The 55,452-nt window shown below is 65.6% G+C and carries 56 protein-coding genes (2 of these 56 running past the window's edge); 18 read left to right on the top strand and 38 right to left on the bottom strand.

Annotated elements, in window-relative coordinates:
• Positions 1-403, bottom strand: the 5' end (the start) of a protein-coding gene (locus tag AC0QDI_RS05975) for a class I adenylate-forming enzyme family protein (RefSeq protein WP_474666216.1). The gene continues 1,175 nt to the left of window position 1, outside the view; 403 of the gene's 1,578 nt are visible here — the first part of the coding sequence; its start codon is at positions 401-403; its stop codon lies off the left edge, out of view.
• Positions 404-564: 161 nt separating this feature from the next.
• Between AC0QDI_RS05975 and AC0QDI_RS05980 the strand changes: the two genes are divergently transcribed.
• Complete coding sequence (locus tag AC0QDI_RS05980) at positions 565-1,221, top strand: hypothetical protein (protein ID WP_474666218.1); 657 nt, start codon at positions 565-567, stop codon at positions 1,219-1,221.
• Between the two features lie 23 nt (positions 1,222-1,244).
• Here the strand turns inward: AC0QDI_RS05980 and AC0QDI_RS05985 are convergent, their stop codons facing one another.
• On the bottom strand, positions 1,245-1,829 hold the full coding sequence (locus tag AC0QDI_RS05985; RefSeq protein WP_474666220.1) for a tRNA (cytidine(56)-2'-O)-methyltransferase: 585 nt from the start codon (positions 1,827-1,829) through the stop codon (positions 1,245-1,247).
• A 506-nt stretch (positions 1,830-2,335) separates the two neighbouring features.
• Here AC0QDI_RS05985 and AC0QDI_RS05990 point away from each other — a divergent pair.
• The 3 genes from AC0QDI_RS05990 (at position 2,336) to AC0QDI_RS06000 (ending at position 3,678) form a co-directional block, all read left to right on the top strand.
• Positions 2,336-2,812: a cupin domain-containing protein gene (locus AC0QDI_RS05990; RefSeq protein ID WP_474666222.1), complete on the top strand. Its 477-nt coding sequence runs from the start codon at positions 2,336-2,338 to the stop codon at positions 2,810-2,812.
• A 135-nt stretch (positions 2,813-2,947) separates the two neighbouring features.
• Complete coding sequence (locus tag AC0QDI_RS05995) at positions 2,948-3,313, top strand: cupin domain-containing protein (RefSeq protein ID WP_474666224.1); 366 nt, start codon at positions 2,948-2,950, stop codon at positions 3,311-3,313.
• 137 nt (positions 3,314-3,450) lie between these two features.
• Positions 3,451-3,678: a hypothetical protein gene (locus AC0QDI_RS06000; RefSeq protein WP_474666226.1), complete on the top strand. Its 228-nt coding sequence runs from the start codon at positions 3,451-3,453 to the stop codon at positions 3,676-3,678.
• 83 nt (positions 3,679-3,761) lie between these two features.
• Here the strand turns inward: AC0QDI_RS06000 and AC0QDI_RS06005 are convergent, their stop codons facing one another.
• The 9 genes from AC0QDI_RS06005 to AC0QDI_RS06045 all read right to left on the bottom strand — a co-directional run bounded on the left by AC0QDI_RS06005 (position 3,762) and on the right by AC0QDI_RS06045 (position 14,546).
• On the bottom strand, positions 3,762-3,980 hold the full coding sequence (locus AC0QDI_RS06005) for a DUF8119 family protein (RefSeq protein ID WP_474666228.1): 219 nt from the start codon (positions 3,978-3,980) through the stop codon (positions 3,762-3,764).
• Between the two features lie 86 nt (positions 3,981-4,066).
• Positions 4,067-4,525, bottom strand: a complete 459-nt coding sequence (locus AC0QDI_RS06010) for a universal stress protein (RefSeq protein ID WP_474666230.1) — start codon at positions 4,523-4,525, stop codon at positions 4,067-4,069.
• Positions 4,526-4,527: 2 nt separating this feature from the next.
• The gene (locus AC0QDI_RS06015; RefSeq protein ID WP_474666232.1) at positions 4,528-6,267 is read right to left on the bottom strand and encodes a sodium:solute symporter family transporter; all 1,740 of its coding nucleotides are present in this window, start codon (positions 6,265-6,267) and stop codon (positions 4,528-4,530) included.
• On the bottom strand, positions 6,264-6,722 hold the full coding sequence (locus tag AC0QDI_RS06020; protein ID WP_474666234.1) for a DUF4212 domain-containing protein: 459 nt from the start codon (positions 6,720-6,722) through the stop codon (positions 6,264-6,266). The genes AC0QDI_RS06015 and AC0QDI_RS06020 overlap by 4 nt, the downstream gene beginning before the upstream one ends.
• 71 nt (positions 6,723-6,793) lie before the next feature.
• A complete protein-coding gene (acs, locus tag AC0QDI_RS06025; RefSeq protein WP_474666236.1) occupies positions 6,794-8,773 on the bottom strand; it encodes an acetate--CoA ligase in 1,980 nt (659 codons plus the stop codon).
• Between the two features lie 271 nt (positions 8,774-9,044).
• A complete protein-coding gene (locus AC0QDI_RS06030) occupies positions 9,045-11,279 on the bottom strand; it encodes a bacterio-opsin activator domain-containing protein (RefSeq protein ID WP_474666238.1) in 2,235 nt (744 codons plus the stop codon).
• 128 nt (positions 11,280-11,407) lie between these two features.
• Complete coding sequence (gene acs / locus AC0QDI_RS06035; protein ID WP_474666239.1) at positions 11,408-13,396, bottom strand: acetate--CoA ligase; 1,989 nt, start codon at positions 13,394-13,396, stop codon at positions 11,408-11,410.
• 105 nt (positions 13,397-13,501) lie between these two features.
• The gene (locus AC0QDI_RS06040; protein ID WP_474666241.1) at positions 13,502-14,002 is read right to left on the bottom strand and encodes a universal stress protein; all 501 of its coding nucleotides are present in this window, start codon (positions 14,000-14,002) and stop codon (positions 13,502-13,504) included.
• Between the two features lie 88 nt (positions 14,003-14,090).
• Positions 14,091-14,546: a universal stress protein gene (locus AC0QDI_RS06045; RefSeq protein ID WP_474666243.1), complete on the bottom strand. Its 456-nt coding sequence runs from the start codon at positions 14,544-14,546 to the stop codon at positions 14,091-14,093.
• 135 nt (positions 14,547-14,681) lie between these two features.
• Between AC0QDI_RS06045 and AC0QDI_RS06050 the strand changes: the two genes are divergently transcribed.
• Entirely contained in the window at positions 14,682-15,347 is a 666-nt protein-coding gene (locus tag AC0QDI_RS06050; protein ID WP_474666245.1) for an HD domain-containing protein, read from the top strand.
• A 51-nt stretch (positions 15,348-15,398) separates the two neighbouring features.
• Here the strand turns inward: AC0QDI_RS06050 and AC0QDI_RS06055 are convergent, their stop codons facing one another.
• The 23 genes from AC0QDI_RS06055 to AC0QDI_RS06165 all read right to left on the bottom strand — a co-directional run bounded on the left by AC0QDI_RS06055 (position 15,399) and on the right by AC0QDI_RS06165 (position 35,975).
• On the bottom strand, positions 15,399-16,133 hold the full coding sequence (locus tag AC0QDI_RS06055) for a TOBE domain-containing protein (protein WP_474667298.1): 735 nt from the start codon (positions 16,131-16,133) through the stop codon (positions 15,399-15,401).
• Positions 16,134-16,207: 74 nt separating this feature from the next.
• Complete coding sequence (locus AC0QDI_RS06060; protein ID WP_474666247.1) at positions 16,208-17,011, bottom strand: ABC transporter ATP-binding protein; 804 nt, start codon at positions 17,009-17,011, stop codon at positions 16,208-16,210.
• 61 nt (positions 17,012-17,072) lie between these two features.
• Positions 17,073-17,744 (bottom strand): ABC transporter permease, encoded by a 672-nt coding sequence (locus AC0QDI_RS06065; protein WP_474666249.1) that lies wholly within the window; start codon positions 17,742-17,744, stop codon positions 17,073-17,075.
• Between the two features lie 39 nt (positions 17,745-17,783).
• Positions 17,784-18,704, bottom strand: a complete 921-nt coding sequence (locus AC0QDI_RS06070; RefSeq protein WP_474666251.1) for an ABC transporter substrate-binding protein — start codon at positions 18,702-18,704, stop codon at positions 17,784-17,786.
• 151 nt (positions 18,705-18,855) lie between these two features.
• Positions 18,856-19,320 carry a hypothetical protein gene (locus AC0QDI_RS06075; protein WP_474666253.1) on the bottom strand — a complete coding sequence of 155 codons (465 nt, stop codon included), beginning with the start codon at positions 19,318-19,320 and terminating at the stop codon, positions 18,856-18,858.
• Positions 19,321-19,428: 108 nt separating this feature from the next.
• The gene (locus tag AC0QDI_RS06080) at positions 19,429-20,379 is read right to left on the bottom strand and encodes a hypothetical protein (RefSeq protein WP_474666255.1); all 951 of its coding nucleotides are present in this window, start codon (positions 20,377-20,379) and stop codon (positions 19,429-19,431) included.
• Between the two features lie 90 nt (positions 20,380-20,469).
• On the bottom strand, positions 20,470-21,375 hold the full coding sequence (locus tag AC0QDI_RS06085; RefSeq protein WP_474666257.1) for a hypothetical protein: 906 nt from the start codon (positions 21,373-21,375) through the stop codon (positions 20,470-20,472).
• Between the two features lie 45 nt (positions 21,376-21,420).
• Entirely contained in the window at positions 21,421-21,924 is a 504-nt protein-coding gene (locus tag AC0QDI_RS06090) for a hypothetical protein (protein ID WP_474666259.1), read from the bottom strand.
• The gene (locus AC0QDI_RS06095; RefSeq protein WP_474666261.1) at positions 21,924-22,976 is read right to left on the bottom strand and encodes a hypothetical protein; all 1,053 of its coding nucleotides are present in this window, start codon (positions 22,974-22,976) and stop codon (positions 21,924-21,926) included. Before AC0QDI_RS06095 ends, AC0QDI_RS06090 begins: the two co-directional genes overlap by 1 nt.
• Positions 22,977-23,087: 111 nt before the next feature.
• On the bottom strand, positions 23,088-24,377 hold the full coding sequence (locus AC0QDI_RS06100) for an outer membrane protein assembly factor BamB family protein (protein ID WP_474666263.1): 1,290 nt from the start codon (positions 24,375-24,377) through the stop codon (positions 23,088-23,090).
• Between the two features lie 2 nt (positions 24,378-24,379).
• On the bottom strand, positions 24,380-24,751 hold the full coding sequence (locus tag AC0QDI_RS06105) for a DUF3209 family protein (protein ID WP_474666265.1): 372 nt from the start codon (positions 24,749-24,751) through the stop codon (positions 24,380-24,382).
• Positions 24,752-24,800: 49 nt separating this feature from the next.
• Complete coding sequence (locus tag AC0QDI_RS06110) at positions 24,801-26,033, bottom strand: CbiX/SirB N-terminal domain-containing protein (RefSeq protein ID WP_474666267.1); 1,233 nt, start codon at positions 26,031-26,033, stop codon at positions 24,801-24,803.
• A 13-nt stretch (positions 26,034-26,046) separates the two neighbouring features.
• Positions 26,047-26,745, bottom strand: a complete 699-nt coding sequence (locus AC0QDI_RS06115) for a cobalamin biosynthesis protein (protein WP_474666269.1) — start codon at positions 26,743-26,745, stop codon at positions 26,047-26,049.
• Entirely contained in the window at positions 26,742-27,008 is a 267-nt protein-coding gene (locus AC0QDI_RS06120; protein WP_474666271.1) for a ferredoxin, read from the bottom strand. The genes AC0QDI_RS06115 and AC0QDI_RS06120 overlap by 4 nt, the downstream gene beginning before the upstream one ends.
• Before the next feature lie 23 nt (positions 27,009-27,031).
• Positions 27,032-28,078: a precorrin-3B C(17)-methyltransferase gene (cobJ, locus tag AC0QDI_RS06125; RefSeq protein WP_474666273.1), complete on the bottom strand. Its 1,047-nt coding sequence runs from the start codon at positions 28,076-28,078 to the stop codon at positions 27,032-27,034.
• Between the two features lie 18 nt (positions 28,079-28,096).
• Positions 28,097-28,969, bottom strand: a complete 873-nt coding sequence (locus AC0QDI_RS06130; RefSeq protein ID WP_474666275.1) for a precorrin-3B C(17)-methyltransferase — start codon at positions 28,967-28,969, stop codon at positions 28,097-28,099.
• Positions 28,966-29,964 (bottom strand): cobalt-precorrin 5A hydrolase, encoded by a 999-nt coding sequence (gene cbiG / locus AC0QDI_RS06135; protein ID WP_474666277.1) that lies wholly within the window; start codon positions 29,962-29,964, stop codon positions 28,966-28,968. The genes AC0QDI_RS06130 and cbiG overlap by 4 nt, the downstream gene beginning before the upstream one ends.
• 219 nt (positions 29,965-30,183) lie before the next feature.
• On the bottom strand, positions 30,184-31,083 hold the full coding sequence (locus AC0QDI_RS06140) for a cobalt-precorrin-4/precorrin-4 C(11)-methyltransferase (protein WP_474666279.1): 900 nt from the start codon (positions 31,081-31,083) through the stop codon (positions 30,184-30,186).
• Positions 31,080-31,898 carry a cobalt-factor II C(20)-methyltransferase gene (locus AC0QDI_RS06145; RefSeq protein WP_474666281.1) on the bottom strand — a complete coding sequence of 273 codons (819 nt, stop codon included), beginning with the start codon at positions 31,896-31,898 and terminating at the stop codon, positions 31,080-31,082. The genes AC0QDI_RS06140 and AC0QDI_RS06145 overlap by 4 nt, the downstream gene beginning before the upstream one ends.
• Positions 31,895-32,515 (bottom strand): precorrin-6Y C5,15-methyltransferase (decarboxylating) subunit CbiT, encoded by a 621-nt coding sequence (gene cbiT / locus AC0QDI_RS06150; RefSeq protein WP_474666283.1) that lies wholly within the window; start codon positions 32,513-32,515, stop codon positions 31,895-31,897. The genes AC0QDI_RS06145 and cbiT overlap by 4 nt, the downstream gene beginning before the upstream one ends.
• A gap of 198 nt (positions 32,516-32,713) precedes the next feature.
• The gene (locus tag AC0QDI_RS06155) at positions 32,714-33,640 is read right to left on the bottom strand and encodes a ferritin family protein (protein ID WP_474666285.1); all 927 of its coding nucleotides are present in this window, start codon (positions 33,638-33,640) and stop codon (positions 32,714-32,716) included.
• A gap of 149 nt (positions 33,641-33,789) precedes the next feature.
• Positions 33,790-34,572, bottom strand: coding sequence for a 3-oxoacyl-ACP reductase family protein (locus AC0QDI_RS06160; RefSeq protein WP_474666287.1), 783 nt, complete (start codon positions 34,570-34,572; stop codon positions 33,790-33,792).
• Positions 34,573-34,646: 74 nt separating this feature from the next.
• Positions 34,647-35,975: a cobyrinic acid a,c-diamide synthase gene (locus AC0QDI_RS06165; protein WP_474666289.1), complete on the bottom strand. Its 1,329-nt coding sequence runs from the start codon at positions 35,973-35,975 to the stop codon at positions 34,647-34,649.
• A 237-nt stretch (positions 35,976-36,212) separates the two neighbouring features.
• Between AC0QDI_RS06165 and AC0QDI_RS06170 the strand changes: the two genes are divergently transcribed.
• The 3 genes from AC0QDI_RS06170 (at position 36,213) to AC0QDI_RS06180 (ending at position 37,821) form a co-directional block, all read left to right on the top strand.
• Complete coding sequence (locus AC0QDI_RS06170) at positions 36,213-36,770, top strand: DUF1802 family protein (RefSeq protein ID WP_474666291.1); 558 nt, start codon at positions 36,213-36,215, stop codon at positions 36,768-36,770.
• Positions 36,771-36,830: 60 nt separating this feature from the next.
• Positions 36,831-36,998, top strand: coding sequence for a hypothetical protein (locus AC0QDI_RS06175; protein WP_474666293.1), 168 nt, complete (start codon positions 36,831-36,833; stop codon positions 36,996-36,998).
• Between the two features lie 220 nt (positions 36,999-37,218).
• The gene (locus AC0QDI_RS06180) at positions 37,219-37,821 is read left to right on the top strand and encodes a hypothetical protein (protein ID WP_474666295.1); all 603 of its coding nucleotides are present in this window, start codon (positions 37,219-37,221) and stop codon (positions 37,819-37,821) included.
• A gap of 77 nt (positions 37,822-37,898) precedes the next feature.
• Here the strand turns inward: AC0QDI_RS06180 and AC0QDI_RS06185 are convergent, their stop codons facing one another.
• Genes AC0QDI_RS06185 through cobN form a run of 3 tightly spaced genes read right to left on the bottom strand, consistent with a single transcriptional unit; the run spans position 37,899 to position 43,352 of the window.
• The gene (locus tag AC0QDI_RS06185) at positions 37,899-38,708 is read right to left on the bottom strand and encodes a cobalt-precorrin-7 (C(5))-methyltransferase (protein WP_474666297.1); all 810 of its coding nucleotides are present in this window, start codon (positions 38,706-38,708) and stop codon (positions 37,899-37,901) included.
• Positions 38,705-39,463, bottom strand: a complete 759-nt coding sequence (locus tag AC0QDI_RS06190; RefSeq protein WP_474666299.1) for a precorrin-8X methylmutase — start codon at positions 39,461-39,463, stop codon at positions 38,705-38,707. Before AC0QDI_RS06190 ends, AC0QDI_RS06185 begins: the two co-directional genes overlap by 4 nt.
• A complete protein-coding gene (cobN, locus tag AC0QDI_RS06195) occupies positions 39,456-43,352 on the bottom strand; it encodes a cobaltochelatase subunit CobN (RefSeq protein WP_474666301.1) in 3,897 nt (1,298 codons plus the stop codon). The genes AC0QDI_RS06190 and cobN overlap by 8 nt, the downstream gene beginning before the upstream one ends.
• A 34-nt stretch (positions 43,353-43,386) precedes the next feature.
• On the opposite strand from cobN, the gene AC0QDI_RS06200 reads away from it, so the two are divergent.
• The 10 genes from AC0QDI_RS06200 (at position 43,387) to AC0QDI_RS06245 (ending at position 54,596) form a co-directional block, all read left to right on the top strand.
• The gene (locus AC0QDI_RS06200) at positions 43,387-45,636 is read left to right on the top strand and encodes a VWA domain-containing protein (RefSeq protein WP_474666303.1); all 2,250 of its coding nucleotides are present in this window, start codon (positions 43,387-43,389) and stop codon (positions 45,634-45,636) included.
• A gap of 150 nt (positions 45,637-45,786) precedes the next feature.
• Complete coding sequence (locus AC0QDI_RS06205; protein ID WP_474666305.1) at positions 45,787-46,614, top strand: alpha/beta fold hydrolase; 828 nt, start codon at positions 45,787-45,789, stop codon at positions 46,612-46,614.
• 253 nt (positions 46,615-46,867) lie between these two features.
• Complete coding sequence (locus tag AC0QDI_RS06210; protein WP_474666307.1) at positions 46,868-47,521, top strand: MaoC family dehydratase; 654 nt, start codon at positions 46,868-46,870, stop codon at positions 47,519-47,521.
• A 180-nt stretch (positions 47,522-47,701) separates the two neighbouring features.
• Positions 47,702-49,042: an outer membrane protein assembly factor BamB family protein gene (locus AC0QDI_RS06215; RefSeq protein WP_474666309.1), complete on the top strand. Its 1,341-nt coding sequence runs from the start codon at positions 47,702-47,704 to the stop codon at positions 49,040-49,042.
• A gap of 121 nt (positions 49,043-49,163) precedes the next feature.
• The gene (locus tag AC0QDI_RS06220) at positions 49,164-49,481 is read left to right on the top strand and encodes a hypothetical protein (protein WP_474666311.1); all 318 of its coding nucleotides are present in this window, start codon (positions 49,164-49,166) and stop codon (positions 49,479-49,481) included.
• A gap of 162 nt (positions 49,482-49,643) precedes the next feature.
• Positions 49,644-51,794 (top strand): ATP-binding protein, encoded by a 2,151-nt coding sequence (locus tag AC0QDI_RS06225; RefSeq protein WP_474667300.1) that lies wholly within the window; start codon positions 49,644-49,646, stop codon positions 51,792-51,794.
• A gap of 347 nt (positions 51,795-52,141) precedes the next feature.
• A complete protein-coding gene (locus AC0QDI_RS06230; protein ID WP_474666313.1) occupies positions 52,142-52,357 on the top strand; it encodes a site-specific integrase in 216 nt (71 codons plus the stop codon).
• 46 nt (positions 52,358-52,403) lie between these two features.
• Entirely contained in the window at positions 52,404-52,604 is a 201-nt protein-coding gene (locus AC0QDI_RS06235) for a cupin domain-containing protein (protein ID WP_474666314.1), read from the top strand.
• A gap of 225 nt (positions 52,605-52,829) precedes the next feature.
• The gene (locus AC0QDI_RS06240) at positions 52,830-53,825 is read left to right on the top strand and encodes a DUF7351 domain-containing protein (RefSeq protein WP_474667302.1); all 996 of its coding nucleotides are present in this window, start codon (positions 52,830-52,832) and stop codon (positions 53,823-53,825) included.
• A 153-nt stretch (positions 53,826-53,978) separates the two neighbouring features.
• Positions 53,979-54,596, top strand: coding sequence for a cupin domain-containing protein (locus tag AC0QDI_RS06245; RefSeq protein WP_474666316.1), 618 nt, complete (start codon positions 53,979-53,981; stop codon positions 54,594-54,596).
• 312 nt (positions 54,597-54,908) lie between these two features.
• Here the strand turns inward: AC0QDI_RS06245 and AC0QDI_RS06250 are convergent, their stop codons facing one another.
• Positions 54,909-55,452, bottom strand: partial view of a cupredoxin domain-containing protein gene (locus AC0QDI_RS06250; RefSeq protein WP_474667304.1) — the 3' portion only. 2 nt of this gene lie beyond the right edge of the window; 544 of the gene's 546 nt are visible here — the last part of the coding sequence; only part of the start codon is in view: it crosses the right edge, with 1 base visible at position 55,452; the stop codon is at positions 54,909-54,911.

Genomic DNA, 55,452 nt, shown 5'->3' on the forward strand with positions numbered 1-55,452 from the left:
GCTCCATCCCGGCATCCTCGATCGCTTGATCGACGACCTCCCGCAGCGCCGGATGGGTCACGATCGCGCTCGCGTCCGTGTCTTCCATCTGGTAGGCCACTTCGCGGCGCTTGTACTGCGGGTTGACCGGCGAGATTTCGACGCCGGCCTTGAACGCGCCGATCGAGGCGACGAGGTACTGCGGACAGTTCGGCAAGAAGAGCAGCAGTCGGTCGCCGGGCTCGAGACCGATATCGTGGAACCCGCCGGCGAGTTCGGCGGTCCAGTCGCGGACCTCCTCGTGGGTCCAGCGGCGACCGTGGTGTTCCATCGCCTGTGCGTCCCCGTGTTGTGCGGCGGTCTGGTCGAACAGCTTCGCGACGTTGCCCTCCCGCACGGACTGATCGACCGCTTCCAGATCCATGACTTGTGATACCGAAGCCCGTTCTTAAAATCGTATCCATCTCACACCACGAGTGCGGAACTAACCGGCGACACGTCCGGGTTCGCGAATCGATCGATCACGCGCACGGCCCCGCCGATCGAGCGATACACTTAGTAGCGATCCTGTTTTATCCCCAATAAATGGCCTCCGAATTCGCCACCTGGATCCGCGACCAAATCGGGCCCTCCGATATCGTCTCTGCTGTCGGCCTCGCCGCCGTTCTCTCGTTTCTCGAGGTCGACCCGAACGTCATCGGGGCGCTCCTCGGGATCGCGATCGGTGCGCCGCTTCTCGAGGGCGCGTTCGACAGCTACGACGTCGATCCGGCGCTCGCCTGGCTCGGTTTCGGGCTGTTCGCCGTCGCTGCTGGATCCGTCCAACTGCGGGAAGGCGGCCACTGGTTCGGCGGGTCGCTGCTCGCCATCGGCTGCTGGATCTGTCTCGACGGCCTGTACGCGCGGCGGACCGACCGCTCGAGGGACACCGACGAGGACGTGACGGACGACGAGGTCCACCTCGCCGCCCTCCACAGCCGCTGGCTCCTCGAGGAGCTCCGCGAGGCCGACCGCCCGCTGACGAAGGCGGAGCTCTGTGACCGAACCGGGCTCATGGAGGCGGACTTCGAGCGCCTCCTCGAGATCCACGGCGAATCGGGAGCGATCGAACGGACCGGTAACGGCTACGCGATCGACGAGGACGAGATGGGAGCCACCGCAGCCGTCCGGAGTCTCGCGGGAACGGTTAGGAGCCGACTTTTCCGCCCGTTTCGGCTCTTCAGACCGGCCGGCTACCGCTGAGAAAGAGCCTCGAAATCACTCGACTACTCGCCGTTCGAACGGGGGTCCCTGTCCGAATCGGACTCCGAATCCGCGGATTCGACGCGCTTGCCCGTCTCCATCGGAACGACGCGGCGATCGGCGTCGGCCCACTCCTGCTCGAGTTCCCGGCCCTCGAAGAGCCGATCGAGAAAGACCGCCAGCCCGGCCACTTCGGAGTGGGGCTGGTTGGTGACGCCGACGTTCCAGTCGGCTTCCTCGTAGACGTCGAAGGAGACCTTCTCGGAGCCGACGACGAGCAAGAGCGGTTCACCCTCGGACAGGTGGGCCGTCCGAATATCGGCTTCCACGTCCTGAACGCGCTCGCCGTACATCGTGAGGTGAACGACCCGTCCCTCCCAGTTCCGGATGATCCGAAGGGGCGAATCGGTCAGTTCGGCCGCGAAGGGGCCGCCGAACCGGTCGGTGATGTCCGCGACCGTCTCGAGCGACTGGCCGGCGTTATCGGGGAAGATGACGCGGTCGGCCCCCAAGGCCCGTGCAGTCAGGCCGACGTGGGTCGTCATCCGCTCGTCCCGACCGGGACGGTGGCCGAGCCGAAGGACGGCGACCTCACTATCGTCGTGCATACTCGAACCCTCTCTCGGCGGCGGTTAGGGGGTTTCGTTTTCGGCGTGCCGGGCCCGTTTGCGGCCAGTGCGGCGATTCACTCGGGATATATGAACTATGTTTCACTCCAGACCGGCCAGCCGGTGTGCGGTGGCGCGCGCTGGCGGCCGTCCGAGTGCAAGCGAGGGCGGCGGCCGATACTGCGCGAGGTCTTCGTGAGTCTTGCGAACGAAGGCTTGGAAGGCGCGAAGCGTCTTCCAGTGGATGAGCGAGTGAGCAGAGCGAACGAGCGTTAGCGCGGAACCTCCGGTTCCGCGAACCATGCGAACGGGCGCTGCACGCCCGTGAGCAGAAATCGGCTGGGGAGGGCGTGGCGATTCCCTGTTGCCACGATAGCAGGACGCTTCTTTCACCGTATTTTCATCAGAACCCACTGTTCCATACTCACGACTACTAAACGGCGAATCACCCACGACGCTCGAGGACACCACGAAATTATACATAATTGATGTGAGTAACAAATGGTATGGAAAAGATCAACGAGTCGACCGTTGACTGGAAGGAATATGATCAAGAGCAAACGGCGTTCCGCCGGAAGGAACTCTCCAACGCCGTCGACGCCTCGAACCTCGGCTGTAGCCTCTACGAACTCCCGTCCGGGATGCGGTCGTGGCCCTACCACTACCACACGGCCAACGAGGAGGCGATCTACGTGCTGGCGGGCGACGGCAAACTCAAAACGGAAGACGGCCTCGAGCCTCTGACAGCCGGCGACTACGCCACCTTTCCCGCCGACGAACGCGGCGGCCACAGGGTCGTCAACGACGGCGAGGACGCGCTCCGATATCTGGCGATGTCGACGATGAACGAGCCGGATATCACGGTCTACCCGGAAATGAACCAGTTCGGCGTCTACGTCGGCTCGCCGCCGGGCGGCCGCGACGACCGGTCGCTCGAGGGCTACTACCGCATCGACGACGAGACGGGGTACTGGAACGAGTAGCGTCGCGATTGATCAGTCAGAAACGCATACAGTGACAACTGAAGCGATTTACACACCGATCACACAACTGTCGTGCGATCGGGTACGCAGTGACGTTCAGTGGCTACTATAGTCCCACCCGCCCGTTCTACTACCATGCAATCGATGCGTAAATCGGACGCGCCGGCGCTGAGTCGAGACGACGGACTCGTTTCTCACATACTGCACTCGCAGCGAAGCGCCTCGGAGACGGACCTGACGATCACCTGGGTCGACGTCGAGCCGGGAGCACAGCAGGTCCGACACGCACACGATCCGGAACAGGTCTACGTCATCGTTTCCGGCGAGGGTATCATGTCCGTCGGCGACGACGAGCGCGCGGTCGAGGCCGGCGAGCTGGTCCACATTCCGGCGAACACCGAACACGGCCTCGAGAACACCGGCGACCGAACGCTCGAGTACGTCTCCGCCGCGACGCCGGCGTTCCCGGACGCCGAAGTCGGCGAGTTCTACGAGCAGTAAGTTCTCCGCCGGCGACCGCTCGTCGACCGTGCGGCCCCGGTGAACGAGGGGAAACGAGAGTCGACGGACCGGGGCGCTCGAGGGGTCGGGAGCGCGAGAATGCATGGATATTAGTTAGCACGCAACTTACGACCGGTATGAGCAACGAGCCGAACGACGAGCGGTGGTCGACGTTCACGGAGGGATTCGTCGTTCCGATCGCCGGACTGTTGGCGCTGCTGTTCGCCGTCATGGCCGGAATGACCGTACGGCCCGCCCTGTCAGGATCCGCGTCGGATCTGTTGACACCGATCATTTTCGCCGGTGTCGCCATCCTCTGTTTCCGCCTGCGACAGCGGGCGGTCGCGGCTCGAGAGGACGACTGAGACGGCTTGCCGTACCGATCTACCGGCGCGGTGAGACGCGATCTACCGGCGATCGCGCGTCGAATCGGGACTGCCGCCCGTCCTTACCGTTGTTTCGCCTGTCCGAGCGAGAAGAAGAAGCCGAAGTAGGCGACGATGCCGGCGAGCATGAACATGTAAAAGACCCATCTGGGCGCGTCGACGAAGACGAAATCGAAGAGGAAGCTCACTATCGCGACCCAGACGACGGCGAACAGCAGATCGTAGACCATACCGGTCCCGTTTTCCTCGACGTGTTCGCGCAGGCGATCGACGACGCTCATCGCGATACTCCTCCTGTCCGTGGGGTTTGGTGTCGTGTCATGTCGAAAGAATGGAGTCGGTCGGCCGTCAGTCTTGTGCGTCCCAGTCAGTCGTCGTCGTAGTCGACGACCAGTACGGGGACGGTCGTCGAGCGGAGCACGCGCTCGGTGACGCTTCCGAGCAGCGCCCGGCGGACGCCGGAGCGACCGTGACTGCCGATCACGATGAGGTCGATGTCGTTGTCCTCGGCGTAGTCGGCGATCATCCGGTGGGGCTGGCCGCCGGCGTGACGCTCGTGGGCGGTCAGGCCGGCCGCCTCGGCGGCGTCCGTGACGTAGCCGGTCGCCGCCTCGGCGTCCTCGCGCAGTTCGGTCATCCCCTGGAACTGTCCCTGTCTGATCCGGTCGACCTGTTCGGTCCCTAACCCGTACGCGATCGCGTCCGTGTCGGCGACGAACAGCGAGTGGACCTCCGCATCGTATTTCGTGGCGATGTCGATCGCCTGGTCGACCGCTGCCTCGGCGACGTTGCTCCCGTCAGTGGGAACGAGTATTCGTTCGTACATGGTCAGTCGTCCGCAGGTGCGTTTCCGTCTCGGTTCTTCTCGGCGACGATGTCCGCCGCGGTCTTGTCCCTCGGCATCGGATCCGGACTGTGACACTGCCGGACCATCTGTTTGGTCTCGAGGGGCGGTTCACTGGTCACGAGCGAAACGATGATCGTGACCGCGAACACGATGGGCGTGCCGACGAGCGCCGAGCCGATGGCGGGCATCCACGTCGAGATGAGGTCGATGCCGAGTCCGCCGTCGATGAGGCCGAAGTTCCCCTCGTTCAACATGGGGATGAACCAGACGATGATGCCGGTCGTCATCCCGCTGAGCGCACCCGGTCGGTTCGTGTTCTCCCACCAGAGACCGAGGAAGAACATCGGGAACAGCACGATGGCCGCGAGCGAGAACGCGAACCCGACGAGCGCCGCGATCGGCTGCTGGGGGTTCAGCGCGAAGACGATCGTGAGCAGACCGATCAGGATGATGCTCAGGCGACCGACGAGCACCTGCTGGCGCTGGGTCGCGTCTTCGTTGATGATGTTCGCGTAGATGTCGTGGGAGATCGCCGACGAGGCGGCGATGAACAGGCCGGCGGTCGTCGCCACGGCCGCGGCGATGCCGCCCGCCGCGACGAAGCCGACGAACCACGACGGCAGGCCCGCGAGCTGTGCGGCCAACACGACGAGAACGTCACCGGCCGCGCTGGTCATGCCGGGCTCGCCGTAGACGGCACCGACCTCCTCGCCGTACAGGGCGGTCCCGACGGCGGCGAAGGCGGGCGCGCTGAGATACAGCAGCGAGATGAAGAACAGCCCCCAGGTGCACGACCAGCGGGCGACTCGCTCGTTCTTGACCGTGTAGAACCTGACCAGCACGTGGGGCAGTCCACACGTCCCGAAGACCAGGCTGAAACAGGTCGCGACCCACAGGTAGTAGCTGCCGCCCGCGAACGGGGCGGAGAACTCGCTCCCGAGGCTCTCTATCATCATCCCGTACTCGAGTTGCGGGAGCACCGTCGTGAAGCCGCCGGACCAGCCGGTCACGACCAGTCCGAGCAGGAAGGCGACGATGAGGATGACGTACTGCAAGACCATGTTCTTGGTCGCGCCGAGCATCCCCGACAGCGAGAGGTAGGCGACGGTGATGACCATGAAGATCACCATCATCGTCTGGTAGGCGGACAGCGCGCCGCCGGTGATCGCCGACCAGTCGCCGAGGATGTACAGTCCGACGAGCCCCATCCCGCGAGCCTGACCGAGCGCGTAGACGAAGCCGATCAGGAACGTGGTGAGCGCCGCGAGGGCGCGCGCGGCGTCGGAGTTGAAGCGGTCGCCGACGAAGTCCGGCGCGGTGTACTTCCCGAACCGCCGCATCTGGGCGGCCATAAAGATCAGCAGGATGAAGTAGCCCGTCGTCCAGCCGATGACGTACGCCAGGCCGTATACTCCTGAAATCGCGACGGTCGCGGCCACTCCGAGGTACGTCGCAGCCGACATCCAGTTGGCCCCGATGGCCATCCCGTTCTCGATGTTCCCGATCGACCGACCGGCGACCCACATGTCGTCCGTGTCGGCGACCTGAAACATGAAGCCGGCGACGATGAACAGCCCCATCATCCCGATGACGATGATCGCCGGGAGCAGTTTGAACGAGACGTTCAAGTCCTCCGGAAGCAGTGCTTCGCTCGATTGCAACGGTATCGTCTCCATCGCTCCGATCGCGAGATCCGCCAGCATCGGTGCGCCGTCGATCATTCGTCGATACCTCCGTCAGTCGCGGCCGCGTCGTCCGGGACGGAGTCGGTGTCGGTCGTCTCCGGTTCGGCGACGCCCTGTTCGATCCCGTACTTCTCGTCGATCTGATCGCGCTTGCGCGCGTACCACACCGAGAGAACGAGCGCTGCACCCGGCCCGACGATCGCGAGCAGGAAGTAGTGGAGCGGGAATCCGATGAACGGCATCGTCTGCGTCATCGGACCGGGTGCGAGACGCGTCGCCGTGATCGGTGCGAACGTCGTCAAAACCCAGATTCCGAAGCCGATCCAGATGATCTTCAGGTGATCCCGCATGAACGGGGTCGCCGGCTTCAACAGGTTGATCTCGACGTCCATATAGTCGATCTGTCGTTCGCGCTCGACGTCGCTCATCCCACCGTCGGTCGCTACCTGGCGGGTATCGTCGTTCGTATCGTGTCTGTTTTTGTCTGACATGGTTTCGTGTATCGTGTTTCGGTTCGTGTCTTTGTTTCGTCCAGTTGAAAGATAGTTCCAAACGGACCGCTTCAGTCCGTTTCGACCTGTTCCGCGATATCGTCGACGACGTCCGGGTTGCGCAGCGTCGAGGTGTTCCCGAGTTCGTTCCCGCTCGCGATGTCCTCGAGCAGGCGGCGCATGATCTTGCCCGAGCGCGTCTTGGGGAGTTCGGGCGTGAAGATGATCTCTTCGGGCTTGGCGATCGGCCCGATCGAGTCGAGGACGGCCGCCATTGCCTTCTCCTCGAGTTCGGCGTGTCGGTCCTCGTAGCCGTCTTCGGGGATGGCGTAGACGTAGACGGCCTCGCCTTTGACCTCGTGGTCGCCGCCGACGACGGCGGCTTCGGCGATCCCTTCGACGCCGACGACGGCCGATTCGATCTCCATCGTCCCCAGCCGGTGGCCGGAGACGTTGATCACGTCGTCGACCCGGCCGAGAATGGTGATGTAGTCGTCGTCGTCGATCTTCGCGCCGTCCTCGGGGAAGTAGACCCACTCGTCGGCCGCCTCGTCGGAGTACTCCTGCCAGTACTCCTCGAGGAACCGCTCGTCGTTGTCGTACAGCGTGCGAAGCATGCCGGGCCAGGGGTTGTTGACCGTGACGTAGCCGGCCTGACCGGCGTCGACCTCCTCGCCCTGCGCGTCGACCACGCGGGCGTCGATCCCCGGCAGGGGCGGCCCCGCCGAGCCGGGTTTCATGGTGTTGACTCCCGGCAGCGTCGTGATCATCATCCCCCCGGTTTCCGTCTGCCACCAGGTGTCGACGATCGGGCACTCCTCGTTACCGATGTGCTTGTAGTACCATTTCCACGCGCGCGGATTGATCGGCTCGCCGACGGTACCGAGCAAGCGAAGGCTCGAGATGTCGTGATTCTCCGTGTACTCCGAGCCCCACTTCATGAACGCCCGAATCGCCGTCGGCGCGGTGTAGAAGATGTCGACTCCGTTCTTCTCGACGATCTCCCACAGCCGGTCCTTGTCGGGGTAGTCCGGCGTCCCCTCGTACATCACGCTCGTGGTGCCGAGCGCCATCGGGCCGTAGACGATGTAGGAGTGACCGGTGATCCAGCCGATGTCGGCCGAGCACCAGTAGGTGTCGTCGGCCTCGATGTCCAGTACCGCGTGGCTCGTCCAGGCCGTGTACGCGAGGTAGCCGCCGGTCGTGTGTTTGACCCCCTTCGGTTGGCCGGTCGTCCCCGACGTGTACATCAGGAACAGCATGTCCTCTGCGTCGCGCGGGACCGGCTCGACCGTCGACCCCTCGTGGTCGGCCACGAGGTCGTCGTAGTCGTGCTGGTTGTCCGCGAGCTCGTGATCGAGATCGTCGCCCAGTCGGTCGACGACCACGACGTCGGAGACCTCGTGCTCGACGCCCTCGAGGCCCTCGTTGGTCTTCGAGATGTGATCGAGCGCGTCGCCGCGGCGGTAGTAGCCGTCGCAGGTGACGAGGTACTCGCTGTCGGCCGAGTTCATCCGGGTGGCCAGCGCGTCGGCCGAGAAGCCGGCGAAGACCACGCTGTGTGGCGCGCCGATGCGGGCACAGGCCAGCATGGCGATCGGCAGCTCCGGAACCATCGGCATGTACAGCGTGACGATGTCGTCCTCCTCGACGCCGAGGTCGCGCAGCGTCGCCGCGAAGTCCTCGACCTCGTCGAGCAGCTCGTCGTACGTGTAGGTGCGCGTCTCGCCGAGTTCGCCCTCCCACTCGATGGCGACGCTGTCGCCCCGCCCTTCCTCGACGTGTCGGTCGAGGCAGTTGTACGACGCGTTGAGTTCGCCGCCGGTGAACCACTCGTAGAACGGGGCGTTCCCGTCCTCGAGAACCGTCTCGTACTCCTCGTCCCACGAGAGGAGGTCGGCGGCACGCTCCCAACACTCCGGCCAGTTCTCCTCGAACTCCTCGTAGATCCCCTGATCGGTGACGTTTGCCTGCTCGACGAACGACTCGGGCGGGTCGAACGCCTCCTGTTCTTCGAGTCGCGCCTCGAGATCGGCATTGTCCTGTGACATGGTACACCCAATCAATCTCTCACTAGCATAGTAAAGAGGGCCTCTAGTTGTGCAAAATCGACCCCACACGCAGAAGGGGGCCTAGCATATATTGACTGTTTTAGGAGCTGATACCCGGTCGTCGCTCGCTCGAACGGGCCGAATCGAGAGCGCGACGAACCGATCTCCCGCGAAGCGGCGTTTCATACGAGCCGCTCGAGGGCGGATAGAACGACGCCCCTAGAGACGTAGCCCCGATCGGAACGGGTGACGGTCCCTCGCGACGCCGTGACTACTCGCCCGGGTCGTCGAAGAACGTCCGAAGCAACTCGTGTTGGCCCTTCCGCAGGTGGTTGTGCAGCGTCGGCGAGGAGACGCCCATCGCGTCCGCGACTTCCTCGGCCGTGCTCTCCCGAGGCCAGTCGTAGTAGCCGCCGAAATACGCCGCCCGGAGCGCGGCTTCCTGCCGGTCCGTCAGTCGATCCTCGAGCCCCTCCCGGAACTCGCGGGCGGTCTGGACGGCCCGCTCGGTCTCGCGTTTTCCGACCAGTTCGGACTCGGGGAACGCGGACCGGAGGCCGTCGACGATGGTCCGAAGGTCCGCGTCGACGGCGCAATCGCCGGTGATCGTCGCCGTTCCGCCCTCGAAGACCGCTTCGTGAACCGTCACGCCGTACTCCGTGAGCGTCACGATGGGACAGGAGCCGTCGACGACCAGTTCGATGCGCCAGCCGTCCTCGTCGGTCTCGACCAGCCGACAGTCCTCGATCCCGGGCTCGTCGTCGGCGAGGTCGAAGACGTCGGCCGGCGACGCGTCCTCGAGGCGGACGTAGTAGAGCTGCGTCGACTCGTCGATCGGGACCAGCGAGTCGAGTTCGAACCGGCAGTCGAGTCGGCGGGAGACGTCGACGAAGAACGACCGATCGTCGCGGCAGACGACCTCGAGTTCGGTCACCCGGTCGGACAGCAGGAGGTTCCGCCGGCGGACGGCGGCGATCGCGTAGCCGACCTGCCGACCGATCGTCGCGAGCCACGCGCGCTCGTCGTCGCCGAACGCCGCCGGGCGCTCGGTCGCGACCGAGAGCGTCCCGTAGACGGTATCGCCGTACGCCAGCGGGATCCGGGCGATTGCTCCCTCGAACGCGTCGTTCTCGAACGCATTGGCCTCGAGCGTCGCCGTCACGTCGTCCGCGACGAGTACGGTCCGCTCCTCGTAGCGGTCGTCGGACACCGCGTTCGCGTTTGTGCGGTCGGCGATCGGCTCCCCGTCGTCCCATTCGTCGGGGACGACCCGCTCGACCGCGTCGGGATCGATCCCGCCGGACGCGCGCCACTCGCTGCGGCGGTCCGAAACCGTCGCGCGGTCGATCCACGCGAACTCGTAGGCTCGGCCGTCGGCGAGCGACTCACAGGTCGCCGTCTCGATCTCCGCGTGGTCGGTCGAATCGAGCAACGCGTGGGTCACGGCGCGGTGCTGGTCGGCGACGGCGTACAGGCCATCGAGCTCGTCGCGTTGCTCGCGCGCGGTCGCCAGTTCCTCGTGTGCGGCCGTGACGTCGCGGACGAAGACGGCGAACCCCCGGTGGTTCCCCCGATCGTCTCGCAGCGGCGAGACGACCTCGGTCGCGCGGAACTGCGACCCGTCCTCGTGGACGCGCCACCCGTCGGTCTCGGTGCCCGATTCCTCGAGGGCCTGCGAGAGGGCCCGCTCGGGAGCGCCGTCCTCGACCGCGGCGTCGGGATAGAACGTCGAGACGTGCGTGCCGACGATGTCGCCGGCCCGGTAGCCGAACATCGCGGCCGCGCTGCGATTCCAGCGTTCAACGTAGCCGTCCGCGTCGAGTCGGAGCAGCGCGTATCGGTCGCTCGCGGCCAGCAACAGGCGGATGACGCTGTCGTCGCCCACCACCGGCCCGGATCGACCGCCCGATCGGCCGTGATCGGCCCCCGACGGTCGTTCGACGGCGTCGAACGCGTCGACGATCTCGGCGTCCGTCGGCTCGGGCAGATAGGACTCGAGGGCCTCGAAACTGCGCCAGCCGCCCGCGGTCTTGACGACGCGGGGGTTCACGTCGTGTTCGACCAGGGCGGTGTGGGCGAAGTACTGCCGGAGGTCGCTCGTGGAGGCGTCGGAGAGCCCGACCTCGTCGGATAGTTCGCTCGCTCGGTCGGCCACGTCAGAGACCAGCATCTGGAGCCGACGGGGCGTAACCGAAAAGATCCGGTCGACGCTCGAGAGGTCGTTACTCCGGGCGTACCGTCGGAGCTCGCGCTCGACGCGGGTCGGCAGATACGCGGTCCGGTCCCGCGCGCCGTCGTCGGTCGACACCCGAATCAGGTACCGCGGCGGATCGATCCGGACCTGCTCGATATCGCCGATCGTGAGCCGCGTCAGCTCGGGCGGTCGGAGCCCGACGTCGCCACAGAGCCGGATCACCAGCGCCTCGCGGTAGGTTTCGGCGGCGTCGAGCAGCGACTCGTACTCCCGACGCTCGAGTACCGTCTCGGTCCCCCCCTCGAGGCTCATGGTTCGCTCGTTCTGGAGACGCGAACATAATTGTATCGCCTCTCATCGATATTCGTAATCGTTCGCCCGATCAGATGGGTGAGAGCGGATAGGCGCGGTTTCGCGATACTGGGTTCTACGAAATGAAATCAGTCGAGTTCGCTCTCGTCGCCGATCTCGGCCTGAATCTCGCCGACGATCTCCGGATTGCGGAGCGCGCTGGTATCACCCAGCTCCTCGCCGTTGGCGACGTCCTCGAGCAGGCGGCGCATGATCTTGCCCGAACGGGTCTTGGGCAGTTCCGGCGTAAAGATCAACTCCGCGGGGCGGGCGATCGGGCCGATCGCGGATTCGATGCTCTCGAGGATCGCCCGCCGAATCGTCGCGTCGGAGTCGCGGCCGCTCTCGGTGCTGACGTACGCGTAGATCTCGGTGTCCTCGGTCTCGCTCGAGCGGCCGACGACGGCGGCTTCGGCGACGCCGTCGACGTCGGCGATCGCGCCCTCGATCTCCATCGTCCCCAGCCGGTGGCCGGAGACGGTGATCACGTCGTCGACCCGGCCGAGGACGGTGACGTATCCGTCCTCGTCGATCCGGGCCGTATCGCCGCTGAAGTACCGCCAGTCGTCGGTTTCGGGATCGGAGAACCGCCGCCAGTACTCCGCGACGAACCGCTCGTCGTTATCGTACAGCGTCCGCGCCATCCCCGGCCACGGACGCGCGATCGTGAGATAGCCGGCCTCGCCGGGAGCCACTCGCTCGCCCTGCGCGTCGACCACGCGGGCGTCGATCCCCGGCAGCGGCGGCCCCGCCGAACCGGGTTTCATCTCGTCGATCCCCGGCAGCGTCGAGATCGTGACCGCGCCGGTCTCGGTCTGCCACCAGGTGTCGACGACCGGACAATCCCCGCCGCCGATGTGCTCGCGATACCAGTTCCAGGGCCGGGGGCTGATCGGTTCGCCGACCGTACCGAGCAGGCGTAGCGACGAGAGGTCGTGGCGCGCGGGGTAGTCCGAGCCCCACTTCATGAACGCGCGGATCGCCGTCGGCGCGGTGTAGAAGACGTCGACGGCGTTCCGATCGACGATCTCCCAGAGTCGGTCCCGGTCGGGATAGTCGGGCGTCCCCTCGTACATCACGGTCGTCGTCCCCAGCGCGAGCGGCCCGTAGACGATGTAGGAGTGACCCGTGATCCAGCCGATGTCGGCCGCACACCAGTAGGTGTCGTCGGGTTTGACGTCGAGGACGGCGTGCGTCGTCCACGCGACGTGAGCGAGGTAGCCCCCCGTCGAGTGGACGACGCCCTTCGGCTCGCCGGTCGTCCCCGAGGTGTACATCAGAAACAGCATGTCCTCCGCGTCGCGCGAGACCGGCTCGACCGTCTCGCCCGCGAACTCGTCGCGAAGCTCGTGGTAGTCCCACTCGCCGTCCCCGAGGACGTGTGGCAGGTCGTCGCCGAGCCGGTCGACGACGACCGTTCGGACGTCCTGCTCGAGGTCGATCCGGGCGTTATCGGCTTTGCTCTTCTGGTTGAAGGCGTCGCCCCGCCGGTAGTAGCCGTCGCAGGTGACGAGGTACTCGCTGTCCGCGGCGTCCATCCGCGTCGCGAGCGCGTCCGCGGAGAGGCCGGCGAAGACGACGCTGTGGGGCGCACCGATCCGGGCACAGGCCAGCATCGCGATCGGCAACTCGGGGATCATCGGGAGGTAAATCGTTACGACGTCGTCTTCCGCGACGCCTAGGTCGCGCAGCGCCGCCGCGAACTCGTTGACTTCGACGTAGAGATCCCGATAGGTGTAGGTCCGGCGCTCGCCCTGTTTCCCCTCCCAGCGGATCGCGGCGTGGTTCTTGCGTCCCGACTCGAGGTGGCGATCCAGACAGTTGTAAGAGGCGTTGAGCCGACCGTCCGCGAACCAGCGATAGAACGGGGCGTCCTCCGCCTCGAGGACGGTGTCGTACGCTTCGTCCCACGAGAGGAGGTCGGCCGCACGCGTCCAGCAGTTCGGCCAGTCCGTCTCGAACGTCTCGTGGAGCGTCGGATCCGTGACGTTCGCCTGCTCGATGAAGGAGTCGGGAGGACTGTGGGGGGAGCCGGTCGGTGCGGACGCGTCTCGATCCGGCCCGTTCCGTTCGACCATGTATCGTCCGAACGGTGGTCAGTCAGGGGAATAAACGTTCCTCCCGATCGCCGCGCAGTAGGCGGATCTCGATCCCGCTGCTCGAGGTGACGTTCCCCGAGCCGATCAGAGATCGTCCCGGGTCGAATCGATATCGGCCATCTCCTCGGGATCGATCTCGTGACCGGGTTCGCGAACGACGTAGACGTCGTATCGGTGGTCGTTCGCGACCGGGCTCCCGACGCTCGACTGGGGCGCGATGACCGAGCCCGCGTTCTCGGAGCCGATGAAGACGACGGAGGCCTCGATCTCGCCGGCGATCCGTCGGATCTCGCGGACGACGTTCGTCGTCGACGTCGCGGTAGGCTCGTCGGAACTGACCCGCTCGATCCGGACGGTCGCCTCCGGCGCGACCTCCTCGGCCCGCCCCCCTATTCCAGTCGCGATCGCATCCGGATCGAACGGCTCGCCCTGCGTGATCCAGCCGCGATCGCGCGCGTACTCGGCATCGTCCGGAATGACCGTTAGTACGACGAGTTCCTCGTCGAGTAGGTCGCCGAACGCGGCGGCCCGCTCGAGCGCTTTCGTCGCTAACTTCGATCCGTCGAACGGAACGAGCAGTGACATATGACTATCTCATACGACAGCAGAGGTAAATGTTCTCCCTCGGTCCGGTCGCCCGGAGATGCCGTCCCCGCCGGCGTCGCGTGGGGACTCAGCGTTCGATCGGATCGGCCCGTTCGCCTTCGCCACCGACGACCAGCACGGGCCGGTCCGCGATCCTGACGACTCTGTCGACGGTGCTACCCAGCAGCGCCCCCCTGAACGACGAGCGGCCGCGGGAACCGAGCACGATCGCCCCGGCGTCCCGATCGGCCGCGTCGTCGAGGATCTCCTCGTGGGGAACGCCGGATCGAACGGTCGTCTCGACGGTCACGCCGGCCTCGGTCGCCGTCGCCTCCAGTTCCTCGAGCCAGCCCGCCGCGCGCTCTCGAAGCTGTCGCGTCGCCTCCTCGGGATCGACGATGCCGGTATCGTATTCGGTGCGCTCGTCGACGACCGCGATCCCGTACAGCGGCGCGTCGAAGCGCTCGGCGAGCGCGATCGCGTGATCGACCGCGGTCGCCGCGGCCTCGCTCCCGTCGGTCGCGACCAGAATGGAATCGTACACGAACGGCAGTACGTGCTCCCTCGAGAAAGCGTTGGGGCTCGAGAGGCGGCGTCATCGGACGTGGTTACGCCCCGTCCGAGTGCCGTCCGAAAGCTCCAAAACGGTTATTTCCCGTCAAATTGTCATCGTCTGTTGATGTCGCAGGAATTGGGTCCCCGCGCTCGAGAGTTGTCGAAGCCCTATTACGAAGACGCTCTTCCGGCGCACGATCGGTTCCACGCCGCCCGAGTCAGAGACGTCTCGATTCGGTTAGCAGCGGACTGCGAGAGCGAGGTCGATAGAGCCGTGCTTTCCGCGGCGGCATGGTTGCACGATATCGGTCGCCCGCGGGAGAGAACGGGAGCGATCGACGATCACGACGAGTGGGGCGCGGCCGAAGCCGCGGAGCTTCTCGAGACGGACGGCGTGACGGCGGATCGAATCGACGCGGTCACGCACTGCATCCGAGCGCACAGTATTCGGGCGAGTTCTCCGGAACCGGAGACGCTCGAGGCCAAACTGCTCTTCGATGCGGACAAGTTAGACGCCGCTGGAGCGCGCGGTATCGTTCGAATGGCCTGTATCGTCGGCGAGCGCTCGGGCAGAGCCGGTGAACAGTACGCGGTCATCGACGATGCATCGGCGTCCGGAGCGGATTCGTCGGACCGTCCCGACATCGCGCTCCTTCGGGAGTGGGGCCAGGAGCGCCTAAACGAGCTGTATACCGCGCCGGGACGGCGTCTCGGCGATTCGCGACGACAGTTCATGGACGACTTCTTCGCACAGTTCGAGAGCGAAATCGGTGTCGATGGAGAGCGATAATTTCGGTTTTCGAGTCTCGAGAGAGACGGCCGATGGGCCTTCGAAGCACCGTCAGTCGCCAGAATCCTCCCGCGAGCGATCTTCGATCCCGACACCGCGCGCCGCCGTCGCCTTCACCGAGGCCACGATCGATCGACCGGGCTCGAGTCCCAGCGTCTCGACGCTCCGCCGAGTGACCAGCGCGACGAGTTCGGTGTCGATCCCGCCGTCGCCACCGTCCGCGTTCTCGAGGTCGATCCCCACCCGAGCGACGGCGTCGCCGGCCTCGAGCCACGAGACGGTCCCCGGAAACCGGTTCCGAACGCTCGTCCCCTCGGCTCGCGGCGCGTCGCTCGGCGCGTGGAGACTCACGGCGTCGGAGCGGATCGTCACGGAGACGGTCGCGGCGTCGACCGGAACGACCGCCAGAACCTCCCCCGCATCGGTCTCGACTGTCGCGAGTTCCCCGTCGCGGTCGATAACCGCACCCCTGAGCACCGTCTCGTCGACGCGGGCGACGCCCTCGTAGGCCGCGACCAGTCGATCGAACCGCGCCAGCAGCTCCCGCGCCGTCGGCGTCAGCGAACTGCCGCCGCCGTCGGCCCCGCCGCGAGTGCGCTCGACCAGGGGGCCGATCGCCTCCTCGAGCGTCACCACCCGCTGCTGGAGGCGGGGGTAGGATCGCTCGAGGGCCTCGGCGGCCCCCGACAGCGAGCCGCACTCGTCGATCGCGCGCAACATCGCGATATCGCTGCGATCGACGGCGACGTCGTCGATCCGCAGGTAGGGGTCGAACTCCCTTTCCATGGTCATCGGTGGATCACGCGGTGGGCTCGGCCGACGCGCAGCCGTGTCCGTAGCGCTCGAGTCGCCCTTTGCGTTCACGCGAGAAGTTCGTTTTCATCGTACAACAGGTCTCCGTTGACGAACCGTGCGGTTCGCTCGTCGCGGGGATCGTCGAAGATCCGCTCCGGCGGGCCGACCTCGACCAGTTCGCCCTCGAGCAGGAAGGCGACGCGATCCGAGATCCGTTCGGCCTGGTGCATGTCGTGGGTCGCGAGCAAGACGCCGTGATCGCGCTCGCGAGCGCGTCCGATCGCCCGCTCGAGGATAGCCGTGTTCCGCGGATCGAGATCCGAGGTCGGCTCGTCGAGCACCAGCAGGTCCGGCCCCGAAGCGAGCGCGCGGGCGAAGGACACGCGCTGGGCCTCGCCGCCGGACAGCGAGCCCGCGTCGCGGTCCCACGCGTCCTGCAGGCCGACGAGTTCGAGGGCCTCGAGCGTCCGATCGTCGACCGCCGGCGCGCTCCGGATCCACCGGTCCGCGTGTCGTTGAACGAATCCCCGAATGCGCTGCGACCACGGCCGACGAACCCGCCGGCCGATATCGACGTTGCGCGCCACCGAGGTCTCGAACAGGCTCGCCCGTTGGAAGACCATGCCGATCCGGCGGCGGCACTCGAGTCGTTCCTCTCGGGACAGCGACCACGGATCCGTCCCGTCACAGCGGACGACACCGTCGGTCGGCCGCTCGAACAGCGCGGCCAGTCGTAACAGCGTCGTCTTGCCGGCCCCCGATGGGCCGATCACCGTCACGATCTCGCCGGATTCGATGGTCAGCGAGACGTCGTCCAGAATGTCCGTGTCGTCGACGCCGTAGGACGCGTGCTCCAGCTCGAGGTTCACGAGGGGGTCACCCCCGTCGCGTGCGCTCGCATCGACGTTCCCCTTCCACCGAGCCGCATCGTTATCGACCCCCGAGCCGCAGGACGACCCCGTTGACGACCAAGACGAGGACGAGTAAGACGACACCGAGGAGCAGCGCCGTCTCGAACTCGCCCTTTCGCACTTCGAACTGGATCGCCGTGGTTAGCGTCCGGGTCTTCGAAGTCCCGTCGGCGTAGGCGATGTTGCCGCCCACGATCAGGACGGAACCGACCTCGCTGATCGCGCGGCCGAAGCCGGCCAGGATACCGGTGATGACGCCGTATCGTGCTTCCTTGAGGGTGATCAGTGCGACGTCGGCTCGAGTCCCCCCGACGCCGTAGGCGGCGTCCCGAACGGCGTCGTCGACGCTCTCGACCGCGGAGAGTGCGACGCCGGTGATGACCGGCGCGGCGAGGACGCACTGCGAGACGATCATCGCCTCCGGCGTATAGATGAGGTTCAGCGTTCCTAAGGGCCCCTGATTCGAGAGAACGTACCAGACCAGGAGTCCGACGACGACGCTCGGAAAGCCCATTCCGGTGTTGATGACGGCAGTGACGAACCGCTTTCCGCGGAAATCCGCGAAGCCGACGGCGAAGGCGACCGGGAGGCTCACAACGGTGCTCAACACGATGGCGGTCAGACTGACCGTCAGCGATATTCGGATAATGCTCCGGAGATAGGTCGGATCGGAGAGGGCGTCGAATGGCATTGAGAGTGAAATGGACCGGGCAGGCGTACAGAGTGGAACTCACTCGTCCGACGAGTCCGGCTGCCATCCCTCCGGCACGTACTGCTGGAAGTTCGGATTCTCCGACAGGGCCTCGGGATAGAACAGCTGTTCGCCGTTCGCGGTGAAGTCCTCGATGACCTCCTGTCCGTCGGGACTCGTCACGAAGCCGATGTAGGCCATCGCGAGCTGATAGTTCACGTTCGAGTGGATCTCGGGGTTGACCGCCATGATCCCGTAGGGGTTCGCGAGCAGCGCCGGCCCGTCCTCGATCGGGCCCTGAACCAGTATCTCGAGGTCGATGTCGTCCCGCGAGAGGTACGTACCCCGATCGGAGAGCGTGTAGGCTCCCGCCTCGTTCGCGTGGGTCAGCGTCTCGCCCATCCCCGACCCGAGGCTCTGGTACCACTCGCCGCCGGGCTCGACGCCGGCTTCCTCCCAGATAACCAGCTCTTTGGTGTGCGTCCCGGACTCGTCCCCGCGGGAGACGAACGCCGCTTCCGCGCTCGCGATAGCCTCGAAGGCGGCCGCCGCACCCTCGGCGTCGCTCGCGCCCGCCGGATCGTCGCTCGGACCGACGATTACGAAGTCGTTGAACATCAGATCCCGCCGGTTGACGCCGTACCCCTCCTGCATGAACTCGTCCTCGCGCGAGCGAGCGTGAACCAGAATAACGTCGGCGTTACCGTCTCGAGCGGAGCGGATCGCGGCACCTGTCCCCTCCGCATTGGGCGCGACGCGCGTCCCGAAGCGCTCCTCGAAGGCCGCGTTGAGTTCGTCGAGCAGTCCCGTCGCTTCCGTGCTCGTCGTCGTCGCGAGCGCGAGTTCCTCGCCGGCGATCGATCCCTCACCCTGGTCGCTCCCGCGCCCGAGACAGCCGCCCACGGCCGCGGCGATCCCCGCCGCACTCGCTCCGAGTAGCTCTCGTCGTCGATATTCCATATAGGGAACAACGATGGAATACAGCGACATAAACGTACCGTTCAGGGAACCCGACAGTGGTTATCGATGGCGCTCTCGTGCTCGATACGGATGAAAACGTGACCGTAATTGGTTACGCGAGGCGACCGTCCCGATCGACGCTCGGTCGGAACTAGTCGGACTGCGCCACCGCTACCACGACGTTGCGGACGTAGCGCATGCTCGTCGCGATCGACATGATCCCGTTCATCAGCGCCTGCTGGGAGGCACCGTCCGGATAGACCCGATACTCCACCTGGACCGTCTCCGCCTCGCGCAACTGGCAGGAGACGCCGTCCTCATCGAGGAACGTGTAGAACCCCGGTGTCGCCGCCAGCATTGGCCCGACGTACTCGAGCAACTCGCCGCGTCGCTGATCGTCGCGGAGCAGGTTTCGGGCCCGCTCGGTGTCGAACCCGCTCCGGCCGACGATCCGAACCGGGCCGAACTCGGTCTCCTTGACGACGTGGACCGGTAGCTGCGAGAGTTCGACCTGGAAATTGAATTCGGTGTCCTCGTCGGTGTGGGGAGTCACGTTTCGGATCGCCGTGTCGTCCAGCCAGTGGCGGACCTGCGTTTCGCTGATGTGTCTCGTCATACAGGTGGCGTCGACGAGTAGCAGGATAAGGCTTCAGCGGGAAACAGCCACTGCGCGTCTCGTTTCGTCTCGATATCGTTCATCTCGAGGCCGAACGGGAGCGCTCTCTCAGTGCTTGTCCGGCATCGTCGAGTACCGCGTCGTCGTGCGCATATCCGCCCGTTTGGACGGTGGCGGTGCCATCGTCGAGTGGCGGCTGGGGCCGCCCGATGCCGTTCCACGATCCTCGTCGCCGCCGAGACCCGCTCCCAGGAGCCCCTCGTCGTCCTCGTCAGCGTCCGCCTCCTCCGCTACGTCACCGGCTGTCGCTTCGTCGGCGGCGTCGGCGTCCTCGACGTCGCCTGCGGTATCACTATCGGAGCTTCCGGCGCTCGCCGACTCGAGCCGGTCTTTGAGCTGCTGGACGTCGTCGCCGAACTGCTCGAACGAGGATCCCATCGACGATCGGAGACGGTCTCCGAGATCGTCAGCCGACTCGTCCGCATCCGACTCGGCCGCCTCGTCCGCTTCCGCCTCGTCCGCTTCCGCCTCGTCCGCTTCCGCCTCGGCCGCCTCGTCCGCTTCCGCCTCGGCCGCTTCGTCCTCGGTAGCCGTCGACTCGTCGTCCGGCGCGTCCTCGTCGACGTTGCGCTCCGCTTCCGCCGCTTCTTCGGCATCGGATTCGGCCCGTTCACTCATCGTTTCTTGAAGATCACCGACAGCCCCTTCAAAGCTATCGTCGTCGGCCCGGTCGGCGAGGTTCGCGAGGTGGAGCAATCGCTGGAGGTCCTCGAGGTTCTCCTGCTCGCCGCGAGCGATAGCGTCCGGGATCGAATCCGGTTCGGATCCGTCTTCGAGCGTGTCCAGGCCGACCGCCGCGAGCAGTTCGTCCGGGTCGGCCGACTCGAGGAGGTCGCTCGCCTCCCGAGCGGTCTCGAGCAGATCCCGCTCGGCCGACTCGCTCTCATCGCTCGAGTCGCCCTCGCTATCCGAGTCACTGCTGGAAACGATCGATCCGCTGAACGCGTCGGCCTCGTCCAGTACCTCGTGCACTCGATCGTGGAGTTGTGAGTCGCTCATTTGTGGCTTTCAGATATCGCCGCCGTGTAGCGCGCGGTCGTCGGGTCGGGAGCCACGGAGCGCAGTCGATCGTCTCGTCCCCGGCAGTCGTCACTCGGCTTCCGCTTCCGTTTCCGACTCCTCGTCCGAGTCGGAGTCGGACTCCTCGTCCGTCACCGTCTCGATGATCTCGTCGGTCATCTCCTCTCGGCTGAGGTTCGCCTTCACGCCGACGTCCTTTGCGACCGACTGCAGATCGCTGTAGGACATCACGCCGAGGAAGTCCTCGAGCGTGTCCTTCCGGAGGTCCTCGAGGTCCTCCACGGACGGCTCATCCTCGTCCGCGTCGGCCGATTCGGCTTCGTCGGCCGATTCTTCGCTTTCGTCGCCCGTCTCTTCGCCGTCCTCGCTTCCTCCGCTAACCGTCTCTTTGGCGTTGCTGGCAGCTCCTTCGACCGATTCTTTGGCCGTCTCGGCGGCCTCTTTGACTGACTCCGTCGTGCTCGTTTTGTCGCTTTCAGTGTCGTCGTCCTCCGCTGTGTCCGTTTCGTCCGCCCGCTCCTCGTCCTCGGGTTCCGCCTGTTCCTCGCTCTCGGATTCGTCCTCGTCGGCGTCGTCGCTCTCGTCGCTTCCGACGCCGTCGAGGAGTCCCTCGAGGCTGCTGCCGTCGGTCACGCCCTTGGCCATCGACTCGAGCGAGTCGCGGCCCTCCACGTTCGCGACCGACTCGCGGAGGGCGTCCTTGATCGCCGCCGAGAGATCCGTTCGGATCTCGTCGAGTTCCTTTCCTTCGTCGACGCCCGCGGCGATCGTCTCGTGGACCTCCCGACCGATTGCCGCGCCGACTTCGCGCCCGAACCGTTCGCCGAACTCGCGACCGACCGAAGCGCCGACCTCGCCGCCGTCGATGTTGTCCTCGAGACTTCCGTCGCCGAGCATATCGGCGACGTCGATCTGGTTGCTGACCTCGTCGGCGACCATACTCTTCAGTCCTGACTCGTTACTCACGGCGACCACCTCGAGTCGGTTCGTGGAGCCGAGTGCGTTCCCTGAATCACGGTCTTATTCCTCGGTTTCAGCCGTCTGCTCCGATTCGTCGTCCGCCGCGTCCGATTCGTCGTCGCCTTGAGACTCGCTCTCGTCGGCGTCGTCCTCGGCGCTCTCGTCGCCACCCTCGGCGTCGGTCTCTTCCGCATCCTCCTCGTCCGCGCCGTCTTCGTCGTCGGACTCGTCGCCGTCTTCGGCGCTTTCGTCCGCAGACTCGTCTGCTTCATCGTCTTCTTCGCCGTCTTCGGCGCTTTCTTCGTCGGACTCCTCGTCCGTCTCATCCTCCTCCTCGCCGGAACTGAGGAGTTCGTCGACGACCATGTTCCCGATCGTCCGCCCGAGGGATTCGCCGATCGCCCGCCCGACGATCGCGCCGAGCTGTCCGCCCAACGCCTCACCGAGCGGTTTGTCCCCGTCGATCTCGTCTTCCCACTGCGTTCCGTCGACCAGTTCGTCGACGTCGATGTTGTCGGTGATCTTCTCGGTATCGACCCGCTGTGTGAGTGAGTCGTCGCTCATTATGCTGCCTCCGCCTGTGACGGCTCCGCCTGTTCACCGCTCTCTTCGTCCCGATCCGGCTCGAGTTGCTCGAGTAGCTGTTCGAGCACCGCGCTAACGATCGCCGAGACGATCTCCTCGGTGGGGACGCTCGGAGCGAGTCCGGCTAGCTTCTCTCTCACCCAGCTCGCCGCCCCCATAACCCCGTCCTTCAGACGCTGTACCGCCGACGAAAGCGGACCGGGGGACTCGTCTTCGCTTTCGGACGCCGCTTCCTCCTCGGCGTCCGACTCGCTCGCCTCCTCGTCCCCGCCGAAGAGCCCCGTGAGCTTTTCGACGGGCTTGTTCAGCAGGTTCTTGACGAACTCGATCGGCTTGCTCAGCAGCGACTTCGCCTTGTCGATCATCGCGCCGGGGCCGTCCAGCAGTCCCGTCACCGCCGACAGCAGATTCCCCAGCAGATTGTTCCCGCCCGGTCGCGCCGAGACATCCAGCGTCACCGGATCCAGGTTGACCTCGAGTCCGAGCAGATCGAGGAACAGCCCGTCGAGGTCGAGGTGGAGGACGCCCGACGCGTCGTCGCCCTGGTAGACCTCGTCGGCACCCTCGACGTGGTACTCGTCTTCCTCCGTCTCGCCCTCGTCTTCACCCGCATCCTGGCCGTCGCTCTCGGCTGCTACTTCCGGCTCTTCTGCCGACTCGTCTTCGGTCTCCGCTTCGTCTTCGGATTCCGCTTCGTCCTCGGCTTCTTCCGTAGCATCCCCGTCATCGCCCGACTCTTCCTCTGTTTCCGCTTCGTCTCCCGACTCGGACGATGCGCCTTCGTCTCCCTCCTCGGATTCCGATTCGGCGTCCTGAGACTCGTCGCTCTCGGCCGCCTCGTCGGCGTTAGCCTCGCTCGAGTCGTCGTCTTGGTCGGCGTCGGATTCTTCCATCTCCGCCTGCCCGCCGTCGGGTAGTACCCGGCGTGGTCCTCCCGGTAACTCGGCTTCGTCGTGACGGCTCGAGGCCTGTTCGGCTCCGTCGAGATCCGAACGTTCCTCGGCGCCGTCGGATGCGAGATCCTCGGTCATTATACGGGAACATAGACGAGAGAGAGCGTTGTGGGGGTTGGCCTTGCGTATGCGACTCCCTGGACGTGTTGGGGCAGAAAATCCTGCTGACGACCGAGCCGATCGGCCGCGTTACTCGAGCGAGCCGACGCGAAGCGCGTACTCGCCCCGCGTTTCGCCCTCGTCGTGGTACTCGACGGGTTCCTCGATGGCGGCAATCGTGCCACCACCGACGGCGGCCGCCGTCGCGATCCCGTCGAAGCGCTCAAGCCCGTCTGCGCCGGACTCGAGGTCGAACCAGCGAACGGCGTGCGTCTCCGGATCGCGGACGCGGAAGTTCTGTGCACAGGGGGCGACGAGCCGCCCACCGGTGGCGGCCAGCCCGTGGACGAAGCCGCGCACCTCGTCGTCCCAGACGAGGGCCCCGTCGGCGTCGAACGCGGCGATGCGGTGTTCGTTCGGGTGTCGGCTCTCGGTCTCGCGGCTCTCGACCGCGTACGTGTTGCCGGTCACGAACGCCACCCGCCCGTCGTTCGCGTACGCGTGATTCGGATACGCGTACAGCGTCTCGCCCTCGATCTCGGTCTCGACGGCGAGATCGACGTGCCAGCGCTCGGCTCCGCCGGGTCCGAGCAGGTAGCCGCGCTTGTCGCCGTGACTCGAGACCGCGATCGAGTCCCCGTCGAAAGAAACGTCGCCGACGCGGCGGTCGCCGTCCGTTCCGGGGTCCCACGTCCACTCGAGGTCGCCCGATTCGGCCGCGAGGACCACCAGCCCGGTGTCGTGTTCGCCCATACAGCGGTTGTACCCGATCGCGAGCCGTTCGCCCGCCGCATCGAGATCGAGCGCGATCGGCGAGGCGTCGGTCTCGTCCGTCCAGCGCACCGAGCCGTCGGCGTCGAACGCGTAGACGGTACTGTGCCATCGTCGGGTCTCGCCGTCGCGCTCGTAGCGTCGCGCGGCGGCGTACAATCGCTCGTTGCCGTCGGCGTCGGTTCCGGTCTCGAGCGCGACGACGTACGGCAGGTAGAAAACGGTCTCCTTGACGGCCTCGCCGACATCGTCAGCGGTGTCGTACCGCCAGCGCCGGTCGCCCGTTTCGGCGTCGTAGGCCGCAATCGTTCCCGATTCGCCGCGGCCGGCGACGACGATCGCGTCCGCACGATCAGCGGCACCGGCCTCGAGCGACGCGATTCCGACCGCGTGATCCGGATGATCGACGGACCACCGGGCCTCGAGCGAGTCGACGTCGCGGGCGGTGACGGTTCCGTCCCACGTCCCCGTGACGACGAGACCGCCGTCCTCCGCGACGTGGACCGCGGATCGGGTCCACATGTGGCGGCTGCGGGCCGTCTCGATCTCGCCGAGCGGGACCCGACGGAACTCCACCGCGCGTTCGGCTTCAGGTGCAGTTTCGCTCATCGTCACTCCTCGACCGGGAACGTCTCGTGGAGCGTGTCGTGGGCGTCGCCCAGCCCGTCTACGATGCTCTCACCCTGCGCGCGCAGCCGCTGGATCGCCCGCTCGGCATCGCGGACCGCCAGCAGCCGGCCCCGCGTGTAGTCGAACTCCGGATCGTCGCTGTCCATCGATGCGACCTCCTCCTCTAAGTCGACCAGCGCAGCGTCGAGGTGGCGTTCGATCTCCGCGAGGCTGTCGGCCTCCGCGAGGCCCTGGATGGGCCCCTCGAGGTGGCCCTCGAGTTCTTTCTCCGCGTGCTCGCGGGCGCTGTCGTCCCCGACGCCGAGGACGGTCATCAGTCCGAGTCGTAGCGCTTCGATTTCGTAGCAGCTCATGGGTGTGTATAGTGAATTTCGGGTATCGAATTCTGGTTTCGTCTCGGTGCTACAGCGTCTGATCGACGAGGTCGCTGACGATGCGGTCCCGATCGAGGTGGTCGGCCACGATCCGTTCGGCGTCGTCGTCCTCGACGTCGCCGTACCAGATCCCGTCCGGATACACCGCGACCATCGGCCCGTCGCCGCAGCGTCCGAGACACGAGGAGCGGGTGATGCGGGCGTCGCAGTGCGCCGAGTCCCGCACTTCCTGGCGCAGGCGCTCGAGGACCGCCGGCGATCCCATCTTCGCACAGGTCTGGTTCGTACAGACCGCGACGTGCTTTTCGGGCGCGTCGTGGCTGTGCGGTTCGTCGTCGATATCGTCGCGGTCGGCGTGGGCCTCCTGATGGGCCAGCGCGCGCAGCATGGCGCGGGCCCCGCCGACGTCCTCCTCGTAGCCCTCGAGGTCGACCTTGTACTTGCACGTGTCACAGGACATCTCGACGCTGTCGGTGCGGGCCTCCTCCCAGCGGTCGGCGAAGACGTCCAGCAGCCGGGAGTCGGTGCCGAGCGGGTCGCCGGCCAGGGCGTCGACATAGGGGTAGTCCTCGTCGAACTCGGCGGTCCAGTCTCGCACCCGCTGGGTGAGGACGCCGTCGCCGAGCATGTACGGCAGGACGACGACCGCGTCGGGCCGGTGCTTCGAGAGCCCGTGGAGGCTCTCTTCGAGCGTCGGCTCCGTGACCCCGATGAAGGAGGCCTCGACGCGGTCGAACTCGCGGCCCTCGTAGAGGAGCCGGGCCAGCTTGTGCACGTCGCCGTTCGCGTCCGGATCGCTCGAGCCGCGACCGCAGACGACGACCGCGACGTCGTCCTCCTCGCGGTCGACGCCCAGTTGGCGTTCGACGGCCGCGGCGCGGTCGTCGAGCAAGTCCAGAATCGCCGGATGGACCCCGAGATGCGCGCCGTTGGTGATCTCGAGGTCGTGTTCGGCCCGGGCCTGCTCGATCGCCAGCGGCACGTCGTTCTTGACGTGGCTCGCGGCAAAGAGCGAGCAGTGGACGACCGTCACCTGCGACGTGACGGGCGCGAGTTGCGCGAAGGCCTCGTCGATCGCCGGCTCCGCGAGCTCGAGGAAGGCGGCGTCGACCGGGATCCCCAGCCGGGACTCGAGGGCGGCGGCCAGTTCGCGGACCTGTTCGTTCGACTTCTCTCGCCGGGAGCCGTGGCCGATCAGGAGGACGGCCTCGTCGTCGAAGCCGGCTGCGGTCGCGGGCGTGGTCTGGTCGGGAGTGCTCATCGATTATGGTGTACTACGTCTCGTCGCCGTCGTACGCCGACGCCTGCTCGAGGCTCTTCTCGAGTTTGCGGCGGCGACTCGGCGCGAACAGGCCGGTTTCCTCGCAGTTCTCGTAGAGCCACGCCCCGAAGTCGGGCGCGGCGTCGTCGTCGACGCCGAACCAGTAGCCGCCCGAGGAGGTTTCCGAGAGGTCGCCCATCGGCGCGGTAACCGGACACTCCGCGATCAGCTCGCGCGCGAACTCGAGCAGGTCTTCGTCGTCGTGGACGAACGAGATGCCGACGGTGCCGCTCGAGGACTTGAAGCAGATCGTGCCACAGCCCTCGAGCAGCCCGCGGAGCAGTTCCCGATCGTAGCTCGAGAACGCGCCAAAGCGGTAGTTCCCGCGACCGTCGACTGGGAGGCCGAGCGCGCCGCTGCGGCCTAGAAGGCCCGACTCGTCGCCGCCGATCGAGAGCGTGTACTCGTCTTCGGTGCGCGTGATCGAGGTGTCGTGAGCGTAGTCGCGGGTGGTCGTGTCGTGCTCGAGGTCGCCGCCCGCGATCGCGGCGAGCACCTGTGCGGACGCCTCGTCGTTGGTGACGACCTCGATACCGTCGTCGGAGACATCGCCGCTGCCCGCGACGTGACCCCAGAAGTACGCCGTCGCGGCGTGGCCCGCGAGCGGATCGGACGGAATTCCGATCTCGGTCGCGGCTTCCGCGTCGCTCATTCGCCCACCTCCTCGACGATGATCGCGTCCGTCGGACAGGCCGCGGCCGCCTGCCGGGCCTCGTCGATGCGGTCGTCGTCGAACGTCGCGACGACGCGCTCGGCGTTGTCGGTGACCTCGCCCTCGCAGTCGTAGACCGGATCCGCGCCGGGATCGATCGTCGCGAGGCCGTCCTCGCCCTCGACGAATCGCGGGTCGCGGGTCAGGCAGGCGAAGATGCCGTCGCAGGCGTCCTTCTCGATGGTAACTTCGTATCGTGGCATTGTGGATGTGTTCCGAATCGCGCTCAGTAGTCGTACTTCGTCTCGTAGCCCCGAGGCGTGACCATCCGGTCGTCCCAGACGTAGGTGTCCTCGTTGCCGACGACGATCGTCGTCGTCATGTCGATGATCTCGCTCTCGCCGAGGTCTTCGAGTTCGCCGAGTTCGGTGATCATCACCTGCTCGTCGTCGCGGCCGGCGCCGTGGACGATACCGACGGGCGTGTCCGCGTCGCGGTGGGCCAGCAGGATCTCACAGGCCTTCTCGAAGTTCTCCCGGCGCTTGCGGCTCCAGGGGTTGTAGATCGTGATCGTGAAGCTCTCCTTGGCCGCGGAGTGGAGTCGCGACTCGATCTCCGGCATCGGGACGAGGTGGTCCGACAGCGAAATCGAGACGGTGTCGTTGACCAGCGGTGCGCCGAGTCGGGCCGCACAGGACTGGGCCGCCGGGACGCCCGGCACGGCCTCGAAGTCGACCATCGACGCCGTCGCGCCCTTGGACTCGAGGATCTCGAGTGCGAGCCCGCCCAGCGCGTAGACGTTGGGGTCGCCGCTGCCGACGATGGCGACGTCGTGGCCCGCGAGCGCGCGGTCGATGGCCTCCTCAGTTCGCGACACTTCGCCGCACATGGGCGTGTCGTACAGCTCGTCGGCTTCTTCGGTGATCTCGTCCGGAATGAGATCGATGTAGGTCGTGTAGCCGACGATGTGGTCGGCCTCGAGCAGCGCGGTCTTCGCGCGGTCGGTCATCCCCTCCGGATGGCCGGGACCGAGACCGACGGCGCTCAGCTGGCCGGGGTCGGCGTCGAAGTCATCGACCGTCGAGCCGACCTCCTGCTCGTTCGAGCCGTCATCGTCCGAACTCGCACCGCAACTCGAGGACGAAGACGAGGAACTGGAACTCGAGGAGGCCCCGCACTTCGAACCGCTCGAGTCGTCCGTACTGCTCGAAGCGCCACATTTCGAACTCGAGCTATCGGTACTGGCCTCGCTGGTGTTAGTCTCCGTGCTCGAGGCAGCCCCGCATTTGGAAGTCGATTCGTCGTCGGCGTCCGCGTTGGTGTCCGTACTCATGGGTGTGTGGTAGCGGTTTCAGAAGTCGTCGACGTCACGCCCGCCGCGCGGGGTGACGAGGTACGTTCGGTCGTCGTTGCGCCAGGTCTCGGTCTCGTGGTTGCCGATGATCAGCGAGGTGCCCATCCCGGAAACCTTGTCGTCGTGGTCGGCGGCCTCGCCGAGGGTCGTAATGTACTGGCTCTCGCCGTTGCGGCCGGCGTCTTCCCGGCCGGCGTCGTTGACGATGGCCACGTAGGCGTCGTCGGTCCGCTCCTCGCGGACGATCTCGACCGCTTTCTCGTAATTTCGCCAGCAGTTGTAGAGGACGATCACGAAGTCGGAGATCGCCGCCGCGCGTAGCTTCTCCTCGATCTCGTCCCAGCCGCGCCACTTGTCCGACAGCGAGATCGTACAGAAGTCGTTGCACAGCGGCGCGCCGACGTTGGCCGACCCGCCGAGCGCGGCGGTGATGCCGGGGACGATTTCGATCGGAATATCGGTCGCGTCGTCCTCCTCGGCCATCTTGAAGATGAGGTCGGACTTGCCGTAGACCGACGGATCGCCACCCGAGACGTGGGCCACGTCCTTTCCCTCCCGGACGTGGTCGAACGCCGCGCGGGCGAGTTCGATCTGCCGGCCCATCGTCGAGCGGACGATCTCCTGCTCGAAGCCGTCCGCTCGAGTCGCGATGCCGTCATCGTCCGTCTCCGCTTCCGGCAGCAGCGTGCCGTCGTCACGGAGGAACTCCTGATAGAGACTCGAGGCGATGACGACCTCGGAGGACTCGATGACCTCCTTGGCCCGCTTGGTCATGTGATCGGGCAGGCCGGGGCCGATGCCGACGACGTAGAGGGTGCCGTGGTCGTCCGGAGTGCCGCCCTCTGTGCTGGCCGAATCCTCGGTACTCATCGGCCGATCGCCACCGTAACCTCGTTTTCGTAGCCGATTTTCTCGAGGACCAGTTCCTGCTCGCGGCCGCCCGCGATGGCGCTCGCCTCGGAGACGCCGGGCCAGCCGATCAGCTCCTTCGACTTCGAGGGCGTCGGCCCTTCGTGCTCGAGCAGCGTCTCCTTGTCGAAGGCGACCACGCCGAGATCCAGTTCCTGGGCGGCCTCGAGCAGCCCCTCCTCGTCATCCTTTCGGGTCGCGGTGCCGACGAACTCCACGTCGTCGAAGTCGTAGTCGGTCTGCTCGAGTGCTTCCTCCCACGCGGCGAGGAACGCGTCCTTGCTGGCCCCCGAAACGCTACCGGTTCCGAGGACGACGCCGTCGTCTTTGTTCCGCTTGAGCACCGTCACGTCGTCACCGACGAGGACGGCCTTCGGGCCCTCGAGTCGCTCGACTGGCCCCAAATTGTCGTCCAGCACGGCGAGGTTGGTCTTGACCGTCGAGTCGCCGTTGACGACGTGGGTGTCCATCGCCTTCGCGCGGGACTCGACGCCCTGCTTGCCCGCGGCCTCGGAGGCCGTGGTCATCGCCGGGACGGCGCCCATCGTCGCGAGATCCTGTGCGACCTGGTTCGCGCCGTGGTGACCGCCCGTGATCGGGATGGCCCAGGTGAGTTCCTCGTCGACGACGCAGATCGCGGGGTCCTCCCACTTGTCGTCGAGCAGGTGGGCCGTCTTCCGCATCGCGATTCCCGAGGCCATCAGGCCGATGAAGCAGTCGTACTCGCCCCAGTGCTCCTCGAAGACGTCGCCGTGGTACTCGATGATGTCGATCGCCTCGTAGCGATCGCCGATCTCGGCTTTGATCTCCTCGGCGGTGTCCATCTTCCGGCCGAAGGAGATGATCGCGATCTCCTCTGCGACCTCGCCGTCCGAATCCGCCGTCGAACAGTGGCCGCCGCCGGAATCCGATCCCGAATCGTCCGTCGTATCCGCGTTCTCAGTTCCTGAACTCATGTTGAAACCTCCATCGTAGCGAAAGCGTCCCGTCCACGTCCGATCGACCCGTCCAGACCACCGCGGGGGTGGGACTGAAAGGGGCCAGCCCTGTCGGCGACGGCGGGCGAAGCAAGAACCGCAGGGAACGACCAGCGGGAGTGATCGAGGATCACAGCGAGCCCCCCGAGTCGACAGGGCTGGGGGCTTTCACCGTGTTTGCGGTCACTGTACTGCAGTTCAGTCATCGCTCGCCTCCGTCTCGCCGGACTCCCCCGACGATCCTCGATTGGCCCAGTCGCCGTAGAGGAACGAGCGCTCGTAGCCCGCCCCCGTGACCGCGTCGCCGATGACGACCAGCGCCGATGCTCGGTATCCGGCTTCCTCCACTTTATCGGCGATGTCGCCGATCGAGCCGATGATCACGTCCTCGTCCGGCCAGGAGGCGTGGTAGATCACCGCGACCGGCGTCTCGGGGTCGTGCTCGTCCGCGAGCAGCCGATCCATCGTATCCCGGACCGCGTGGGTCCCGAGATAGATGCAGGTCGTCACGTCGCCCATCTCCACGAAGTCGGAGATGTGGTCCTCCTCGGGCGTCAGCGTCTTCCCCTGCGGTCGGGTGAACGCGACGTGGTTCGAGACCTCGTTGAGGGTCAGTTGGGTCCGCAGCGTCGCGCTAGCCGCGAAGGCCGACGTGACGCCCGGCACGAAGTGGGTTGGAACGCCCTCGTGTTCCAGCGCGTCCATCTGCTCGAGCGCCGCGCCGTAGATGGCGGGATCGCCGCTGTGGAGCCGCACGACGTTGTCGCCGTCCTCGTAGGCGTCCCGCATGAGGGGAATCAGTTCCTCGAGGTCCTTGCCCACCGAATTGACCAACTCGGCGTGAGCGCAGTACTCGTCCAACAGTTCGCTGTTGACCAGCGAGCCAGCGTGGACGACGAGGTCGGCCTCCTCGAGCAGTTCCTTCCCGGCGACGGTCAGCAAGCGCGGGTTGCCGGGACCGGCACCGACGAAGGGAATCCCCTCCTGTTCGTCGCCGGCGCTGTGGTCGAAGATCCGGTCGTCGAGTTCCTCGCGGCGACGCTCGCCTTGGGAGTCGATCGCGTCCTGCGGGTCGTTCGGCGTATCTTCGTCAGTCATCGGTGTCCTCCGCGGTGCCCGCCGCAGTCGCCGCCCTCGCAGCCTTCAGCGTGCTCGAGTTCGACTACTTCTCCGCCGTCCGTTACCGGCTCACCGTCTGCAGTCGTCTCGTCCGACCCGGCCTCGTCGTCGGTCTGAAAGGCGGCCGTCGCCTGCTCGACCTCGAGACCTTCCTTCTCGGCGTAGGCGAGCGTATAGTAATCGCGCTCGTCGATTTCCGCGGGGTCGTCTGTGACGACGGTCTCGCCCTGTTCCATGAACAGCCGTCGGCCGTAGGTGACGTCGTAACCGGCCTCGAGGAGCCCCTCGTGGGTCCCCGGTGCGTCGGTGACTTTGAACAGGATCATCCGATCGGGACCGGTCGGGCTCGCCCCGCCGGCAGCTTCCCGCAAGGAGAGCCCCGCACCGGCCTCGATCTCGACCCCCATCGCGGTCGCGAAGGCCGTCACCGCGCTCACGCCGGGGACGATCTCGAGTTCGACGTCCGGATGGAAGGCGTCGATCGTCCGGCGCAGGTGACCGAACGTCGAGTAGACGTTCGGATCGCCCAGCGTCACGAAGGCGACGTCGCCGTCGCGGGCGTTCGGAGCGATCTCCGCCGCGGCCGCCTTCCACGCCGTCCGCAGCTTCTCCTCGTCTTTCGTCATCGGGAAATCGAGGTCCCCGATCTTCGACTCGTCGACGTGTTTCAGCGCGACGGTTCTGGACAGGCGGCCCGGCGAGTAGACCACGTCCGCGTTCTCGAGGACCTCCTTCCCGCGAACCGTGACGAGGTCGGCCTCGCCGGGACCGAGTCCGACGCCGTACAGCGTCATTGGGGGTTCCCTCCGCTCCCGTCAGCTGCGACTTTCTCGCCGCCGTCCTCGTCGTCTCCGTCCGCATTAGGCGTCGCGCTCCCGACCAGCATGTACACCGGGTTATCCGAGTTGAAACTCGTCGCGCCGGCGAGCTCGTAGCCGTGGCTCACCTGAAACTGGACGACCTCCTCGAGCAGGCCGCGCTCGCGGAAGGCTTCGGTCGCCTTGCCGGCGACCTCGAGCCGCGAGACGTTCATCACGACGCGGTCGATCTCGGTCTCGACGGCGTGGTCGAGCACCGCTTCGAAGTTGCGGCTCCCGCCGAGAAAGAGCGCATCGGCGTCCTCGGGCAGTCCCTCGGGCGCTTCCGCGTTGCGGAGTTCGACATCGGCCCGTACCGACTCCTCGTTGGCCGCGAGGTTCTGCTCCGTCGTCTCGAGGCGCTCGGGTTTCCGCTCGAGGGCGGTCACCCGCCCGGCTCGCTGTGCGGCTTCGATGGTGACGGCCCCCGTACAGGAGCCGACCTCCGCGAAGTGGTCGTCCGACTCGAGCGCGAGCTTCGAGCGGACGACGGCGCGGACCTCCGACTTGGTCGGTCCGGCCTTCGCGTCGTGTGGAAGCGCGATGGGTGGCATCATCCGTTCGAACAGAGCCCGCCCCTAAAACAATTTTGTTTGGAATAGACCAATCTTGATTGCGCATTTGAGGTTGTAGTAGTGCAACCGCTATTTCTCGCAGGGAGCGAAAGGCCGCACCGACGGCTGCTGTCGGCACAGTCGCTAGGAGTGCCGAACGAAAACTGAAGCTCAATCAGTCCGAAGTCGGTCGCTGGATCAGTCAGCAGCACGCTGATCGCGGACGACTCGTTTTACGTCGCTGTACTCGTCGAATCGATCGGCCCCGATGTAGTCGATCGTGTCCTGTAGGTACTGCATCGTCTGTTTACCGATCTTCCGCTGGTCGTACCCCTCGAACGGCATTTCCATCTGGGTGTCGGTCAACAGGCGATTCTCGACGTATTCCTCGATGCGCGGTTCGTAGACGTCTCGAACGATGTCGGGTTCGGCCTCGGCCAGTCCGCTCATCACCCAGCGGCCGTTTTCGATGTGGCGGGTCTCGTCCTGACGAACGTTGCCGATGGCGTTCTGGAACGACTCGAGGACGACGTCTCGCCCCATCTCCTCGGCTTTCAGTTCGATCATCTGATCGAACGAGAGGTAGCCGCCGCGGGCGAGTTGGGCCTCGATGATTCCCATGTAGTTCAGGTACGCTTCGCCGAGTGCGTACACCAGTTCCCGCTGGTCGCCGCCGTTGACCGCCGCGAGCAACTCGTCGGCGGTGTCGTACAGATTATCCGTGCTGTACCCCTGTTCCTGATACCCGCCTTCGCGGTACGGTTCGGTGTCTTGCGTTTCGAACACCTCCTCGAAGTACCGACTGAAGAGGTCGGTGTGCTTGGCTTCCTCGTAGACCTGCTGGGCCAGGTACATCTCCTCTTGGACCGTGTCGAACGGCATCTCCTCGTTGTCGAGCGCGTCGAGCGCCATCATGTACGGCGCGAGCGTCCGTGTCACGTCCTCTTCGCCGTCGTAGAACCCCGAACACGTCGCGAGGAACCGGTGTTGCTCCGCTTCGGTAAACCGCTCCCAGTCTTCCCTGTCCGCCGAGAAATCGTAGTCGTCCGGGTCCCACGTTCCCTCTTGCTTCCCCTTCCGATAGAGTTCGAACGACTTCTCATGGGTACTGTAGTCGATCGGCATGCGTCACACGATCACACCCCACATTATGAATGGTGGTGAATGAAACGGGTTGCTAGTTCATGAGGATTTATCCACTGGTCTCTCCGGGCGTTCGCTCCGACGTGAAAATCACCGCTCGAGAGTCAATACTACCTCAGCTCGCGCCGTCGCTACCACTCCATCCCGCCGTTGATCCCGATAACTTGGCCGGTCATGTACTCCGCGTAATCGCTCGTCAGGAACCGAATCATCCCGACGATGTCTTCGGTGGTGGCGAACCGATTCAGCGGGATGTCCTCGCAGATCTTCTCCTGGACCCGCTCCGGAACCTTCTCGAGCATATCGGTCTTCGTAAAGCCGGGGGCGACGCAGTTGGCCGTCGAGCCGTGGCTGGCCAGTTCCAGTGCCAGCGTCCGGGTAAAGGCGAAGAGTCCGCCTTTCGAGGTCGCGTAATTCGCCTGCCCGTAGTTGCCCTGCTGGCCGACGACGCTCGAGATGTTGATCAGTCGGCCGTGCTCGGAGGTCTTGATGTCCTCGTAGAACGCTTTCGTGCAGTTGAACGTCCCGTTGAGGTTGACGTCGATCACCGTCTGCCAGTCCTCGTAGGTCATGTCCTCGAACTTCCGATCGATCGTGATCCCCGCGTTGTTGACCAGCACGTCGATCTCGCCGAGTTCCTCGCGAATCGTCTCGGCCATCCGCTCGACCTGAGCCGGTTCGGAGATGTCCGCTTGGACGGGGACGGCCGTCTCGCCGTTGGCTTCGATCGTCTCCGTGACCTCGAGGGCGCGGTCTTCGGTCGATCGATAGTTCACCGCGACGTCGGCGCCACAGCGGGCGAGTTCGAACGCGATGTCGCGCCCGATCCCGCGCGAGGATCCCGTGACGAGACAGGTGCGGTCGGTCAGCGGTCTGCGCTCCAGTGGCTCGAGTCGGTGGACGGTTTCGGACATGCGAGTCACGGTACGTTGCCGTTCGTGTTAACTATTTGACTGCGTATCAGTAGCCGTGAATATCGTCGCGTGGTTCACTCCGTTCGGGCCGGATCGACGCGCTCGAGGAATCGATCGAACGCCCCGCTCTCCGCGTGGACGTGGACGTACGTGCCGAGCGAGTCGTACTCCGTCAGCCCGTCGTGGTCGCCGTCGATGCCGTCGCCCCGGACCGTTTCGAAGGCAAAGCGGGCGTCGCCGTCGACGTCGGCGCTCGAGTAGTGGAACTCGTGGCCCCGGATCGTCTCGCCGGCGCTCGCCGTCAGCGTCCCCTCGGCGGCCTCGAGTTCGACGTGATCGAGCGCCTGATAGCGGTCGTGCATGGTGACGTCTGCAGGGAGAATGCCGGCCATCTCGTTCCGTTCGCCGTCGACCGTCGTCAGCGACTGGCTCATGGCCATCAGTCCGCCACACTCGCCGAGCACCGGCAATCCGTCGGCCGCGAGGTCGCCGAGCTCCGAGAGGGTGCCGGCCGACTCGAGTGCCGCGGCGTGGAGTTCGGGGTAACCGCCGGGCAGGTAGACCGTATCGGCATCCGGGACGCGGTCGCCCGCGACCGGCGAGAACGCGACTACCTCGGCACGCTCCCGAAACCGCTCGACGGTCGCGGGATACCGGAAACAGAACGCGGCGTCGCTGGCGACGGCGATCGTCGCGTCGACCGACTCCGCACTCGCGGCGCTCGGCGGCGACGACTCGGGAGTCGGCGGTTCGCTCGCGACGGCCGCCAGTCGTTCGGCCGCCAGCGACTCGGCGGCCTCGCGCAACGCCGCGTTCGGCAGCGCCGCCTCCTCGCCCATCTCGAGGCCGAGGTGCCGGTCCGGAATCTCGAGGTCGGCGTTCGGCGGGATTCGACCGAAGAACTCGAGGTCGTCGGGTAGGGCGTCCCGGATCCCCTGCTCGTGGCGACCGCCGTGGGCCCGCTGGGCGATGACGCCGGCGACCTCGATATCGCGGCCGATAGTGTCGGCGTACTCGCGGAACCCGAGGGCGGTCGCCGCGACGCTCTCCATGCCCGCCTTCGCGTCGACCACGAGGACGACGGGAACCTCGAGCGCTTCGGCGACCATCGCGGTACTCGAGCCGTCCCCGTCGTAGAGCCCCATCACGCCTTCGACGATGCAGATGTCGCCCTCGCCGCGGCGGTAATTCCGGCGGAGGCCGTCCTCGCCGCAGAGCCAGCTATCGAGCGTGCGGGAGGGACGCCCTGCGATCGCCTCGTGGTGGCTCGGATCGATGAAATCCGGCCCCGCCTTGGCGGGCTGGACCGCGTAGCCGGCGTCCTCGAGCGCCCGAATGATCGACAGCGTCGCGACCGTCTTTCCGACGCCGGAGCTGACGCCGCCGAGCACGAACCCCTTCATCGCTGCCGCTCCGGGACGCGCTCGATCGTCTCAGCGATCCGTTCGTCCGCAGTCACCGTAGCGTCCACAAACATCATTGTAATTGAGTGAGGACAATTAGACTTGAATGCGTCGGTGGCACCGAGAGTACGGCGGCATCGTTCACGCACTCGAATCGTCCGAGACGGGCGGACGAGAGGACTGTTCGGACGAAGAGTCGAAACGCAGTTGGGAGTGGTTCGCATTGGACGGGAACGAATGAGTCCGATCGAATCGACGACCGCGGTTCCCGCACTCAAAGAGCGCGCCGGCGTGGTCACCGCCCTCGCCGACGGCTCCCAGACGGTGCTCGTTCGACATCCCACCCTCGACCCCGGACCGATCGCCGACCGGTTCGCGCTCTATCCGGCCTACACGCATCAGGAACCGAGTCGCTACCAGTCCGGATACGAAGCGTACTACCATCGAGCGAGCGCCAAACCGGACGACGGCGTTCCGATCCGCGCCGTCGCCGAGGTCCGCGAGGAGTACACCGTCTCGAGCGACGACCTCGCTACCCTCGCTCGCCACTACGTCTACACGCCCGAGGGACTCCGCGACAAGTACAATCCGGACGACGACCTGCGAGTGCTGTTGCTCCGCGTTTCCGAACTCGAGTCGCCGCGACTCATCGAGGAACGCGGGAGCTACCGGGGCTGTCGGGCCTGGATCGAACTGTCCGACGAGGCGGCTGTGGACCTCGAGTCGTCCGCGCCCGTCCTGGACGACGCGACCTTCGCCGAACGGCGGGCAGCGGTTCGAGACGCCCTCGAGTGATCGATTCACCCCACCGACGAACTTAACCGCTCGAGTCGGTTACGACCGTCCCCTCGAACCATGAGTGAAGCAAACGGAACCGACACCGAACGGCACCTTCGCGAGGCGCTCCGACACCTGGGTCAGGCACGGGACGACGATACTCTCAGGAAGACCAACGCCGTCGCGCTCGAGGAAGTGTCGAACACCGTGTCATCGGTGTTGCGAGAATACGAAGGAGACGAGTAGCGATCGGACGATTTTTCGGCGGGCAATCGTCCGTGACGGAGAGCAGGCTGGATCTCGTTCGACGGCCTTAGGAGACCGTCCGTAGCGCGCCGTCCTGGGTTTTATGAGCGACTGTCGAATAGTATCGTCCGACCGAATGACAAATGAAAAACCAATATGGTTGACTGGACCTGGCACACGGGAACCGTTTCTACGGCTCGTAAGCCGATGGCTCGTCCTCTTGGGGACACCGATCCTCCTCGCAATCGTGCTGTGGTTCCATCCGACAGCGGGTGACGAACCGTTTACGACCCTCGCACCGATCGCGGACACGTGGTTCATCGTTCATGCCATGTTGCTTCCACTGTTCGGTTTGCTCGGCGCCGCCCTGTACCTGCTACTGACCGGCTATCAGGGACTCATCGCGGCGGTCGGGCGAATCGGGGTCGCAATCTATCTCGTCTGTTACCTCGCGTTCGAAGCGATTGCCGGCATCGCGACGGCCGTCCTGCTCCGCGAGTCAAACGGTCTCTCTACCGAGCAACAGGAGGGCGTTGCAACGGTCGTCGAGGTGATTTTTACGGATCCGATCGACGGCGTCGCCGGCATCCTGGCACTTCTCGGAACCGTCGGCAACCTCGTCGCAGTTCTCGCGATCGCCGTCCTCCTGCGTCGATCGGGAGCGCCCGCGATCCCGCTCGTCTTCCTCTTCGGTTCGCCAATCAGTATCATCGCCCACGGAAGCACTCCCACGGACGCGGTTGGCATGGTACTGTTCGGTCTCGGTATCGCCTGGCTCGAGTTCGGGTGGGCGGTCCCGGAAGAACGGCGCTCCACCGCGTGACCGATTCGGTCGACCGGCAGTCGATGGATGACAGTCGCCGAAGCCCGCGACGAATTCCGGTACCGAAACCGATGCTGCTACGCCGAGGACGTCGGCGCGACTGACCGTCGAACCACGAGTACGACCAGATCCGAGAACGGCGTCTCGTCCTTCCCGGTCCCGCCGGCGCGTTCGGCCAGCTCGGCCAGCGTGAACCGGTGGACCTGCTCCTCGTCGTGAGTCAGCTTCTCGAGCACCAGCGCCTCGAGGTCGGGTTCAGCGCCCGCCTCGAGCAGAAATTTCGCGATATCTCCCGGCATCCGGTCGTACGGTCGCGGGAGCACGAGCAGGTGCCGCTCATCGACCGTCGCTGCGGCCGCGATCCGGTCCATGTCCGCCTCGAGGTCGCCGCTCTTGTGGAGCGTGACGAACTCGGTGTCCTCCATCGGCGTCCGGGCGCGGCTGGCGGCCAGCTGGATCGAGGAAATACCGGGGATCACGCGGACCGGGATCCCCGGATCCTCTCGTTCGACGGCGTCCTGGACCTTCCCGACGAACTGGTAGCCCGAGTGGTTCGGGTCGCCCATCGCGACGGCGGTCCCGGACTCGCCGGCGGCGACGCGCTCGCCGAACTCCTTGAGCGCCGCGGCTTCATCCTTGTACCCGCAGGTCAACAGGTCGGCGTCGGTCAGCTCCTCGACGAACTCGACGACGGTCGTGAAGCCGACGACGACGTCGGCCTCGCGGATCGCCCGCTCGCCCCGGGGAGTGAGATACTCCTGATTGCCCGGCCCGACGCCGACGGCGTAGACCGGGTCGTCCGTCTCCTCGTCGATGTCCGGCTCCGGCTCTGCCGCGGCGAACGTCGCCGGGTCCGGCCCGCTCTCGAGGTCGTACTCGTCGCTCATTCGTCCTCGGTCGCGTCGCGATTCCGGGCCGCTCGAGTCTCGGCCTCGAGTTCTAACTCGAGGTCGTCGGTCCGAACGTCTTTCGCGACGTGAATCAGTTCGTTCGTCAGCGCGGCGGCGAGTCCGCTGCCACCGCGACGGCCGACGTTCGTGATCGCCGGAACGTCGTACTTCTCGCTGACCTCGCGGATGCGCTGCCGGCTCTCTTCGGCCTTGACGAAGCCGACGGGGGTCGCGACGATTGCCGCCGGGCGAGTGCCGTCCTCGATGCAGTCCGCCAGCGCGAAGGCGGCCGTCGGCGCGTTGCCGATCGTCGCGATCGCGCCGTCGTAGACGCCCTGCTTGTCGAGTTCGAGCACCGAGGCCGCGGTTCGGGTCATTCCCGTTTCCTCCGCCAGTTCCGCGCCGTTCCCGATCGCTTTCCGCTTCTCGCAGTTGTGGCCGCGACCGGTGATGCCGGCCTTCGACATCGTGATGTCCGTGACGATGGTCGCCTCGTCGAGCACGGCTCGAGCGCCGGCCCGAACCGGCGCGTCTTCGTCGTCGCCGAGCGCGTCGCTGCCGGTGAACTCGATCAGGTGCTGAAACTCGATGTCGCCCATCGAGTGCACCGACTTCTGTCGGATTCGGTCGGCCAGCGTCTCGTCCGGCACGAACTGCCGGACGATGTCCATGCTCGTCTCCGCGATATCCATCGCGTTCTGCGTCGTTGCACCCAGATCGGCGTACTCGTTCTCGAATTCTCGTTCAGTCATCGTTGACTACCTCCGCACCGACGGCCTCGTTGGTCGTCCGCGCCTCGAGGTCGCCCTCGACCTCGAGGTTCAGGTCTCGAAGCCGATCGACCGTCTCGTCGTCGGCGTCCCAGAGGTCGCGATCGATCGCCTCGAGCAGCGTGTCCGTGATGGACTCGAGCGCCCACGGGTTCACGTCGCGCATCCAGTCCTGGCGATCCTCGTCGAAGGCGAACTTCTCGGCGACTTCCTCCCAGAGCGTATCCGAGACGACGCCGGTCGTCGCGTCCCATCCCAGCGTCACGTCGACCGTCGTCGAGAGGTCGCCCGCGCCCTTGTAGCCGTGTTCTTCCATGGACTCGAGCCAGTCGGGGTTCAGCACGCGCGAGCGCATGGCCTTGCGGACCTTCTCCTCGTTGGTGTAGACGTCGACGTTGTCCGGATCCGAGGAGTCGCCGACGTAGGAGGCCGGTTCCTCGCCGGAGATCTCGCTCACGGCGGAAATGAAGCCGCCGTGGAAGGCGTACCAGTCCGAGGAGTCGAACTCGTCTTGCTCCATCGTGTCCTCGATCTTGACCGTCGCGTCGACGCTCGAGAGGCGGCGCTCGAAGGACGCGTGGGCATCGGAGACGCGCCCTCTCGAGCCCATCGCGTAGCCGCCCCACTGGACGTAGACCTCGGCGAGGTCCGAGCGGTCGTCCCAGTTGCCTTCGTCGACGGCCTTGTTCGTCCCGGCACCGTAGCCGCCGGGTCGGGTCGTGAACACGCGGTGTTTCGCGGCCTTGCGGGCGTCGGATTCGTCGAGGCCCTCTTCCGCCTCGAGTTCCGCCTGCTCCTCCTCGACGTGCTTTTTCACGTAGTTCATCTCGTGTGGTTCGTCGAGGTCGACGACCGCATCGACGGCGTCGTGGATGACGCCCGCAGCCGCCGGGAAGGCGTCGCGGAAGAGTCCCGAGACGCGGGTCGTCACGTCGACGCGGGGTCGGTCCAGTTCCTCGAGCGGGATCGGCTCGACGTCGTCGATCCGACCCGCGTCGGTCCACTGGGGCTCGACGCCCATCATCGCGAGCACTTGCGCGATCGTCTCGCCCCGAGTCCTGACGGTCGGTGTCCCCCAGGCGACGACGCCGATCTCTTCGGGGTACTCGTCGTTTTCGTCGTGGTGGCGCTCGAGCACGCCCTCCGCGACCTCGCTCCCGACCTGCCAGGCCGCCTTCGCGGGAACCTTGCGGGGGTCGAGCGTGTAGAAGTTCCGCGCGGTGGGCAGCAGGTCGACGCCGCCGCGGGTCGGCGCGCCCGATCCGCCGGGGGGAACGTACTCGCCCGAGAGGGCGTCCGCGGTTCTGGGAATCTCGTCTTCGGCTCCCTGAACTCGCGGCTGGGCTTCCTCGCAGATGTACGCCAGCGCCTTCCGCAGATCGTTGTGGGCTCCCGACTTCGCGCGCCCGTCGCCGATCGTCTCGAGGTCGACGATCAGGAGGTTGACGTTGACTTCGTCGTCGGGGCCGGCCTCGCGCTCCGAGACCGGGATGTCGAAGTCGTGTTCCGCGAGCGTTTCGATCAGGTCGATACTGGTCTCGTAGACGACGTCCGCGGCCTCGGCGTAGGTCATCCCGAGGTCCTCGGCATACTCGCCCGGTGAGTCGAGCATCGTTTGATAATCGACGCCCAGCGCGCCAGCCACGCTCTCGCGCAGGCTCGGCGCGCCGGGGTTCTCGAGGCGAGTGAGGGCGACCAGATACTCGGTCAGGCGCTCGTCCTTCGGCGGCTCGGACATCGTGTGCAGACCCAGCCGGATCTGGGTCGTTTTCACGTCCGTGAGGTACTCGTGGATCCGTTCGACCAGCTCGTCGATGTCGACCTCGTCGCCCGCCACGTCGCCTTCGGCGAGCGTCGAGCCGGCCTCGTCGGGCCCGCGGACGTCGGCCTTCTCGTCGATCGTGCCCGTGATACCCAACTCGACGGCGAGATCGAGCTCCTCGACTTTCTCGCGCATGAGGTCCGCGAGGTGCTCGCCGTCGTCGGCGCGGGCGTCTTCCATCCCGGCTTCCCGGTATTGATTCGCCAGTTCCTCGAGTTCGGATAGCTCGTCGTAGGTGCCCGCGTTCCGCATCACGGGCGTGAGGTAGTCGACGATCGCGGCGTAGGATCGGCGCTTAGCCTGCGTCCCCTCACCGGGGTTGTTGACGATGTACGGGTAGACGTTCGGGATATCGTCGATCAACTGGTCGGGCGCGCTCTCGCCGTTGAGCCCGACGGTCTTCCCGGGGAGCCACTCGAGGCTGCCGTGCGTGCCCAGATGGACCACCGCGTCGGTCTCGAAGCTGTTGCGCAGCCAGCCGTAGAAGGCGTAGTAATCGTGCGGGGGCTGCAGGTTCGAGTCGTGGTAGACCTTCGAGGGGTCCATCCCGAACCCGCGCGGGGGCTGGACGGTGACGAGCACGTTCCCGAACTCGACGCCCGGAATCGCGAACGGGCGGTCGGGGACCTCGCCCCACTCCTCGATGATATTCTCCTGAAAGCGCTCGTCAGCGTCGGCGAACCACTGCTCGTAGGTGTCCGGCGAAACGACGTCGACCGAGAGGTCACGGACGTCCTCGGGCGCGACCCACCGGTCCTCGAGCGTGAGCTGTGCGGTCAGTTTCTCCACGAGCGACTGCCCGCTGTCGGGCATCTCGTCGCCCAAATCGTAGCCGCGGGCCTCGAGTTCCTCGAGCAGATTCACGGTCGACTCCGGACTATCGAGGCCGAACGCGGTCCCGATCCCGTCGTCGCTCGGCGGGTAGTTGTGGAGGACGACCGCGACCTGTTTGTCCTCGTTGGGCGTGTGTCGCAACTCGGCCCAGTTAACCGCCAATCGGGTCGCGTGGTCGATCCGGTCCTCGATCGGGAAGTGGTGTTTCGGCGCGGAGCCGATGCCGGCCTCGTCGTCGGTGCGTTCCTTGCCGGAGATGGGATGGGTGATGACGTTGCCGTCGAACTCCGGCAGCGCCACGGAGAGGGCGAGTTCGAAGCCCATCACGCCCGTGTCGCTGGATTCGTACCGCGATCGGGAGCGCATCGTGGTGACCGTCTGCAGAACGGGCACGCCGAGCCGATCGAGGAAGACGTCTTCCGCACTGCTGCCTTCGTCGCTGGCACTGCGGCCGCGTTCGTCCATCGAGAGAGAGAACATGAACGAGGAGAGCACGGCGTCGACGATCGAATTCCCGTCGTCATCGAGCAGCCAGTTGTCGGTCACCCATTCGGCGTCTTCCTGTTCCTCCGTATCGGTCGCCGGGTTACAGAAAATCGGCAGGGCGTTCGCCCCCTGCTCCTCGAGCGCCCGGACCTGCGCGTCCACGTACCGGGTGTTCTCGTGGGTCCAGTGGGACTCGTAGAACCAGACCGCGACCGTCGGCTTCTCGGGGTCGTGGGTCTCGAGCAGTTCCTCGTACTCGATTCCCGGATGATCGGGGTGGTAGACGCCCTCGGTGGGGAGTTCCGTCGGCTCGTCGTATTCGACATCCCGGCCCTCGTACTCGGCGGCGAGGAACCGACACAGGTTCGCGGTGTTGACCGTCCCGCCCTTCTCGAGGTAATCGTAGACGCGGTCTCGGTGGGCCGTCGAAACCGTCGTATCTTCGAACGCGAAGGCGTCGCCCGTCGCCTTGACGATCAGCGGGACGCCCGCCTCCTCGAGGGCCCCCGTCGCGTAGTCGTAGCCCGGCATGCTGTCCTCGGCACCGTGCAGCCAGAAGACGGCCGCCGCGGCGTCGCGCAATTCCTCGACGAACTCCTCGACGTCGGCCTCCTCGGCGAGGTCGCTCTCCGAGCGGACGACCAGCTCGACCCCCTCGAGGCGCCGTGCGGCCCGGCCGATCGAGCCGAGTTCGTTCTCCGTCGCAGTGTAGATCCCGATCCGTGTCATCGTTCTTTTAAACCCTGATTGTATTAGCGCAAGTATGGTTGCAAACGCCGGGGGCAAAAAGCTGTCGTCACTCCCCTTTCCGGCGATCGTCGGACAGGACGATCTGAAACGCGTGTTGCTGACCGTCGCGGCGAACGACGGCCTCGACGGGGCCCTGATCGTCGGCGAGAAAGGAACCGCGAAGACGACCGCCGTTCGGGCACTCGTGGAACTCCTCCCCGAGCAGCGAGCCGTCGCCGACTGTCCGTACGGCTGTTCGCCCGACGATCCCGATCTGCAGTGTGCGGACTGCCGCGAACGCGACGCCGACGACCTGCCGGCCGAGACGCGACCGGTCCCGCTCGTCACGCTTCCGCTGGGCGCGACTCGAGACCGAGTCGTCGGCACCCTCTCCGTCGAAGACGCGCTGGCGGGCGAGGCCGACTTCGACCCCGGGTTGCTGGCTCGCGCGAACCGCGGCATCCTCTACGTCGACGAGGTCAACCTGCTGGACGACCACCTCGTCGACGTGATCCTCGACTCGGCAGCGAGCGGCGTCAACACCGTCGAGCGAGACGGCATCAGCGTCTCTCACCCCGCGAATTTTACCCTGGTCGGGACGATGAACCCCGAGGAGGGCGACCTCCGGCCCCAACTGCGGGATCGCTTCGCCCTGCAGGCCACCGTCGAGGGCTGTCGCGAGATCGACGACCGCGTCGAAATCATCGACCGCGCGCTCGAGGCCGACGGCGGCGCTGGCGGCGCTCGCGATCCGCAAACGGAGTACGCAAACGAAGTCGAGACGCTGCGCGACGAGCTCGCCGCGGCCCGCGACCGCCTCTCGAGCGTCGATCTCCCGCCCGATTTCAAAGCGGAGATCGCCGAACTCTGCCTCGAGGCCGGCGTCGACGGCCACCGCGGCGACGTGGCGACGGCACGAACCGCCATGACGCTGGCCGCGCTCGAGGGCCGAGAGACCGTCATCGAGCCCGATATCCACGAGGCCGCGACGTACGCGCTCCCCCACCGCCTCCGGAGCACCCCCTTCGAGGACGAACCGGATCTCGACGACCTGCTCGAGGACCGGTTCGACGAGGAGTCGTCGGACGGGGGAAACGGAGACGGCGAAAGCGACGCGGACGACGGTGACAGCGAGGGCGGTGAGGATGGCACGGACGAGGAAGCCGAGTCGGACCCCCGCGACGGGGACGAACCCGGAGATGGCGACGTGGACGACGGCGGCGCGGACGGTGACGGCTCGAGCGACGAGGAGGGTTCCGGAGGCGACGAGTCCGAAACCGGTGACGACTCGAATTCCGAACGCCGATCCGACGACGGCGAGCGACCGGCGTCGGCGAACCAGTCGCCCGCCGAAACCGGCGACGGCGAGTCGGACGACGACTCGAGCGAGGGGGATTCGGAATCTGACGAGTCACCGGAGGACGGCGGAGACGACGGGGACGACGAAACCGCCCAACCGCTGGTCCCCGGCCAGCAGCGGGCCGGCGTCGGCGAGGCGCGGGCACCGGACCTCGAGACGCCGACGGCCGAGCAAAACGGGAGTGCGACGGCGACGGGTTCGCGGGCGAGTACGGCACCGAGTACTGACAACCGAGGCGCTCGAGTCCGTACCGAACCCGCCTCGGGAGAGGGATCGATCGACGCCGCGGCGTCCGTCCGATCGGCTGCCTCTCGGGGCGAGTCCCGCGTTGCGGAGCGGGATCTCCGGCGATCGGTCAGGACTGGCGAGACGTCGGTGACGATCGTCTTCGCCGTCGACGCCAGCGCCTCGATGCGGCCGGCGATGCGAACGGCGAAAGGCGTCGTCCTCGAACTCCTGCGCGACAGCTACGAACACCGCGATCGGGTGTCGTTCGTCGCCTTCGCCGGCGACGACGCCGACGTCCTGCTCCCACCGACCGACAGCGTCTCGCTGGCCGCTCGCCACCTGAAGGACCTCCCCTCGGGCGACCGGACGCCGCTGCCGGCAGGTCTCGAGACCTCGCGACGAGTCCTCGAGCGCGCCGACACCGAGGCCTCCGTCGTCGTCCTCGTCACCGACGGCCGAGCGAACGTCGCCGACGGGAGTCCGACCGAGGCGACGCGAACCGCGGCTCGAGCGCTCGCGACGGGCGACACTCGAGTGATCGTCGTCGACGCCGGCGACGACTCCCGCGCGGGCCTCTCGGAACTCGTCGCGAGCGAAACCGGGGGCGAACTGGTCGCCCTCGAATCGCTGTCAGTCGAGACCGTCAGAACGGCCGCCGAACGCGCGGCCGACGAGACGGCGAACCGCGGGAACTGAGTGTCGACGGCGACTCGAGCGAGGCTCAGTCGGCTCGTTATAGTGAGTTGGTGCAACCAGTCATTGTAAGAGCGAGCGAGGCTCAGTCGGCTCGTTATAGTGAGTTGGTGCAACCAGTCATTGTAAGAGCGAGCGAGCCCCAGACAGAGTATGGCGGAACTCGAACTCGACGACGGGACCATCTGGTACGAGACGACCGGTGACGGACCGCCGCTGGTGTTCGTCCACGGCGGCTGGATGGACGGGACGGCCTGGGAGCCACAGATCGAACGCTTCGCCGACGACTATCGGGTCGTCACGCTCGACGTGCGAGGCCACGGCAACACCGGCGTAACGGAGCCCGATCGGTACTCGATCGGCCTCTTCACCGACGACCTCGAGGCGTTGCTCTCGCGACTCGAGATCGAACGGCCGATCCTCTGTGGACTCTCGCTGGGGTCGATGGTCGTCCAGGAGTATCTGGACCGGCATTCGGACGACACGGCGGGTGCGATTCTGGGCGGCGCGGTACGGTCGATGCCCCCCGTGGAGTTGCCGACGGGAGTGAAGTCGTTCTGGTCGCCGATGCCAGCGCTCACCACGTCGCTGTCGTTCTCGGGGTCGAAGGGGACCTTCCGCTCGATGCTGTGTTCGATCCAGGCGACGACCGGCGAACGGTGGCTGTCGGTCGACCCCGAGACCAGGGCCGACGCGATCGACGACGTCGGCGACATCCCGTCGGCCGAGTTTCGGAAGATATTCGACGCGCTCTACCGGTACGATCCGCCCGAGCTATCGGGCATCGAAACGCCGACGCTCGTCGTCCACGGCGAGCAGGAGGCGCCGCTGGTCAAGCGACAGGGCCGGCAGATCGCCTCGGCCGTGGACGACGGCACGCAACTCGAGCTCGCGGAGTCGGGCCATCTCGTCAATCGGGATCGGCCGCGAGCGTTCAACGCGGCGGCGACCGACTTTCTCGAGGATCTCCCCGCCGCGTAGGCGACGACTCGCTGCGGAGGCGGCCACTCCCTGACGAAACCGATTCGCCGGACGGCTTCGGTGAATCGCTCGCACGGGGATACCGTCAGTCGCAGTCGGCACCGATCGCCGTCCGGAGTCGCCCGTCAACGCTCACGAGAGTCACGGTTAGCAGTCCAACATGTTTTGGCGATACCCCGAAGGCAGCGACCGTGGTACGCACGGACGGCATCGGCAGGTCACTCGAACGACACTCCGACCCAGACTCAAATCAATGAGTAGTCAATGTACGGATACCGACAGCGTCGACTCCGCTCCAGCAGCTGAGCACTGGACAAGCATCTCGAAACACGTCTTCAACAGCTACGTCGAGGCCAACAACGCCTTCCTCGCGGCGATGGGGTTTACGGGCTCCGACGAGGCGTCATCCGCCCGGCCGAACGCGGACACGTCGACGTCAACGCCGGCCGTCGAGGTCGCGTTCGGCGACGAGAACTGGGTCGTGGAACGGTCGACCGACGACTACGACTCCCTCGGCGTCGGCGACTACGTCCGCTTTCGCAAGCCGATTATGGACGCCGACGTGACCGCGTTCGCACAGGTTTCCGGCGACACGAACCGACTCCACCTCGAGCCCGAGTTCGCCGAGGACACCCAGTTCGGTGGCCGGATCGCCCACGGGACGCTCGTCGCCGGCACGATCAGTGCCGCGCTGGCCCGCCTCCCCGGGGTGACGGTCTACCTCTCTCAGGACCTCGAGTTCGCAGGGCCTGTTCGGATCGGCGAGGCGGTCACCGCCGAGTGCGAGATCGTCGAGGATCTCGGCGGCGATCGCTACCGACTGCACACCACGGTCGTCGACGAGGACGACGAGACGGTCATCGACGGCGAGGCCATCGTCATCATCAACGAACTGCCCGACGAGTGACGCGTCGCTCGAGGCGAGCGGACGAGCAGCGTCGACGCCGGTCGCCCCTCAGCCGGTGTGGTGACTCTGACCGGCGGATTCGAGTGATTTTACGCGCAGTTACAGCTGACGGCATATCGTCACGGAGGCCCGTCGCGAAGAACACAAAGCTGGTACCCTTCGAGTGAGACCGTCGTGACGATGACAGACGATTCACGTGCCGTCGGCGGGCGATTCGAGACGGCACACGGTCGGCGTCGGATACTTCAGGCCGTCGGCACCGCCGCGGTCGCGACCGCCGGACTCGCCGGTTGTCTCGGCCAACGCGGAACGGACGAAATCCCCATGGCGAACACCGGCCTCGAGCAGACCGTTCCCGACGGTGTCGCCCAGTTCAGGCACTCCCTCGAGCGGTGGGGGTACTATCCCGACGCCACGGTTCCAGACGAGGTCGAACGGGAGTGGCGGCTCGACCGACTCAACACTGGCTCCCACGGCGCCGCGAAGGCCAGCGCCGTTCCCTTGCCGGACGGCGGTCTCGTCTTCCCCGGCGATACGGGGTACCTCGTCGCCCTCGACGCCGACGGCACGGAGCGCTGGCGCACCGGGACGGATACCGACAGCCGCGGCATCCACGGAACCCCTGCGATCGCCGACGGCCGCGCCTACGTCGGCGCGTACGACGGCGTGCTCTACGCCGTCGACCTCGAGACGGGCGACATCGACTGGCGAAACGACCTCGGCGACGCCATCGGCTCGAGCCCGCTCTATCACGACGGCAACATCGTCATCGCCGTCGAATACTACGATCCCGAGGGAAGCACGTTCGTGGTCGACGCGGCGGACGGATCGGTCGTCTGGGAGGACCCCGAGGGGCGGCCGACGGATCACCCGCACTCGACCCCGGCGATCGATCCCGACTCCGGCCATCTGGTCTGCGGATCGAACGACGGCAACCTCTACGGGTGGCGCTACCCCGACCTCGAGTTCGCCTGGTCGTTCGAGACCGCCGACCGAGACGACAACGACAGCGAGATCAAGGGGCCGATCGCGACCTACGACGGCGGGGCCTACTTCGGCTCGTGGGACCACAACGTCTACCGGGTGAACCTCGAGGACGGCACCGAAGACTGGTCGTTCCAGACGGGGAACCTGGTGATGTCGGGGCCGGCGCTCGATCCCGAACTGGACACGGTCTTCGTCGGGAGCCACGACGGCAACCTGTACGCGCTCGACGCGCAGTCGGGCGAGCGACACTGGTCGTTCGAAACCGACCTCGCGATCACGGGCTGTCCGACCGTCTGCGACCAGCGGGTGCTCGTCGGCTCGAAGGACACCACGCTCTACGCGCTCGAGAAACGCACCGGTGACCTCGTCTGGGAGGTCGACAACGACGGCGTGGTCACGAGCACGCCGCGCGTGATCGACGGCGACATCTACTACGCCGAACGCGCGCCGAATCCGCCGGAAGACGGCGAGGACCAGTCCGACGCCGATATCGATACCGACGGCGGCGGCTACAAGCTCGTCGCCGCCGAGTGAGCGGGCGACTGGCGGCGGTCGGTGCCGACGACCGGTGGAAACGAACGCCGTTCGGACCCAGGATCAGCGGTCGGCGACTGCCACCAGAATTATACTATCACCACCACAACCAGTGGCGAGAATGACCGATCGACCGCCATCCCCATCGATACCGACCGCTACGCCAGCGATCGCGGATACCGGGCCCGAGGACCGTGTTCTCGCGACGACGACGCAGTTGACCGACTCGATCGAGACCGCGCTCGGCTGCCAGCTCGAGGAGACGGTGCTTGAGGACCTCCTGCTCGAACTGGACCGTCACGACTACGTCGACTGGGTGACGGTCTCTCGCGGCGGCGACCACGTGTGGGACCTCTCGGAGTCGCCCGATCGCATCGGTGACGCAATCGCCGCGGCCGTCATCGAAGGGCTCCGGTCGTGGCTCGACGTCGACGAGTAACTCGCGGCGACCCTCGAGCGCGGCGGGTCGGACGGTCCGCCTCGCTGCCCCCAGTTCGATACCAGAACCCTCGAGGCCGGTACGGTTCAGGGATCGGTTTCTCCCCGCAGCCGACTCGCTACCGCGCCCTCCAGCGAAATTATAATGGTGACGGTCGCCGGAATGGTACCAGTGGTCAGCTGGAACCGTGCCATCTCCGTCGTCGGTGGGAGGACCATCATCATCGCGCTCGGCGCGCTGTACGTCGTGCTCGCTACGGGGCGGGCGCTCGTCCGAGTCGCTGCGGGGGCCCCGATCGAGAATATTCTCATCATCACGCTGCTCGTCGCGGGCCCCGGGTTCGTCCTCGTCTACACTGGCTATCGGTTGCCCGCGTTCGATATCCACGCCGAGTTTCACGACGCGATCGCGGCGTGGTGTCTGGGCGGGTTCGGGGTGATGTTCGGCGTCCTCCTGGTGTACAGCCTCCAGCCGGGTGAGATCGTCGACGACGCGGCGACGATCCTCATCCTGACGGCGCTCGCCAGCGTCGCCGGGCTCGCCGCCGGAATCCGCGACGGGGAGGCCAAGACGCGAACGAGCGAGCTCGAAACCCGCAATCGGGAGCTACAATTCGCTCAGTCGGAACTCGAGGAAACGGTCCAGCGGCTCGAGCACGCCAACAACCGACTCGCGGAGTCGAACGAACGTCTCGAACACTATCGGACCTACACCGACCACGTGCTGAACGCCATCCACGACATCTTTTACGTGCTCGAGGAAGACGGCGCGTTGCAGCGGTGGAACGAGAGCCTCTGTGAGGTGAGTGGCTACTCGGATTCGGATATCGAGTCGATGAACGCGACGGACTTCGTCGACGGAGACGACGAGACGGTCACGAACGCGATCGAGACGGGGTTCGAAACCGGAAACCTCCAGTTCGAAGCGGCGCTTCACACCAGTGACGGCGCATCCATCCCCTACGAGTTCGCCGCCTCGAGGCTCGAGACCCCGGAGGGCGATCCGGTGCTGGCGGGTATCGGCCGCGATATCTCGGAGCGCAGAGAGCGCGAACGAGAGCTCGAACGGCGAGCCCGGCAGCAACAGGTCGTGGCCGATCTGGGCCAGCTCGCCCTCGAGACCGACGACCTCGACGAGCTCATGCACGACGCGGCCCGACAGGTGGCGACCGTCCTCGACAACGAGTACTGCAAAGTGCTCGACCTCGACGAGGGGACCGACGAACTCCTGCTCCGCCAGGGCGTCGGGTGGACCGAGGGCCTCGTCGGTGACGCGACGGTGTCCGCCGTCGAAGCGGACTCCCAGGCGGCGTACACCCTCGCGAACGACCGCCCGATCGTGGTCGAAGACCTCACGACGGAATCGCGCTTCAGCGGGCCCGAGTTATTGCGGAGTCACGACGTCCGCAGCGGCATCAGTACCATCATCGGTCCGGCCGACGACCCCTGGGGAATCCTCGGCACGCACGACACCGACAGCAAACGGTTCACCGAGGAGGACGTCACTTTCGTCCAGAGCGTCGCCAACGTCCTCGCGGAGGCGATCGAGCGCCAGCAGTACCAAGAGGAACTCGAGGCGTTGATCGACGACCTCGAGGAGTCCAACGAACGCTTAGAGCAATTCGCCTACGCGGCCTCACACGACCTCCAGGAACCGCTTCAGATGGTCTCGAGCTATCTCACCCTGATCGAGCGGCGCTACGGTGACGAGCTCGACGAGGACGGCGAGGAGTTCCTCGCGTACGCCGTCGACGGGGCCGACCGCATGCGCAAGATGATCGAGGGGCTGCTCGAGTACTCGCGCGTCGAGACGCGGGGCGATCCGTTCGAACCGGTCGATCTCGAGGCCGTCCTCGAGGACGTTCGCAAAAACCTCCAGCTGAAAATCGAGGGTCACGAGACCGAGATTACGACGGAGTCACTCCCCCGCGTCGAGGGCGACGCGGCCCAGTTGCGCCAGGTGTTTCAGAATCTAGTGTCGAACGCGATCGAGTACAGCGGCGAGGGGCCGGCTCGAGTGCACGTCTCAGCGGAGCGAAACGGTGCGGAGTGGACGGTGTCCGTCGCGGACAACGGCATCGGTATCGAGCCGGACGACCAGGAGCGCATCTTCGAAGTGTTCCACCGGCTCCACAGCCACGAGAAACACGCCGGCACCGGTATCGGCCTCGCGCTCTGCGAGCGGATCGTCGAACGCCACGGCGGCGAGATCTGGGTCGACTCCGAACCCGAAGAGGGCTCGACCTTCTCGGTCACCCTGCCGGCGGTCGACGAGAAATACGACGACCGCGCATCGGGCGTTCAGTCGGCGTGACGGGCTCGAGGCGGTGAGCTTGTTCATTCACAGTTACGCACCACCGATAGTACTGAAAAGCCGGTTCTAGCTGGAGCGTTTTCGTTCTCGCTTCGGTCGGTGACTCTCGAGGGATTCGCATGACGGGCCGGACCCGCGTGCAAAAGATGGTTGAACTCTTGCGCGCCCGGCGGCGAGCTGGTAAAACGCTCCGCTACGGGGTGTTGGATTCCGACCGCGCAAATTTCAGATGGGCGCTACAGACTCACAGGTTCTCAGGCTCCCTCAAAATCCCTCTCGTTCGGTCTGATGAACGGAGGGAATCCCGGAGTGCAGATCGACACGTTATCGGTTCGCGACCCACGACTATGAGTCTCGAGCCAATCGATCCTGAGACAGCACTCGAGCTGTACCTCACGGACAAGGAAGCCGAACTCGCTGAGAGTTCGATTCAGTCGCACAGGTACCGCCTCAAGCACTTCCTGCGCTGGTGCGAGATGGAGGATATCGACAACCTCAACGACCTCACCGGGCGCAAAATCCAACAGTACCTCTGCTGGTGTCGACGTCACAGGACTGCTTGAATGGCTGGAAAACGACCTGTGCCAATGCCCCCACTGGGGATACATCGTGGACGGCGCAGTTCATGTCCGATACGCCGACGGGACCGAAGAAGTAAACAAGGCGGGTGAGGCCGTCTACTGGCCTCCCGGACACACGCTTTTCACGGAGGACGAGAGTGTCGAGTTCGTCCTGTTCAGCCCACAAGATGAGCATAGCCACGCCCTTGACCACCTCTTGCAGAAGATGAGCGAAATGGAAGCGGAATAACAGAGACGATTGTACGCTCCCAGTCGAATCTCTTCTCAGTCTTTCCGCGATTCGAATCCTGATCGATTGCTGACTATACTCTCGATATTCAGCACGCCATTCTTGACAGCAGTACGATAGCTCGACCGAGTCTTGCTGAATACAAGGGGCGTTCTTGCACCTTTCTCAGCCTCCCGCGAACGGTCTGGAGGTGCGTTTAATGAGTCTGTAGTGTGTATTGGTACCATGACTCAGGCTCGGTTCACTCCCGATCTCGACCTAGACGGGCTTTCCCCGGACGAGGCCTTCGCCATTCTGGGGAACGAAATCCGGTTAGAGATCATCCGCGTGCTCTGGCGGGCGGGTGCCGCCCACGTGTACGACGACGGCTCTGATGCTGCCGAAGTGGTGTCGTATTCCGAGTTGCAAAACGAGGTTGACGTCGATGATAACGGGAAGTTCAACTACCACCTCTCGGAACTCGCTCCTCACTTCGTCCGCCGAACTGACGACGGATACCGGTTGAGCAGTGCAGGAAAGCAGATCGCCAGAACGGTGATAGCCGTTTCTGGAGCAGAGAGCCTCGACTTCTCTCAGGAACTCGACGAGAATTGCCCGTTGTGCGGGGCAACCGTTGCGGCCACCTACGAAGATCAGTGGCTGCGAGTCGGCTGCACCGAGTGTGATGGGTTGTTCGGCGATCAAGCTCCAACGGGGACGCTCTTCCTCACGAACTATCCGGCAGCAGGGCTGACGACCCGAAACACAGAGCAAGCGCTCGCAGCCGGACTCTATCGGTGTGCTCTGGACATAACGTATCTAATGTACGGCATCTGTCGGGAGTGTGCAGGGCCGATCTCGTCGTCGGTGACGGTCTGTGAGGTGCACGAACGTGATGGGAGGGACGCCTGCGACACCTGTGGAACGCCGTTTCCGGTCTGGGCAGATATGAGGTGTAACACCTGTGGATTCGCCAAGCGGTTACCGGTCGAGATGTTTGCGACTGGTCTCGTCTTGGCGACCGAACTGACCGGCAATCCCGAGTTGAACATCGACTCACCGGCGGTTGACGACGCCATCGAACTGCTACAGAACAACGTCGAGACCAACGTCTCGATGGAGCCTCTCCGCGTATCGCTTTCTATCGAGGTCGAAACGACGGTGTTCACTCTCACCTTTGACGACGAGATGAACATCGTCGAGTTCGATCGGGAGCCACGGTCTGACACCGTCGTTTCGTAATCTGGATACGTCTGGCTCCGTTAGAGAACTGTTCTTCTCCTAATACATAAGTCGATCTCAGTGCTACCACTAGCTGCTCGTATCAGAGCACAATCCGGCACTGTGGCGTCCGTTCCGTGGAGGTGCCTCGAGGCGACACAAGCGGCGGAACGGATGGCACAGGAGGTGACGAACGACCATGACAAGCAAATCGATGCCGAACAGCGAGTGTACCACGGGGGGAACGCCATGACGGCAGTAGATCGCGGCAAGCAGGATCGCGTCCTCGATTGGGGTGGTTTCCCTGGCCGCTGGGAAATCACGCGTTCGACAGCGGACACGGACGGGGAACTGCTGGAAATGCGATTTGAGATCGAAGACGTCCCCGAAGACGGCCCGTTCGTCCACACCCATCCGCACGCCGAGGAGCGCTACGAAGTGGTTTCGGGCGTGCTGGAAGTGTACGTGGACGGGGAATGGATGGAGGTAACGGCCGGTGAGGAACACACCGTCCCTCCAGGCACGGCCCATACGTTCAGGAACGCGACCCCCGTCGAGATCAGAAACGTCCACGAGCCCGCCCTACAGCACGAGGCGTTCTTCCGGCGGTTCCATCAGCTCGTCACGAAGCAGGGGGTGTCATTGCCTCCGGAGGGCTTCAAAGATGTCGTGTTGGTAGCGATGCTGACGACGGAACACGAGGAGGACATATACGCAGTGAGTCCCCCACACTGGGTCTTTAAGGGTCTATCTGGCCTGGGCCGCTTGCTCGGGTACCACCTCCCAGATTAGGCAGCGGTTCTAAGCTGTGGTAACAGCCGGCAGAAGATGGGAGGGTGAGAGGCACCCTTCCCGCGATAGACGTTCGCTATTCGTGGTCATAATCCGACCAGATAGGCTGATTTCGTCGAGCGAGATCGACGATTTTCTTGGATAATTGCGGGATAGAGCACCCCTGTGTCGAGAAAGTCGAGGCCACGCATTCAGCACAACTCAAGATGGAATGAGAGAATGGAGAGAATCGCTCACACGTCTGTGCTGAGAAACCAGGATGCCACGCCATCCGGGCCCGGATCGTCGGAAAAAAGCGACGGTGAGCCACATTCACTCGTGGCCGTGACTCGTCTCAATACGGCTGATCTCGTCGAGGACATCACTGAACGGGACTGAGCCCTCTGCTTTGATCTGCCCGGGGTCGAGTACCTCCGTATCGAGAACCTCCGCTGGCGTGAGCCACACCCACTCGGAACGGACGTTTTTGCCAGGCTCACTGAATACTTCGAGTTCCTCCTCGAGCATCTCTTTGCTAAACGGAGGCAAGAGTGGCGGATCCTCGGTGCCCTCGAACGTGTCCTCGTACTCCGGTTCGTCCCCCTCATCGAGTTCTCCGACGACGATTCGCATCGTCATTCCGAGGGGGTGGTGCGGGGCACAGTACAGATCGTACAGGCCCTCCTCCTCGAACTGGTAGAGCCAGCCTCCACCAGCGTTTACGACCGGCGACGAGAACGGCGGCACGTCATCCGGAACCCGCTGCTGGAACCCGTGGCCGGGATGGTAAGCCGTGATCGTGTGGTCGGGAGTCGTGAAGGTGAACTGGACGATGTCACCTTCCTCTACTGCCAGTCCAGTCGGTTCGAAGTGGAAC

The sequence above is a fragment of the Natrinema sp. LJW11 genome (assembly GCF_056135975.1).

Excerpts from the sequence above, each read along its gene's own strand:
- AC0QDI_RS06005 (WP_474666228.1), bottom strand. The coding sequence starts at position 3,980 with ATGAGCGTCGTCGATCGCCTGCGCGAACACGTCGAGGAAAACGGGACC.
- AC0QDI_RS06170 (WP_474666291.1), top strand. The coding sequence starts at position 36,213 with ATGAGTCCGATCGAATCGACGACCGCGGTTCCCGCACTCAAAGAGCGC.
- AC0QDI_RS06110 (WP_474666267.1), bottom strand. The coding sequence starts at position 26,033 with ATGAGCACTCCCGACCAGACCACGCCCGCGACCGCAGCCGGCTTCGAC.
- AC0QDI_RS06200 (WP_474666303.1), top strand. The coding sequence starts at position 43,387 with ATGGTTGCAAACGCCGGGGGCAAAAAGCTGTCGTCACTCCCCTTTCCG.
- AC0QDI_RS06040 (WP_474666241.1), bottom strand. The coding sequence starts at position 14,002 with ATGTCACTGCTCGTTCCGTTCGACGGATCGAAGTTAGCGACGAAAGCG.
- AC0QDI_RS06210 (WP_474666307.1), top strand. The coding sequence starts at position 46,868 with ATGAGTAGTCAATGTACGGATACCGACAGCGTCGACTCCGCTCCAGCA.
- AC0QDI_RS06145 (WP_474666281.1), bottom strand. The coding sequence starts at position 31,898 with ATGACGCTGTACGGCGTCGGACTCGGTCCCGGCGAGGCCGACCTCGTC.
- acs (WP_474666239.1), bottom strand. The coding sequence starts at position 13,396 with ATGGTCGAACGGAACGGGCCGGATCGAGACGCGTCCGCACCGACCGGC.
- AC0QDI_RS06160 (WP_474666287.1), bottom strand. The coding sequence starts at position 34,572 with ATGTCCGAAACCGTCCACCGACTCGAGCCACTGGAGCGCAGACCGCTG.
- AC0QDI_RS06015 (WP_474666232.1), bottom strand. The coding sequence starts at position 6,267 with ATGATCGACGGCGCACCGATGCTGGCGGATCTCGCGATCGGAGCGATG.
- AC0QDI_RS06155 (WP_474666285.1), bottom strand. The coding sequence starts at position 33,640 with ATGCCGATCGACTACAGTACCCATGAGAAGTCGTTCGAACTCTATCGG.
- AC0QDI_RS06100 (WP_474666263.1), bottom strand. The coding sequence starts at position 24,377 with ATGAGCGAAACTGCACCTGAAGCCGAACGCGCGGTGGAGTTCCGTCGG.
- AC0QDI_RS06240 (WP_474667302.1), top strand. The coding sequence starts at position 52,830 with ATGACTCAGGCTCGGTTCACTCCCGATCTCGACCTAGACGGGCTTTCC.
- AC0QDI_RS06075 (WP_474666253.1), bottom strand. The coding sequence starts at position 19,320 with ATGACGAGACACATCAGCGAAACGCAGGTCCGCCACTGGCTGGACGAC.
- AC0QDI_RS06175 (WP_474666293.1), top strand. The coding sequence starts at position 36,831 with ATGAGTGAAGCAAACGGAACCGACACCGAACGGCACCTTCGCGAGGCG.
- AC0QDI_RS06080 (WP_474666255.1), bottom strand. The coding sequence starts at position 20,379 with ATGAGCGACTCACAACTCCACGATCGAGTGCACGAGGTACTGGACGAG.
- AC0QDI_RS06190 (WP_474666299.1), bottom strand. The coding sequence starts at position 39,463 with ATGACTGAACGAGAATTCGAGAACGAGTACGCCGATCTGGGTGCAACG.
- AC0QDI_RS06245 (WP_474666316.1), top strand. The coding sequence starts at position 53,979 with ATGGCACAGGAGGTGACGAACGACCATGACAAGCAAATCGATGCCGAA.
- AC0QDI_RS05995 (WP_474666224.1), top strand. The coding sequence starts at position 2,948 with ATGCAATCGATGCGTAAATCGGACGCGCCGGCGCTGAGTCGAGACGAC.
- acs (WP_474666236.1), bottom strand. The coding sequence starts at position 8,773 with ATGTCACAGGACAATGCCGATCTCGAGGCGCGACTCGAAGAACAGGAG.
- AC0QDI_RS06065 (WP_474666249.1), bottom strand. The coding sequence starts at position 17,744 with ATGCCATTCGACGCCCTCTCCGATCCGACCTATCTCCGGAGCATTATC.
- AC0QDI_RS05985 (WP_474666220.1), bottom strand. The coding sequence starts at position 1,829 with ATGCACGACGATAGTGAGGTCGCCGTCCTTCGGCTCGGCCACCGTCCC.
- AC0QDI_RS06220 (WP_474666311.1), top strand. The coding sequence starts at position 49,164 with ATGACCGATCGACCGCCATCCCCATCGATACCGACCGCTACGCCAGCG.
- cobJ (WP_474666273.1), bottom strand. The coding sequence starts at position 28,078 with ATGAGTACGGACACCAACGCGGACGCCGACGACGAATCGACTTCCAAA.
- AC0QDI_RS06230 (WP_474666313.1), top strand. The coding sequence starts at position 52,142 with ATGAGTCTCGAGCCAATCGATCCTGAGACAGCACTCGAGCTGTACCTC.
- AC0QDI_RS06095 (WP_474666261.1), bottom strand. The coding sequence starts at position 22,976 with ATGACCGAGGATCTCGCATCCGACGGCGCCGAGGAACGTTCGGATCTC.
- cobN (WP_474666301.1), bottom strand. The coding sequence starts at position 43,352 with ATGACACGGATCGGGATCTACACTGCGACGGAGAACGAACTCGGCTCG.
- AC0QDI_RS06165 (WP_474666289.1), bottom strand. The coding sequence starts at position 35,975 with ATGAAGGGGTTCGTGCTCGGCGGCGTCAGCTCCGGCGTCGGAAAGACG.
- AC0QDI_RS06140 (WP_474666279.1), bottom strand. The coding sequence starts at position 31,083 with ATGACTGACGAAGATACGCCGAACGACCCGCAGGACGCGATCGACTCC.
- AC0QDI_RS06185 (WP_474666297.1), bottom strand. The coding sequence starts at position 38,708 with ATGAGCGACGAGTACGACCTCGAGAGCGGGCCGGACCCGGCGACGTTC.
- AC0QDI_RS06130 (WP_474666275.1), bottom strand. The coding sequence starts at position 28,969 with ATGAGTACCGAGGATTCGGCCAGCACAGAGGGCGGCACTCCGGACGAC.
- AC0QDI_RS06115 (WP_474666269.1), bottom strand. The coding sequence starts at position 26,745 with ATGAGCGACGCGGAAGCCGCGACCGAGATCGGAATTCCGTCCGATCCG.
- AC0QDI_RS05990 (WP_474666222.1), top strand. The coding sequence starts at position 2,336 with ATGGAAAAGATCAACGAGTCGACCGTTGACTGGAAGGAATATGATCAA.
- AC0QDI_RS06055 (WP_474667298.1), bottom strand. The coding sequence starts at position 16,133 with ATGGAAAGGGAGTTCGACCCCTACCTGCGGATCGACGACGTCGCCGTC.
- AC0QDI_RS06225 (WP_474667300.1), top strand. The coding sequence starts at position 49,644 with ATGGTACCAGTGGTCAGCTGGAACCGTGCCATCTCCGTCGTCGGTGGG.
- cbiT (WP_474666283.1), bottom strand. The coding sequence starts at position 32,515 with ATGCCACCCATCGCGCTTCCACACGACGCGAAGGCCGGACCGACCAAG.
- AC0QDI_RS05980 (WP_474666218.1), top strand. The coding sequence starts at position 565 with ATGGCCTCCGAATTCGCCACCTGGATCCGCGACCAAATCGGGCCCTCC.
- AC0QDI_RS06020 (WP_474666234.1), bottom strand. The coding sequence starts at position 6,722 with ATGTCAGACAAAAACAGACACGATACGAACGACGATACCCGCCAGGTA.
- AC0QDI_RS06120 (WP_474666271.1), bottom strand. The coding sequence starts at position 27,008 with ATGCCACGATACGAAGTTACCATCGAGAAGGACGCCTGCGACGGCATC.
- AC0QDI_RS06000 (WP_474666226.1), top strand. The coding sequence starts at position 3,451 with ATGAGCAACGAGCCGAACGACGAGCGGTGGTCGACGTTCACGGAGGGA.
- AC0QDI_RS06050 (WP_474666245.1), top strand. The coding sequence starts at position 14,682 with ATGTCGCAGGAATTGGGTCCCCGCGCTCGAGAGTTGTCGAAGCCCTAT.
- AC0QDI_RS06090 (WP_474666259.1), bottom strand. The coding sequence starts at position 21,924 with ATGAGCGACGACTCACTCACACAGCGGGTCGATACCGAGAAGATCACC.
- AC0QDI_RS06105 (WP_474666265.1), bottom strand. The coding sequence starts at position 24,751 with ATGAGCTGCTACGAAATCGAAGCGCTACGACTCGGACTGATGACCGTC.
- cbiG (WP_474666277.1), bottom strand. The coding sequence starts at position 29,964 with ATGAGTTCAGGAACTGAGAACGCGGATACGACGGACGATTCGGGATCG.
- AC0QDI_RS06030 (WP_474666238.1), bottom strand. The coding sequence starts at position 11,279 with ATGAGCCTCGAGGGGGGGACCGAGACGGTACTCGAGCGTCGGGAGTAC.
- AC0QDI_RS06070 (WP_474666251.1), bottom strand. The coding sequence starts at position 18,704 with ATGGAATATCGACGACGAGAGCTACTCGGAGCGAGTGCGGCGGGGATC.
- AC0QDI_RS06010 (WP_474666230.1), bottom strand. The coding sequence starts at position 4,525 with ATGTACGAACGAATACTCGTTCCCACTGACGGGAGCAACGTCGCCGAG.
- AC0QDI_RS06215 (WP_474666309.1), top strand. The coding sequence starts at position 47,702 with ATGACAGACGATTCACGTGCCGTCGGCGGGCGATTCGAGACGGCACAC.
- AC0QDI_RS06205 (WP_474666305.1), top strand. The coding sequence starts at position 45,787 with ATGGCGGAACTCGAACTCGACGACGGGACCATCTGGTACGAGACGACC.